General features: G+C 70.5%; 54 protein-coding genes, 1 tRNA gene, 3 pseudogenes and 1 riboswitch (2 of these 59 running past the window's edge). Of the genes and pseudogenes, 39 read left to right on the top strand and 19 right to left on the bottom strand.

Annotation, left to right across the window (positions count from 1 at the left end; all coding sequences use genetic code 11):
* The 9 genes from EHO50_RS40175 to EHO50_RS40135 form a co-directional block, all read left to right on the top strand.
* Positions 1-1,001: the 3' portion of a polyprenyl synthetase family protein gene (locus EHO50_RS40175; RefSeq protein ID WP_128436799.1), read on the top strand. 136 nt of this gene lie to the left of the window's left edge; the window shows 1,001 of its 1,137 coding nt (coding positions 137-1,137); the start codon falls outside the window, past its left edge; the stop codon is at positions 999-1,001.
* A gap of 143 nt (positions 1,002-1,144) precedes the next feature.
* A complete protein-coding gene (gene shc, locus EHO50_RS40170) occupies positions 1,145-3,172 on the top strand; it encodes a squalene--hopene cyclase (RefSeq protein ID WP_128436798.1) in 2,028 nt (675 codons plus the stop codon).
* Positions 3,172-3,813 (top strand): 5'-methylthioadenosine/S-adenosylhomocysteine nucleosidase family protein, encoded by a 642-nt coding sequence (locus tag EHO50_RS40165; protein ID WP_128436797.1) that lies wholly within the window; start codon positions 3,172-3,174, stop codon positions 3,811-3,813. Before shc ends, EHO50_RS40165 begins: the two co-directional genes overlap by 1 nt.
* Positions 3,814-3,818: 5 nt before the next feature.
* Complete coding sequence (gene hpnH, locus EHO50_RS40160; protein ID WP_128436796.1) at positions 3,819-4,841, top strand: adenosyl-hopene transferase HpnH; 1,023 nt, start codon at positions 3,819-3,821, stop codon at positions 4,839-4,841.
* 4 nt (positions 4,842-4,845) lie between these two features.
* Positions 4,846-6,030, top strand: coding sequence for a flavodoxin-dependent (E)-4-hydroxy-3-methylbut-2-enyl-diphosphate synthase (gene ispG / locus EHO50_RS40155; protein WP_128436795.1), 1,185 nt, complete (start codon positions 4,846-4,848; stop codon positions 6,028-6,030).
* A 31-nt stretch (positions 6,031-6,061) separates the two neighbouring features.
* A complete protein-coding gene (gene dxs / locus EHO50_RS40150; protein ID WP_128436794.1) occupies positions 6,062-7,978 on the top strand; it encodes a 1-deoxy-D-xylulose-5-phosphate synthase in 1,917 nt (638 codons plus the stop codon).
* A complete protein-coding gene (locus EHO50_RS40145) occupies positions 7,975-9,360 on the top strand; it encodes an aspartate aminotransferase family protein (RefSeq protein ID WP_128436793.1) in 1,386 nt (461 codons plus the stop codon). The genes dxs and EHO50_RS40145 overlap by 4 nt, the downstream gene beginning before the upstream one ends.
* A 115-nt stretch (positions 9,361-9,475) precedes the next feature.
* On the top strand, positions 9,476-10,105 hold the full coding sequence (locus EHO50_RS40140) for a helix-turn-helix domain-containing protein (RefSeq protein WP_128436792.1): 630 nt from the start codon (positions 9,476-9,478) through the stop codon (positions 10,103-10,105).
* Positions 10,102-10,221, top strand: a complete 120-nt coding sequence (locus tag EHO50_RS40135) for a DUF6126 family protein (protein WP_128436791.1) — start codon at positions 10,102-10,104, stop codon at positions 10,219-10,221. The genes EHO50_RS40140 and EHO50_RS40135 overlap by 4 nt, the downstream gene beginning before the upstream one ends.
* 37 nt (positions 10,222-10,258) lie before the next feature.
* Here EHO50_RS40135 and EHO50_RS40130 read toward each other — a convergent pair whose 3' ends face one another.
* Complete coding sequence (locus EHO50_RS40130; protein ID WP_128436790.1) at positions 10,259-11,056, bottom strand: tyrosine-protein phosphatase; 798 nt, start codon at positions 11,054-11,056, stop codon at positions 10,259-10,261.
* 179 nt (positions 11,057-11,235) lie between these two features.
* On the opposite strand from EHO50_RS40130, the gene EHO50_RS40125 reads away from it, so the two are divergent.
* From EHO50_RS40125 to EHO50_RS40100, 6 genes are all read left to right on the top strand, one after another.
* The gene (locus EHO50_RS40125; RefSeq protein ID WP_128436789.1) at positions 11,236-13,305 is read left to right on the top strand and encodes an alpha-galactosidase; all 2,070 of its coding nucleotides are present in this window, start codon (positions 11,236-11,238) and stop codon (positions 13,303-13,305) included.
* A 307-nt stretch (positions 13,306-13,612) separates the two neighbouring features.
* Positions 13,613-13,770, top strand: a riboswitch (cyclic di-AMP (ydaO/yuaA leader).
* A gap of 4 nt (positions 13,771-13,774) precedes the next feature.
* The gene (locus tag EHO50_RS40120; protein WP_128436788.1) at positions 13,775-14,722 is read left to right on the top strand and encodes a LysM peptidoglycan-binding domain-containing M23 family metallopeptidase; all 948 of its coding nucleotides are present in this window, start codon (positions 13,775-13,777) and stop codon (positions 14,720-14,722) included.
* 258 nt (positions 14,723-14,980) lie between these two features.
* Entirely contained in the window at positions 14,981-16,045 is a 1,065-nt protein-coding gene (locus EHO50_RS40115) for a GDSL-type esterase/lipase family protein (protein WP_164905084.1), read from the top strand.
* Positions 16,042-17,940 carry a rhamnogalacturonan lyase family protein gene (locus EHO50_RS40110; RefSeq protein ID WP_128436786.1) on the top strand — a complete coding sequence of 633 codons (1,899 nt, stop codon included), beginning with the start codon at positions 16,042-16,044 and terminating at the stop codon, positions 17,938-17,940. Before EHO50_RS40115 ends, EHO50_RS40110 begins: the two co-directional genes overlap by 4 nt.
* Positions 17,924-18,640: a DUF6250 domain-containing protein gene (locus EHO50_RS40105; protein WP_128436785.1), complete on the top strand. Its 717-nt coding sequence runs from the start codon at positions 17,924-17,926 to the stop codon at positions 18,638-18,640. Before EHO50_RS40110 ends, EHO50_RS40105 begins: the two co-directional genes overlap by 17 nt.
* Positions 18,641-18,785: 145 nt before the next feature.
* Positions 18,786-19,571 carry an SGNH/GDSL hydrolase family protein gene (locus EHO50_RS40100; protein ID WP_128436834.1) on the top strand — a complete coding sequence of 262 codons (786 nt, stop codon included), beginning with the start codon at positions 18,786-18,788 and terminating at the stop codon, positions 19,569-19,571.
* Between the two features lie 96 nt (positions 19,572-19,667).
* Here EHO50_RS40100 and EHO50_RS40095 read toward each other — a convergent pair whose 3' ends face one another.
* Positions 19,668-20,285 (bottom strand): TetR/AcrR family transcriptional regulator, encoded by a 618-nt coding sequence (locus EHO50_RS40095; RefSeq protein ID WP_246101822.1) that lies wholly within the window; start codon positions 20,283-20,285, stop codon positions 19,668-19,670.
* Between the two features lie 68 nt (positions 20,286-20,353).
* Positions 20,354-21,532: a Glu/Leu/Phe/Val dehydrogenase dimerization domain-containing protein gene (locus EHO50_RS40090; RefSeq protein ID WP_128436784.1), complete on the bottom strand. Its 1,179-nt coding sequence runs from the start codon at positions 21,530-21,532 to the stop codon at positions 20,354-20,356.
* Between the two features lie 167 nt (positions 21,533-21,699).
* On the opposite strand from EHO50_RS40090, the gene EHO50_RS40085 reads away from it, so the two are divergent.
* The 16 genes and pseudogenes from EHO50_RS40085 to EHO50_RS40005 all read left to right on the top strand — a co-directional run bounded on the left by EHO50_RS40085 (position 21,700) and on the right by EHO50_RS40005 (position 36,676).
* Positions 21,700-22,875, top strand: coding sequence for an MBL fold metallo-hydrolase (locus tag EHO50_RS40085; RefSeq protein ID WP_128436783.1), 1,176 nt, complete (start codon positions 21,700-21,702; stop codon positions 22,873-22,875).
* A gap of 688 nt (positions 22,876-23,563) precedes the next feature.
* A pseudogene (locus EHO50_RS40080) lies at positions 23,564-25,336 on the top strand (sensor histidine kinase); the annotation flags it as partial.
* A gap of 1,004 nt (positions 25,337-26,340) precedes the next feature.
* Entirely contained in the window at positions 26,341-26,775 is a 435-nt protein-coding gene (locus EHO50_RS40075; protein WP_003996239.1) for a roadblock/LC7 domain-containing protein, read from the top strand.
* A gap of 2 nt (positions 26,776-26,777) precedes the next feature.
* A complete protein-coding gene (locus EHO50_RS40070) occupies positions 26,778-27,149 on the top strand; it encodes a DUF742 domain-containing protein (protein ID WP_128436782.1) in 372 nt (123 codons plus the stop codon).
* Positions 27,127-27,726 (top strand): GTP-binding protein, encoded by a 600-nt coding sequence (locus EHO50_RS40065; RefSeq protein ID WP_128436781.1) that lies wholly within the window; start codon positions 27,127-27,129, stop codon positions 27,724-27,726. Before EHO50_RS40070 ends, EHO50_RS40065 begins: the two co-directional genes overlap by 23 nt.
* A gap of 61 nt (positions 27,727-27,787) precedes the next feature.
* A complete protein-coding gene (locus EHO50_RS40060) occupies positions 27,788-28,366 on the top strand; it encodes a GAF domain-containing protein (protein WP_128436780.1) in 579 nt (192 codons plus the stop codon).
* A gap of 250 nt (positions 28,367-28,616) precedes the next feature.
* Positions 28,617-29,645, top strand: a complete 1,029-nt coding sequence (tdh, locus tag EHO50_RS40055) for an L-threonine 3-dehydrogenase (protein WP_128436779.1) — start codon at positions 28,617-28,619, stop codon at positions 29,643-29,645.
* A 62-nt stretch (positions 29,646-29,707) separates the two neighbouring features.
* Entirely contained in the window at positions 29,708-30,901 is a 1,194-nt protein-coding gene (locus EHO50_RS40050; RefSeq protein WP_128436778.1) for a glycine C-acetyltransferase, read from the top strand.
* A 38-nt stretch (positions 30,902-30,939) separates the two neighbouring features.
* On the top strand, positions 30,940-31,842 hold the full coding sequence (locus EHO50_RS40045; RefSeq protein ID WP_128436777.1) for a LysR family transcriptional regulator: 903 nt from the start codon (positions 30,940-30,942) through the stop codon (positions 31,840-31,842).
* A 55-nt stretch (positions 31,843-31,897) separates the two neighbouring features.
* On the top strand, positions 31,898-32,473 hold the full coding sequence (locus tag EHO50_RS40040; protein WP_128436776.1) for a helix-turn-helix domain-containing protein: 576 nt from the start codon (positions 31,898-31,900) through the stop codon (positions 32,471-32,473).
* The gene (locus EHO50_RS40035; protein ID WP_128436775.1) at positions 32,470-32,982 is read left to right on the top strand and encodes a GNAT family N-acetyltransferase; all 513 of its coding nucleotides are present in this window, start codon (positions 32,470-32,472) and stop codon (positions 32,980-32,982) included. Before EHO50_RS40040 ends, EHO50_RS40035 begins: the two co-directional genes overlap by 4 nt.
* A gap of 122 nt (positions 32,983-33,104) precedes the next feature.
* Complete coding sequence (locus EHO50_RS40030) at positions 33,105-33,590, top strand: YfbM family protein (RefSeq protein ID WP_128436774.1); 486 nt, start codon at positions 33,105-33,107, stop codon at positions 33,588-33,590.
* An 89-nt stretch (positions 33,591-33,679) separates the two neighbouring features.
* Positions 33,680-34,039 (top strand): MmcQ/YjbR family DNA-binding protein, encoded by a 360-nt coding sequence (locus EHO50_RS40025; RefSeq protein ID WP_164905083.1) that lies wholly within the window; start codon positions 33,680-33,682, stop codon positions 34,037-34,039.
* Between the two features lie 154 nt (positions 34,040-34,193).
* Positions 34,194-34,267 (top strand) — tRNA-Pro (locus EHO50_RS40020).
* Between the two features lie 666 nt (positions 34,268-34,933).
* Positions 34,934-35,920, top strand: coding sequence for an NAD-dependent epimerase/dehydratase family protein (locus tag EHO50_RS40010; protein WP_128436771.1), 987 nt, complete (start codon positions 34,934-34,936; stop codon positions 35,918-35,920).
* 453 nt (positions 35,921-36,373) lie between these two features.
* Complete coding sequence (locus EHO50_RS40005; RefSeq protein ID WP_128436770.1) at positions 36,374-36,676, top strand: hypothetical protein; 303 nt, start codon at positions 36,374-36,376, stop codon at positions 36,674-36,676.
* A gap of 319 nt (positions 36,677-36,995) precedes the next feature.
* Here the strand turns inward: EHO50_RS40005 and EHO50_RS40000 are convergent, their stop codons facing one another.
* The 11 genes and pseudogenes from EHO50_RS40000 to EHO50_RS39955 all read right to left on the bottom strand — a co-directional run bounded on the left by EHO50_RS40000 (position 36,996) and on the right by EHO50_RS39955 (position 45,311).
* Positions 36,996-37,274 carry a hypothetical protein gene (locus EHO50_RS40000; protein WP_128436769.1) on the bottom strand — a complete coding sequence of 93 codons (279 nt, stop codon included), beginning with the start codon at positions 37,272-37,274 and terminating at the stop codon, positions 36,996-36,998.
* A 193-nt stretch (positions 37,275-37,467) separates the two neighbouring features.
* Positions 37,468-37,596 (bottom strand): hypothetical protein, encoded by a 129-nt coding sequence (locus EHO50_RS45730; protein WP_281288309.1) that lies wholly within the window; start codon positions 37,594-37,596, stop codon positions 37,468-37,470.
* Positions 37,597-37,895: 299 nt separating this feature from the next.
* Positions 37,896-38,430, bottom strand: a pseudogene (locus tag EHO50_RS39995) (NAD(P)/FAD-dependent oxidoreductase); the annotation flags it as partial.
* Between the two features lie 20 nt (positions 38,431-38,450).
* Positions 38,451-38,978, bottom strand: a complete 528-nt coding sequence (locus EHO50_RS39990; RefSeq protein WP_164905088.1) for an NUDIX hydrolase family protein — start codon at positions 38,976-38,978, stop codon at positions 38,451-38,453.
* A 182-nt stretch (positions 38,979-39,160) separates the two neighbouring features.
* A pseudogene (locus EHO50_RS39985) lies at positions 39,161-39,343 on the bottom strand (glutamine synthetase); the annotation flags it as partial.
* An 88-nt stretch (positions 39,344-39,431) separates the two neighbouring features.
* Positions 39,432-40,241, bottom strand: coding sequence for an SAM-dependent methyltransferase (locus tag EHO50_RS39980; RefSeq protein ID WP_128436767.1), 810 nt, complete (start codon positions 40,239-40,241; stop codon positions 39,432-39,434).
* A 157-nt stretch (positions 40,242-40,398) separates the two neighbouring features.
* On the bottom strand, positions 40,399-41,232 hold the full coding sequence (locus tag EHO50_RS39975) for a hypothetical protein (RefSeq protein WP_128436766.1): 834 nt from the start codon (positions 41,230-41,232) through the stop codon (positions 40,399-40,401).
* Between the two features lie 130 nt (positions 41,233-41,362).
* The gene (locus EHO50_RS39970; RefSeq protein ID WP_128436765.1) at positions 41,363-42,082 is read right to left on the bottom strand and encodes a response regulator; all 720 of its coding nucleotides are present in this window, start codon (positions 42,080-42,082) and stop codon (positions 41,363-41,365) included.
* Between the two features lie 94 nt (positions 42,083-42,176).
* Positions 42,177-44,189 (bottom strand): FtsX-like permease family protein, encoded by a 2,013-nt coding sequence (locus EHO50_RS39965; protein WP_128436764.1) that lies wholly within the window; start codon positions 44,187-44,189, stop codon positions 42,177-42,179.
* A gap of 24 nt (positions 44,190-44,213) precedes the next feature.
* Positions 44,214-44,897, bottom strand: coding sequence for an ABC transporter ATP-binding protein (locus EHO50_RS39960; protein WP_128436763.1), 684 nt, complete (start codon positions 44,895-44,897; stop codon positions 44,214-44,216).
* A gap of 42 nt (positions 44,898-44,939) precedes the next feature.
* Complete coding sequence (locus EHO50_RS39955; RefSeq protein ID WP_128436762.1) at positions 44,940-45,311, bottom strand: DUF4333 domain-containing protein; 372 nt, start codon at positions 45,309-45,311, stop codon at positions 44,940-44,942.
* Between the two features lie 150 nt (positions 45,312-45,461).
* Here EHO50_RS39955 and EHO50_RS39950 point away from each other — a divergent pair, with 150 nt between their 5' ends.
* From EHO50_RS39950 to EHO50_RS39915, 8 genes are all read left to right on the top strand, one after another.
* Positions 45,462-46,643: a sensor histidine kinase gene (locus EHO50_RS39950; RefSeq protein WP_128436761.1), complete on the top strand. Its 1,182-nt coding sequence runs from the start codon at positions 45,462-45,464 to the stop codon at positions 46,641-46,643.
* 238 nt (positions 46,644-46,881) lie between these two features.
* A complete protein-coding gene (locus tag EHO50_RS39945) occupies positions 46,882-47,523 on the top strand; it encodes a helix-turn-helix domain-containing protein (RefSeq protein ID WP_128436760.1) in 642 nt (213 codons plus the stop codon).
* A 45-nt stretch (positions 47,524-47,568) separates the two neighbouring features.
* Positions 47,569-48,957: a M24 family metallopeptidase gene (locus tag EHO50_RS39940; protein ID WP_246101821.1), complete on the top strand. Its 1,389-nt coding sequence runs from the start codon at positions 47,569-47,571 to the stop codon at positions 48,955-48,957.
* Entirely contained in the window at positions 48,957-49,934 is a 978-nt protein-coding gene (locus tag EHO50_RS39935) for a thiamine pyrophosphate-dependent dehydrogenase E1 component subunit alpha (RefSeq protein ID WP_128436759.1), read from the top strand. The genes EHO50_RS39940 and EHO50_RS39935 overlap by 1 nt, the downstream gene beginning before the upstream one ends.
* Complete coding sequence (locus EHO50_RS39930; RefSeq protein ID WP_128436758.1) at positions 49,922-50,902, top strand: alpha-ketoacid dehydrogenase subunit beta; 981 nt, start codon at positions 49,922-49,924, stop codon at positions 50,900-50,902. The genes EHO50_RS39935 and EHO50_RS39930 overlap by 13 nt, the downstream gene beginning before the upstream one ends.
* Positions 50,903-50,924: 22 nt before the next feature.
* Positions 50,925-52,277 carry an amidohydrolase family protein gene (locus EHO50_RS39925; RefSeq protein ID WP_128436757.1) on the top strand — a complete coding sequence of 451 codons (1,353 nt, stop codon included), beginning with the start codon at positions 50,925-50,927 and terminating at the stop codon, positions 52,275-52,277.
* Positions 52,274-53,149, top strand: coding sequence for a cupin domain-containing protein (locus tag EHO50_RS39920; protein ID WP_128436756.1), 876 nt, complete (start codon positions 52,274-52,276; stop codon positions 53,147-53,149). The genes EHO50_RS39925 and EHO50_RS39920 overlap by 4 nt, the downstream gene beginning before the upstream one ends.
* A complete protein-coding gene (locus EHO50_RS39915; RefSeq protein WP_128436755.1) occupies positions 53,146-53,835 on the top strand; it encodes an SDR family oxidoreductase in 690 nt (229 codons plus the stop codon). The genes EHO50_RS39920 and EHO50_RS39915 overlap by 4 nt, the downstream gene beginning before the upstream one ends.
* A 70-nt stretch (positions 53,836-53,905) precedes the next feature.
* Here the strand turns inward: EHO50_RS39915 and EHO50_RS39910 are convergent, their stop codons facing one another.
* The 5 genes from EHO50_RS39910 to EHO50_RS39890 all read right to left on the bottom strand — a co-directional run.
* Positions 53,906-54,733, bottom strand: coding sequence for an SAM-dependent methyltransferase (locus EHO50_RS39910; protein WP_128436754.1), 828 nt, complete (start codon positions 54,731-54,733; stop codon positions 53,906-53,908).
* A gap of 68 nt (positions 54,734-54,801) precedes the next feature.
* The gene (locus EHO50_RS39905) at positions 54,802-55,449 is read right to left on the bottom strand and encodes an HhH-GDP family DNA glycosylase (protein WP_128436753.1); all 648 of its coding nucleotides are present in this window, start codon (positions 55,447-55,449) and stop codon (positions 54,802-54,804) included.
* Positions 55,446-55,778 carry a DUF3140 domain-containing protein gene (locus EHO50_RS39900; RefSeq protein WP_128436752.1) on the bottom strand — a complete coding sequence of 111 codons (333 nt, stop codon included), beginning with the start codon at positions 55,776-55,778 and terminating at the stop codon, positions 55,446-55,448. The genes EHO50_RS39905 and EHO50_RS39900 overlap by 4 nt, the downstream gene beginning before the upstream one ends.
* 43 nt (positions 55,779-55,821) lie before the next feature.
* Positions 55,822-56,304: a Dps family protein gene (locus tag EHO50_RS39895; RefSeq protein WP_128436751.1), complete on the bottom strand. Its 483-nt coding sequence runs from the start codon at positions 56,302-56,304 to the stop codon at positions 55,822-55,824.
* Positions 56,305-56,454: 150 nt separating this feature from the next.
* A protein-coding gene (locus tag EHO50_RS39890) for an alpha/beta hydrolase (protein ID WP_128436750.1) crosses the window boundary here: on the bottom strand, positions 56,455-56,918 show its 3' portion. Its footprint extends 355 nt past the window's final position; only the last 464 of its 819 coding nucleotides appear in the window; its start codon lies beyond the right edge, outside the window; its stop codon occupies positions 56,455-56,457.

The raw sequence follows: 56,918 nt of genomic DNA, 5'->3' as shown, positions 1-56,918 counted from the left end.
GTAGGACCCTGGCCACACCGGTACTGCGGGCGGCGATCGACCGCCTGGCCCCTCCCATGGACACCGTTTCCGCCTACCACTTCGGCTGGATCGACGCCGACGGCAACCCCACGGCCGGCGACGGCGGCAAGGCCGTACGCCCCGCCCTCGCGGTGCTCTCCGCCGAGGTCACCGGCGCCGCGCCCGAGGTCGGCATCCCCGGCGCCGTCGCCGTCGAACTCGTCCACAACTTCTCACTCCTGCACGACGACCTGATGGACGGCGACGAACAGCGCCGCCACCGCGACACCGTCTGGAAGGTGCACGGCCCCGCCCAGGCCATCCTCGTCGGCGACGCCCTGTTCGCCCTCGCCAACGAGGTACTGCTGGAGCTCGGCACCGTCGAGGCCGGCCGCGCCACCCGCCGTCTGACCACCGCCACCCGCGCCCTCATCGACGGCCAGGCGCAGGACATCTCCTACGAGCACCGCGACCGCGTCAGCGTCGAGGAGTGCCTGGAGATGGAGGGCAACAAGACCGGCGCCCTGCTCGCCTGCGCCAGCTCCATCGGCGCGGTGCTCGGCGGCGCCGACGACCGTACCGCCGACACCCTGGAGAAGTACGGCTACCACCTGGGCCTGGCCTTCCAGGCCGTCGACGACCTCCTGGGCATCTGGGGCGACCCGGTCTCCACCGGCAAGCAGACCTGGAGCGACCTGCGCCAGCGCAAGAAGTCCCTGCCGGTCGTGGCCGCGCTCGCGGCGGGCGGCTCCGCCTCCGAGCGGCTCGGCGAGATCCTCGCCGCCGACGCCAAGAGCAGCGACTTCGAGAACTTCTCCGAGGAGGAGTTCGCGGCCCGCGCCGCCCTCATCGAGGAGGCGGGCGGCCGCGAGTGGACCGCCGAGGAGGCACGCCGTCAGCACGCCGTCGCCGTCGAGGCGCTCGACGCCGTCGACATGCCCGAGCAGGTGCGGGCGCAGTTCACGGCGCTCGCCGACTTCGTCGTCGTACGGAAGAGATGATCACCACCGGGCGAAAAGAGATGATCAGTATCGGTCGAATAGCCCTCGCGTAGTCGCCGGCCGGTGTGGCGGGAACCAGCGCACCGGCCGACGGCGGACCCACAGCAGACGCAACTCCAGTAGCACTGCACGAAGGGGAAGCCATGACAGCGACGACCGACGGAAGCACCGGGGCACTCCCGCCCCGGGCAGCCGCGGCCAGCGACACCGAAAACCCCGGGGCGGCCGGGGTGCACGAAGCCGCCGTACGCGCGACCCGGCGCGCCACCGACTTCCTGCTGGCGAAGCAGGACGACCAGGGCTGGTGGAAGGGCGACCTCGAGACGAACGTCACCATGGACGCCGAGGACTTACTGCTCCGTCAGTTCCTGGGCATCCGCGACGAGGCGACCACACAGGCCGCCGCGCTCTTCATCCGCGGTGAGCAGCGCGAGGACGGCACGTGGGGCACCTTCTACGGCGCGCCGGGCGAACTCTCCGCCACCGTCGAGGCGTACGTCGCTCTCCGCCTGGCCGGCGACGCGCCGGACGCCCCGCACATGGCCAAGGCTTCCGCCTGGATCCGCGAGCAGGGCGGTATCGCCGCCGCCCGGGTGTTCACCCGGATCTGGCTGGCCCTGTTCGGCTGGTGGAAGTGGGAGGACCTGCCCGAACTTCCGCCGGAGCTCATCTACTTCCCCCAGTGGGTCCCGCTCAACATCTACGACTTCGGCTGCTGGGCCCGGCAGACCATCGTCCCGCTGACGATCGTCTCCGCGAAGCGCCCGGTACGGCCCGCACCGTTCCCGCTCGACGAACTGCACACCGACCCGGCCAACCCCAACCCGCCGAGGCCCCTTGCTCCGGCGGCCAGTTGGGACGGCGCCTTCCAGCGGCTCGACAAGGCGCTGCACCAGCTGCGCAAGGTCGCCCCGCGCAGGCTGCGCAGAGCCGCCATGAACAGCGCAGCCCGCTGGATCATCGAGCGGCAGGAGAACGACGGCTGCTGGGGCGGCATCCAGCCCCCGGCGGTGTACTCGATCATCGCCCTGCACCTGCTCGGCTACGACCTCGAACACCCCGTCATGCGTGAGGGGTTGGCGTCGCTGGACCGTTTCGCCGTCTGGCGCGAGGACGGGGCCCGGATGATCGAAGCCTGCCAGTCACCGGTCTGGGACACGTGCCTGGCGACGATCGCGCTGGTGGACGCGGGTGTGCCCGCCGATCATCCGCAGCTCGTCAAGGCCGCGGACTGGATGCTGGGCGAGGAGATCGTCCGGCCCGGCGACTGGGCGGTCAAGCGGCCCCAACTGCCGCCCGGCGGCTGGGCGTTCGAGTTCCACAACGACAACTACCCCGACATCGACGACACCGCCGAGGTGGTCCTCGCGCTGCGCCGGGTCAAGCACCACGACCCGGAGCGGGTGGAGAAGGCGATCGGGCGCGGGGTGCGCTGGAACCTCGGGATGCAGTCGAAGAACGGGGCGTGGGGCGCCTTCGACGTCGACAACACCAGCCCGTTTCCCAACCGGCTGCCGTTCTGCGACTTCGGCGAGGTCATCGACCCGCCGTCGGCGGACGTCACCGCGCACGTCGTCGAGATGCTCGCCGTCGAGGGCCTCGCGCACGACCCGCGCACCCGGCGGGGCATCCAGTGGCTGCTCGCCGAACAGGAGCCGGACGGCTCGTGGTTCGGGCGCTGGGGCGTCAACTACGTCTACGGCACCGGGTCGGTCGTACCCGCCCTGGTGGCGGCCGGGTTCCCGGGCTCGCACCCGGCGATCCGCCGTGCCGTGACCTGGCTGGAGTCCGTCCAGAACGACGACGGCGGCTGGGGCGAGGACCTGCGCTCCTACAAGTACGTCAAGGAGTGGAGCGGCAAGGGCGCCTCGACCGCCTCGCAGACCGCGTGGGCACTGATGGCCCTGCTGGCCGCGGGGGAGAAGGACTCCAAGGCCGTCGAGCGCGGCATCGAGTGGCTCGCTGCCACCCAGCGCGAGGACGGGTCATGGGACGAGCCCTACTTCACCGGCACCGGCTTCCCTTGGGACTTCTCCATCAACTACCACCTCTACCGGCAGGTGTTCCCGCTCACCGCGCTCGGCCGGTACGTACACGGAGAGCCCTTCGCCGAGAGGGCCGAGAAGGGCGGCACGTCCGGGAAACCGCTCGCCGAGGCCAAGGGGAGCTGATGAGCCCGCAGCCCGCCCCGGCCCCGCTGCTGATCGCCTGTGCGCTCGGCATCGAGCAGTTCGCCCTGCGCACGAGCGACCGCGGCGGCGCCGGCGGGCCGGTCACCGTGCTGCGGACCGGCATGGGGCCACGGGCGGCCGAGCGCTCCGTCACCCGGGTCCTGGCCGACCCGGCCCTCAGCGGAGCCGCCGTGCTCGCCACGGGCTTCTGCGCGGGGCTCGCTCCCGGGATGCACCCCGGCGATCTGGTGGTCGCCGAGGAGACCCGGGATCCGGCGGGAACCGTTCCGTGCGTAGGAACCGACCTACTCGTCAAAGAGCTCGCGCGGACCGTCCCGGGCCGCACCGTCCACACCGGGCCGCTCACCGGCTCCGATCACGTCGTCCGAGGTCAGGAACGGTCGGATCTGCTCGCGACCGGCGCGATCGCGGTCGACATGGAGTCCGCGGCCACGCTTCTGAGCGCCGTACGCACCGGCGAGCGCCCGGTTGCGGCCGTCCGGGTGGTCGTGGACGCTCCAGAACATGAACTGGTCCGGATCGGCACGTTGCGCGGTGGAATATCGGCTTTCCGTGTCCTTCGTTCCGTTCTCCCTGCTTTCTTCGAATGGCACCGTTCTTTGCTGCTCCCCAGGAGGTGAGCCAGATGGCCATGCCGCTGCGTCAGTCCATCAAGGTCGCTACATACTTGGCCGAACAAAAGCTCCGCAGGCGGGACAAGTTTCCGCTGATCGTCGAGCTGGAACCGCTCTTCGCCTGCAACCTCAAGTGCGAGGGCTGCGGCAAGATCCAGCACCCGGCCGGCGTACTCAAGCAGCGCATGCCGGTCGCCCAGGCGGTGGGAGCGGTGCTCGAATCCGGTGCGCCGATGGTGTCCATCGCCGGCGGTGAGCCTCTGATGCACCCGCAGATCGACGAGATCGTGCGGCAGCTGGTGGCCAAGCGGAAATACGTGTTCCTGTGCACCAACGCCATGCTGCTGCGCAAGAAGATGGACAAGTTCACACCCTCGCCGTACTTCGCCTTCGCGGTGCACATCGACGGCCTGCGCGAGCGGCACGACGAGTCCGTGGCGAAGGAGGGCGTGTTCGACGAGGCCGTGGAGGCCATCAAGGAGGCCAAGCGGCGCGGCTTCCGGGTCACCACCAACTCGACCTTCTTCAACACCGACACCCCGCAGACGATCATCGAGGTCCTCAACTACCTCAACGACGACCTCAAGGTCGACGAGATGATGATCTCGCCCGCCTACGCCTACGAGAAGGCCCCCGACCAGGAGCACTTCCTGGGCGTCGAGCAGACCCGCGAACTGTTCAAGAAGGCCTTCGCGGGCGGCAACCGCAGGAAGTGGCGGCTCAACCACTCGCCGCTGTTCCTCGACTTCCTCGAGGGCAAGGTCGACTTCCCGTGCACCGCCTGGGCCATCCCGAACTACTCGCTGTTCGGCTGGCAGCGGCCCTGCTACCTGATGAGCGACGGGTACGTCCCCACGTACCGCGAGCTGATCGAGGAGACCGACTGGGACAAGTACGGCCGCGGCAAGGACCCGCGCTGCGCCAACTGCATGGCGCACTGCGGCTACGAGCCCACCGCCGTCCTTGCCACCATGGGCTCGCTCAAGGAGTCGCTGCGCGCCATGCGCGAGACGGTCTCCGGAAACCGGGAGTGACACCATGACCGCCATCTCCTTGGGCGTCCCCGAGGTACCCCTCCGGCCGATCGCCGAGCGGCGTGTGTCGCGGCAGATCCAGGTCGGCCCGGTGGCGGTCGGGGGCGGTGCCCCTGTGTCGGTGCAGTCGATGACGACGACCCGTACGTCCGACATCGGCGCCACCTTGCAGCAGATCGCCGAGCTGACGGCGTCGGGCTGCCAGATCGTGCGCGTGGCCTGCCCGACGCAGGACGACGCGGACGCGCTCGCGACCATCGCCCGCAAGTCGCAGATCCCGGTGATCGCCGACATCCACTTCCAGCCGAAGTACGTGTTCGCGGCGATCGAGGCCGGCTGCGCGGCCGTACGCGTCAACCCCGGCAACATCAAACAGTTCGACGACAAGGTCAAGGAGATCGCGCGGGTCGCCAAGGACCACGGCACGCCCATCCGCATCGGCGTCAACGCCGGGTCCCTCGACAGGCGGCTGTTGCAGAAGTACGGCAGGGCGACGCCGGAGGCGCTGGTGGAGTCGGCGCTGTGGGAGGCCTCGCTCTTCGAGGAGCACGACTTCCGGGACATCAAGATCTCGGTGAAGCACAACGACCCCGTGGTGATGGTCAACGCCTACCAGCAGCTCGCCGAGCAGTGCGACTACCCGCTGCACCTCGGGGTGACGGAGGCCGGTCCCGCCTTCCAGGGCACGATCAAGTCGGCCGTCGCCTTCGGCGCGCTGCTGTCGCGGGGGATCGGCGACACCATCCGGGTGTCGTTGAGCGCCCCGCCCGCCGAGGAGGTCAAGGTCGGCATCCAGATCCTTCAGTCGCTGGGGCTCAGGCAGCGGCGCCTGGAGATCGTCTCCTGTCCGTCGTGCGGGCGTGCGCAGGTCGACGTCTACAAGCTGGCCGACGAGGTCACGGCCGGCCTGGAGGGCATGGAAGTGCCGTTGCGGGTAGCCGTCATGGGCTGTGTGGTCAACGGTCCCGGCGAGGCGCGGGAGGCGGACCTGGGGGTCGCCTCCGGCAACGGCAAGGGGCAGATCTTCGTCAAGGGCGAGGTCATCAAGACCGTCCCCGAGTCGAAGATCGTGGAGACGCTGATCGACGAGGCGATGAAGATCGCCGAGCAGATGGAGCAGGACGAGCAGAACGGGGCCGCATCGGGCGCCCCCACCGTCACGGGGAAACCAGAAGTGACTGTGAGCTGAACCAAGGCACGGACCGAGAGGGGGCCCGAGCGTGACGATTCTGGAGAGCATCCGGGGACCACGTGACCTGAAGGCGCTGTCCGAGGCGGAACTCGGTGAACTGTCCGACGAGATCAGGGAGTTCCTGGTGCACGCGGTCGCCAGGACCGGCGGACATCTCGGGCCCAACCTGGGGGTGGTGGAACTCTCCATCGCGCTCCACCGGGTCTTCGAGTCACCGGTCGACCGCATCGTCTGGGACACCGGTCACCAGAGCTACGTACACAAACTTTTGACGGGACGTCAGGACTTCTCCAAGCTGCGCGGCAAGGGCGGTCTGTCCGGGTACCCCTCGCGCGAGGAGTCCGAGCACGACATCGTCGAGAACAGCCATGCCTCCACCGCGCTCGGCTGGGCCGACGGACTCGCCAAGGCCCGCGAGGTACAGGGGGAGAAGGGGCATGTCGTCGCGGTCATCGGCGACGGGGCGCTCACCGGCGGCATGGCCTGGGAGGCGCTGAACAACATCGCGGCCGCCAAGGACCGGCCGCTGATCATCGTCGTCAACGACAACGAGCGGTCGTACGCGCCGACCATCGGCGGCCTCGCCAACCACCTGGCCACCCTGCGCACGACCGACAGCTACGAGAAGGTCCTGGCCTGGGGGAAGGACGTACTGCTGCGGACCCCGCTCGTGGGCAACACGATCTACGAGTCCCTGCACGGCGCGAAGAAGGGGTTCAAGGACGCCTTCGCCCCGCAGGGCATGTTCGAGGACCTGGGACTGAAGTACGTCGGCCCGATCGACGGGCACGACATCGGGGCCGTCGAGTCCGCGATGCGGCGTGCGAAACGCTTCCACGGGCCGGTGCTCGTCCACTGCCTGACGGAGAAGGGGCGCGGCTACGAGCCCGCCCTCGCCCACGAGGAGGACCACTTCCACACCGTCGGCGTGATGGATCCGCTGACCTGCGAGCCGCTCGCTCCGTCCAACGGTCCGTCCTGGACCTCGGTGTTCGGCGACGAGATCGTGCGGATCGGCGAGGAGCGGCAGGACGTCGTGGCGATCACGGCGGCCATGCTGCACCCGGTCGGGCTCGGCAAGTTCGCGGAGCGGTTCCCGGACCGGGTGTGGGACGTCGGGATCGCCGAGCAGCATGCGGCCGTGTCGGCGGCGGGGCTGGCGACGGGCGGGGTGCACCCGGTCGTCGCCGTCTACGCCACCTTCCTGAACCGTGCCTTCGACCAGCTTCTGATGGACGTCGCGCTGCACCGCTGCGGGGTGACGTTCGTGCTGGACCGGGCTGGCGTCACCGGCGTGGACGGGCCCTCCCACAACGGCATGTGGGACATGTCGATCCTCCAGGTCGTGCCCGGCCTCAGGATCGCCGCGCCGCGCGACGCCGACCAGCTGCGGGCGCAGCTGCGGGAGGCCGTGGCCGTCGACGACGCGCCGACGCTCGTGCGGTTCCCGAAGGAGTCGGTGGGGCCGTCGATCCCGGCGGTGGACCGGGTGGGCGGGCTGGACGTGCTGCACCGGGACGTGGGCGAGCCGGAGGTCCTCCTCGTCGCCGTCGGTGTGATGGCCCCGGTGTGCCTCCAGGCGGCCGAGCTGCTTCAGGCCCGCGGCATCAACTGCACCGTCGTCGACCCGCGTTGGGTCAAGCCGGTCGACCCGGCGCTCCCGCCCCTCGCCGCACAGCACCGGTTGGTGGCCGTGGTCGAGGACAACAGCCGCTCGGCCGGGGTCGGCGCCGCCGTGGCGCTGGCGCTGGGTGACGCCGAAGTCGACGTACCGGTACGGCGGTTCGGCATCCCGGAGCAGTTCCTCGCGCACGCCAAGCGGGGCGAGGTGCTCGCCGACATCGGGCTGACGCCTGTCGAGATCGCCGGCCGGATCAGCGCGAGCCTGGCCCTGAAGGAGGCCGAGGACAGCCTGGCCGTGTCAGTCAAGGAGAAAGCTGAATGACCACGGAGTTCGACCTCGGCAGACTCCTGTCCGAGCGCGGAGCCGAGCGCTACGAGCTGCACACCCGGTACCTCAACCACCAGCTCCCGCGCATGCTGCACACCATCGGCTTCGACAAGGTCTACGAGCGGGCCGAGGGCGCGTACTTCTGGGACGCGGACGGCGACGACTACCTGGACATGCTCGCCGGGTTCGGGGTGATGGGCCTGGGGCGCCACCACCCCGTCGTCCGCAAGGCGCTGCACGACGTCCTGGACGCCCGGCTCGCCGACCTCACCCGCTTCGACTGCCAGCCGCTGCCCGGGCTGCTGGCCGAGAAGCTGCTCGCACACAGCCCGCACCTGGACCGGGTGTTCTTCGGCAACAGCGGCACGGAGGCGGTGGAGACTGCGCTGAAGTTCGCGCGGTTCGTCACCGGCAAGCCGCGGATCCTGTACTGCGACCACGCTTTCCACGGACTGACCACGGGCTCGCTGTCGGTGAACGGCGAGTCCGGCTTCCGGGACGGATTCGCTCCGCTGCTGCCGGACACGGCCGTACCGCTCGGCGATCTCGATGCCCTGGCACGGGAATTGAAGAAGGGAGACGTGGCGGGCCTCATCGTCGAACCCATCCAGGGCAAGGGCGTGCACGAGGCTCCCCCCGGCTGTCTGCGGGCCGCCCAGGAGCTGCTGCATCGGCACAAGGCGCTGCTCATCGCCGACGAGGTGCAGACGGGCCTCGGCCGTACCGGCGACTTCTACGCCTACCAGCACGAGGACGGTGTCGAGCCGGACCTGGTGTGCGTGGCCAAGGCCCTCTCCGGCGGGTATGTGCCCGTGGGCGCCACCCTCGGCAAGGACTGGATCTTCAAGAAGGTCTACTCGTCCATGGACCGTGTGCTGGTCCACTCGGCGAGCTTCGGGTCCAACGCGCAGGCCATGGCGGCCGGGCTCGCCGTGCTGTCCGTCATGGAGAACGAGCAGGTCGTCGCGAATGCCCGGGCCACGGGTGAGCTGCTGAAGTCCCGGCTCGCGGCGCTGATCGACAAGTACGAGCTGCTCGCCGACGTCCGTGGCCGGGGCCTGATGATCGGCATTGAGTTCGGCAGGCCCAACTCGCTGAAGCTGCGGGGGCGTTGGAGCATGCTGCAGGCCGCGCGCAAGGGCCTGTTCGCGCAGATGGTCGTCGTGCCGTTGCTGCAGCGGCATCGGATCCTCACCCAGGTCTCCGGCGATCACCTGGAGGTGATCAAGCTGATTCCGCCGCTGATCATCGGCGAGCGGGAGGTGGACCGGTTCGTCGACGCCTTCACGGATGTGATGGACGACGCGCACAGTGGGGGCGGGCTGATGTGGGACTTCGGCAAGACGTTGATCAAGCAGGCGGTCGCCAACCGGTGAGGGCCGGGTGGGCGGCGCGGCTGGGGGGCCGGGGCCGGGGTCTGGGTCGGGAGAAGTCTTTGCCTCTGAGGCAAGAAATTTGCCGGTGAGGCAAGCCTCCGGCTGAATGGGGAGCATGAGCTCTCCCGAGATCGAGCCGGAGGCCGATTCGACCGGGCCGCAGGCCCTTCCCGTCGTCGCGCCCCAGCTCCGTGCGCTGCGCCGCCGCGCCTCCCTCACGCTGGAGGCCGCAGCCCGTACCGCCGGGCTGTCGCCCGCCCACCTCTCCCGCCTGGAGACCGGGCAGCGCCAGCCCTCGCTGCCGATGCTGCTCGCGCTCGCGCGTATCTACGGTACGACCGTCTCCGAGCTGCTCGGCGAGACGGTCGCCGACCGGGACGCCGTCGTCCGCGCCGCCGACATGGAGCCGACCACGGCCGGCGGCTGGACGTACTGGCAGGCAGGCGCGCCCGGGCGTGGGATGCAGGCCCTGCGCGTCCACGTGCCGTACGGCGCGCAGGGCGACATCGTGCGAGTGCACCCCGGCGAGGAGTGGCTCCATGTACTCGAGGGGCGGCTGCGGCTGCAGCTCGGGGACACCACGCACCGGCTCGCGCCCGGCGACAGCGCGCACTTCGACTCGCTGACCCCGCACCGCATCGCCGCCCAGGACCAGGGCGGGGTCGAGCTTCTCTTCGTCCACACCCTGTTGCAGAGCCCCACGGCAACGCTGTGCCTGGGCCCCACCCCCGGAGAGACGCCATGAGTGACATGGAGGAGAAGTTCCCGCGCGCCCTGTGGGTGCGGCTCATCATCTACATCGCGGTGGGGCACGTCTTCGCGGCCTTCATCTACCTGCTGTTCGAGGTGGGAGCGAAGTAGGCACGCCCGGGGCGCGCGGTGGCCGCCGCGCGGCGCGTCAGTCGAGCAGCCGGTCCCGCAGTCGCTCCCGGATCTCCGGGGTGACCCCCAGCGCCTGCTCCAGGTAGGTGTCGACGCCGCCCCACGTCTCCTCGATCGTCTCGAAGGCGGCCGTCAGATACTCGGCGCGCGCGTCGAAGAGCGGGCTGAGCAGCTCCATGACCTCGGGGGAGTACGCCGAAACGGAGCTGCTGCTGCGGTGCACCTTGTAGCGGCGGTGCTTGGCGTTGGACTCCAGGTAGTCGGTGAGGATCGCCTCGCGCTCGACGCCGAGGGCGAGCAGTGTCACGGCGATGGACAGGCCGGCGCGGTCCTTGCCGGCCGCGCAGTGCATCAGGGCGGGGACGCTGTCCTCGGCGAGCGCGTGCAGCACCTGGGAGTGCTCGGCGGTGCGCTCCTTGATGATCGTGCGGTAGGAGGTGATCATCCGGCCCGCGGCCTTGCCGTCCGCCAGGATCTCCCGGAGCTGGTCGATGTCGCCGTCCCGGACCATCTTCCAGAACTCCGCGCCGTCGGCGGGATCGGACAGCGGCAGGTTCACATTGCGCACGCCCGAAAGCTCGACGTCCGGCCCTTCGAGCTTCTGGTCCGCCGCGTTGCGGAAGTCGAAGATCGTGTGCAGCCCCAGGGAGTCGAGGAAGGCGGCGTCCTCCTCGGTCGCGTGCGCGAGGTGGCCGCTGCGGAACAGCACTCCGTGCCGCACCCGCCGTCCGTCCACGGTCGGCAGTCCGCCCACATCGCGGAAGTTGCGAACTCCGGCCAGTTCGGGCTCGGTCGACGGGATCTGCTGCGTCACGGGGGCTCCTCCCAGTCGGCCCCGCCGACGCGGCTCGGCGTGCGGCCGACGGGGTGCGCTCTCGACCATACGACATGGATACCTGGCCCAATGAGTTGTCCACAGGCGTTGCCTCGGGGCCCCACAGCCCATGATGATGTTGGTACTTGATCGCACCTGTTCGTCTCTGTGAGGGCTTGATGCTGGAGATCTCCGACAACGGCCGTACGTGGCTCCTCACCGGCCCGACCAGCAGTTACGCCGTCCATCTGACCGAGGGTGACGAACTCCTGCACCTCCACTGGGGGCCACGGATCGCGCTCGCCGACGCCGAGGCACTCGCCGTACGCCCGCTGCCGGAGTACTGGCCCTTCGAGTCCCCGCTCGACGGACGCGAGGAGTACCCGGTCGAGGGCGGCCCCCGCTTCGTGCGGCCCGCCCTGTCCGTGCGCACCGAGGAGCGGCGCGGCACCGAGTGGGGTTTCGAGCGGTACGAGACCGAGGGCGACGAGCTGCGGCTGCGCTTTCGTGACGGCGGGCTGAACGTCACCCTGCACTACCGGATGCGCGGGGACGTCGTGGAGCGCTGGGTGACCCTGGAGAATCAGGGGCCCGCCCTGGAGCTGCTGCGCGCCGACTCCGCCACCTGGACGCTGCCCGACCGGGAGGAGTGGCGGCTGTCCCAGCTGCACGGCCGCTGGGGCGCCGAGTCCCGGCTCGCGCGATCCCCCCTCACCTACGGTGAGAAGGTCATCGGCAGCCGACGCGGGCACACCGGCCACCAGCACCTGCCGTGGGTCGCGCTCGACACGGACGCCACCGAGGAGCGCGGCGAGGTCTACGGCTGCGCCCTCGGCTGGTCCGGGTCCTGGCGCATCGCCGTGGCCCAACTCCCGGACGCGCGCGTGCAGATCACCGGCGGCGCCGGGTACGACGACTCGGGGCTGTTGCGGCTGGCGGCGGGGGAGTCCTTCGTGACGCCCGTCTTCGCCGGGCTGTGGAGCGACGGTGGCTTCGGCGGGGCGAGCCGGGCCTGGCACGGGTACCAGCGCGCGTACGTGATCCCGGACGCCGACCGGGACCGGCCGGTGCTGTTCAACTCCTGGGAGGCGACGGAGTTCGACATCTCCGAGGAGCAGCAGAGTGTGCTCGCGCGGCGGGCGGCGGCCATCGGTGTCGAGCTGTTCGTGGTCGACGACGGCTGGTTCGGGACGCGCACCAGCGACCGCGCCGGGCTCGGCGACTGGACACCCAACCCCGACCGCTTCTCGTCCGGCCTCAAGCCGCTGGCCGAGTACGTGCACGCGCTCGGCATGCAGTTCGGTATCTGGGTCGAACCGGAAATGGTCAATCCGGACAGCGAGCTGTACCGGGCCCACCCGGACTGGGTGCAGCATCAAACGGGACGAAAGCGGACGGAATTCCGCAATCAGCTCGTATTGAACCTCGCGCGCGACGACGTCCAGGAGTACCTCTGGGAGCAGCTCGACGGGCTCCTCTCCAGCGCACCGATCGACTATGTGAAGTGGGACTTCAACCGCTGCTTCACCGACGCCGGCTGGCCCGGTGAGCCGTACCCGCAGCGCCTGTGGGTCGACCACGTGCGCGCGCTGTACGGCCTGCTGGACCGGCTGCGGGCCGCTCACCCGGGCGTCGCCTTCGAGTCCTGCTCGGGCGGCGGTGGACGGATCGACCTCGGCGTACTGAGCCGCACGGACCAGGTGTGGACCTCGGACAACACCGACCCCCTCGACCGGCTCTCCATCCAGCACGGCTTCAGCCAGCTCCACCCGGCCCGGGTCATGGCGGCCTGGGTCACCGACAGCCCGAACGCCATGCTCAACCACCGCGCCAGCTCGCTGCGCTTCCGCTTCGTCAGTGCCATGGCGGGAGTGCTCGGCGTCGGCGGTGACCTCACCCGCTGGAGCGAGGACGAGCTCGCCGAGGCCGGGAAATGGGTGGCGCTCTACAAGGAGATCCGGCCGGTGGTTCAGCGCGGCGATCTCTATCGGCTGCGCCCTCCGCGGGGCGGGCTGAGCGCGGTGCAGTACTCGCTCGGAGGCGAGACGGTCGTCCTGGCCTGGCTCCAGGCGCAGAGCTACGGCGAGCCCGTCCCGGCGCTGCGGCTGCGTGCCCTCGACCCGACAGCATCGTACGAATGCCTTGAAACGGGCGAAATTCACCGAGGTGCCGTACTGGTGCATCACGGACTGCGTACCGGTCTGCGTGGCGACCTTGATGCGACGGTTATCCGTCTGCGTCGCATCTAGGAGTTCTGTCCGAATTGGCGCCTTAATTCCAACTCGCTCTGGGGTAAAGGAAGCTGGAGCGGTGCCACGTGAGGAGCGTCATATTCGTGACCGTGCGTCGCCCGTCATGTTCACGTAATTCACGTGCTTTTCAAGGGCTTTTGGGTCGGGCGACGCGCGGATAATCCACGGAGGGTGACCGGTAATTCCCACAAGGGATCAACAGGAACGCATTCGGACGGAACCTCTCACTTGTTCCTTTGCGTCTTCCTCGCTTACGTTCGCCACCAATCCGGACGGACGCCCAATCCTGCCGCCGCCCGGAGCCCGCGCAAACTCACCCGACCACGGCAGGAGCGGGGGACCCACAGGTACAACCGCCTGTTCCGGTCTCCGGAACGGCTAGGGGTAAAGCCGCGTTTCGGCGCGGCCGGGCATCTCCAGCCCGCACCCGACAGCTCACCTCGCAGGCGACGGAGAGGAATTCGCCATGCCCGCGAAGGGTAAGCACCGCCGCCCGAAGTCCCAGCGTTTCACCCGCTCCATCGCCGTCGCCGGAACCGGTGGCGCCGCTCTCGCCCTCCCGCTCATCGGGGCCACGGGCGCCCACGCCGCTCCCTCGCAGTCCGTTTCGGAAAAGGCCGTTCAGTCCCTTCCGGCCGCCGAGAAGAAGGCGGTCGAGAAGAAGGCCGCCGAGAAGAAGACGGGCGTGCGGACCTATTCGGTGAGGGTCGGTGATTACCTCTCGAAGATCGCCGACGAGCAGAACGTCAGCGGTGGCTGGAAGAAGCTCTACGCCGACAACCGCGAGGCCGTCGGCGAGGACCCGTCGCTGATCCACCCCGGTCTGAAGCTCACGATCGGCAAGAAGGCCACGGCGAGTGCCCCCAAGTCCTCGTCGTCTTCCTCCTCTTCCTCCTCTTCGGCTCCCTCCAAGGGCTCGTCCGCCGCGAAGTCCGCCACGGAGTCCTCCGCGTCGAAGAAGACCACCACGGCCGACCGGAGTGCTGAGACCACCAGCACCGCGAGTGGCTTCTCCGCCCCGGTCGCCGGTGCCGCCGTCAGCACCGCCTACAAGGTGGCGGGCAGCATGTGGTCCAGCGGCTACCACACCGGTGTGGACTTCGTGACCCCGACCGGTACCGCGCTGAAGGCCGTGGGTGCGGGCACGGTCGTCTCCGCGGGCTGGGGCGGCGCTTACGGCAACCAGGTCGTCATCCAGCTCGCCGACGGCTACTACGCCCAGTACGCCCACCTGTCGTCGCTCTCCGTCTCGGCCGGCCAGGCCGTGACCGCGGGCCAGCAGCTCGGCCTCTCCGGCGCGACCGGCAATGTGACCGGACCGCACCTGCACTTCGAGATCCGCACCACGCCGGACTACGGCTCGGACGTGGACCCGGTCGCCTACCTCCGTTCGAAGGGCATCCCGGTCGGCTGACGACCCCTTTCCTCGGAACCACCTGCCGGTTCCTCGGAACCGTCTGCCGGTTCCTCAGAACCACCTGCCTGACACGCAACCGAAGGCCGGACCCCGATCCCCGGGTCCGGCCTTCGGTGTGTGCGGCTTTGCTCGTTCATGATCGCTCCATTGCGGTCTTGTGGCAGGGGTGTCCAAGGTGTCGACAGTGAGGGGAGGGTGAGGACACAGTGATCTCCATGCCGATGCAAGCGCTTTCTGTGGCTCATGGAGGTCCACGTGTCCGACGTCGACAGACGTATGCCCTTGGCCGCTGCGGTGGCGGTCGGGCTGCTCCTCGGCGCTCCGCAGCCCGCTTTCGCGTCCGCTGAGCCGAACGTCGTACGGCCTGACGACCGGCGTCTCGCCTACGAGGGGCACTGGGGCCGGACCGCCGAGGCGGCCACCACCGTCAACTCGGGCTCCCGGCTGCGCTTCCGCTTCACCGGCGGCAGCGTCCACGCCCTCTTCGACGTCGCCTCGATCACCGTCCCCGCACAGATCTACGTGTCGGTCGACGGCGGGCCGAAGCGACTGCACGCGGTCGACCGGAGCGATCTGGAGATCACGGCTGCCGGCCGGGGACCCCACTCGGTCGAGATCTCCGTCAAGGACGTCTTCTCCCGGGCGAACCGCTGGACTCCGCCACTGGAGACGGGGGTCGTCCTGACCGGACTACGGCTCGACTACGGCGGGCGCCTGCTGCATCAACCCGCCCGCAGCCACCGGAAGTTGGCCTTCTACGGCGACTCCATCACGCAGGGCGTCATGGCTCTGTGCGAGGTGAACACCTCCGACTGCGCCGACGGTACGGCGGCCTACCCCACGCTGGTCGCCGACGCCCTGCGCGCCTCGCTCACCCAGGTCGGCTTCGGTCGCCAGGGCGTGATCCAGACCGGCAACGGGGGAGTGCCGGCCGCGCCGGACGCGTACGGCTGGAACCACGCGGACTCCTGGGCCGAGCCAGACCGCCGGGCCGACGTGATCGTGGTGAACCAGGGCACCAACGACGCGGCGTACGGCTCGGACGAATTCCAGGTCGCCTACCGCGCCTACCTCGACAAACTGCGGGCCGCCGCGCCGCACGCCGGCATCCTCGCGCTGCGCCCGTTCAACGGCGCACACGCCGACGACATCGCCGCCGTGGTCGGTGAACTCGCCGACCCGCGCACCGAGTTCGTCGACACGACCGACTGGCTCTCCCCGGCGGACGGGGACTTCAACGGCACCGTCCACCCCAGCACCCGAGGCCATCGCAAGGTGGCCGACCGACTGATCGCCCTGCTCGCAAAGGAGCTCCAGTGAACCTCGACCGACGCCGAAGAATCGGCGCCGTCGCCGCCGCGACCCTGCTGGCCGGCCTGTTCTCCGCGCCCGCCGGCCACTCCGTGGAGAAACCGCACCGGATCGTGGAGAACCTGGACCGCGGCCTGGTCGCCGTCCCCTCCGGCGGGGGAACCTTCCTCAGCTGGCGACTCCTCGGCACCGAGTACGCGCGGTACGGCGACGCCATCGCCTTCAACGTGTACAAGAACGGGCGGCGACTGAACCGCGCCCCGGTGACCAAGTCGACGACCTACCAGGACAACACCCCCGGCACGGGCACGTACACCGTGCGCGCGATCGTGGGCGGACGTGAGCAACAGCCGAGCCCGGCCGCTCTCGACCTCGGGCAGGGCTACGCCGAGATCCCGCTCGCCGCCGCCGACGGCTACACCGTGCAGCACGCCTGGCCCGGCGACCTCGACGGCGACGGACGCTACGAACTCGTCGTCAGCCGCCTCTCGCAGACCCGCGACAAGCCCGATCTGCTGGAGGCGTACACCCTCACCGGCGAGCGGCTCTGGCGAGTCGACCTCGGCCCCGGCTCGTACACGCAGGTGGGCGGCAACGGCGCCAACGACCCCGCGCCCGCCGCGATCAGCGGTTCGACGGCGATCGGCGGCTACCGCAACGACGACAACGTCACGGTGTACGACCTCGACGGCGACGGCAGGGCCGAGGTGCTGGTGCACACCGCCGACGGCACCACCTTCGCCGACGGTTCGAAGGTCACCGCCGCCTCGCCCGCGAACCAGTTCGTCTCCGTGATCGACGGCGCGACCGGCACCGAGCGCACCCGGCAGCCCGTACCCGACGACTTCGCGACCGACGGCCCGTCCGGCGGCCACTTCGGCATCGCCCACCTCGACGGCGCACACCCCAGCCTCGTCACGAAGCTGGTCACGCGTGTCGGCGCCCGGCGCGGAGCCTTCCGCATCCTCTTCCAGACCTGGGACTTCAACGGGACCGACCTGACCCGCCGTTGGAAGTACGTCGTGCCCGCCGACAGCGGCGCGACCAGCTTCCACCAGATCCGCACGGTCGACGTCGACCAGGACGGCACGGACGAGATCGCCGACGGCAACTACGTCGTCAACAGCGACGGCACCCTGCGTTACGTCGTCGACGGCGCCGGACACGGGGACCGCTTCCACATCGCCGACCTCGACCCCGACCGCCCCGGCCTGGAGGGCTTCGCGATCCAGCAGGCGGAGCTGGGAGTCGTACCGAAGTTCCCCTGGTACTACTACGACGCCGACACGGGCGAGCGCCTGGTGACCGGCCGGCACCCCGCCGACTGGGAGAACGACACCGACATCGACGTCGGCCGCGGCAGCACCGGCGACATCGACCCGAACCACCCCGGCTACGAGTACTGGACCTCCACCGCCGACGTCACCGCACCGGGCGCGGGCGTCTACAACGTCCAGGACGGCAAGGTCTCCACGACCACCCCCAGCGTCAACTTCCGTATCTGGTGGGACGGTGACAAGGCGTCAGAGCTCCTCGACTACACGCACGTCGAGAAGTGGGACCCGGCGACCCAGACCAGCGCGAAGATCTTCGAGCCCTCGGGTGTCGTGTCGGGTCCCCGCAACGCGACCCCGTTCTACGGCGACATCCTCGGCGACTGGCGCGAGGAGATCCTCGCCGAGACCGCCGACCACACCGCACTACGCCTCTACACCACCACCGAGCCCACGAGGACGCGCCTGTACACCCTCGCCCAGAACCCCGAGTACCGCCTCGGCTGGACCGTACGGGGCTACCTGCAGTCGACGTACACGGACTACTACCTCGGCACCGAGACCCGTCGCGTGCCGAAGCCCACGATCACTCTCCCGGAAGGGGACGTCTCCCATGACGACCACGCGTAGAGCCTTCGGAGCCCTGGCCGCCGGCGCCGCCCTCGCAGCCCTCGCTCCGGCGGGGACGGCGAGCGCCACGCCCCGCCACCGTCGCCTCATAGCCCACGACGACTTCCGTCACGGCCTGGGGCAATGGGCGGTGGAACTCGAGAAGGGCGGCACCGTCACCGCCTCCCGCGGGGTCCTGGAGGTCGACGTACCCGCCGGGGCGACGGTCTGGTTCAAGAAGCGGCTGGAAGGGCCGTATGTCATCGAGTACACGGCCACGCCCATATCGGCAGGCGGTGTCAACGACCGCGTCTCCGACCTGAACAACTTCTGGAACGCGACCGACGTCCGCTCCCCGGACGACATCTTCGCCACCCCGCGCGGCGGGGCGCTGGCGGAGTACGACCACCTCAAGACGTACTACGTCGGCTACGGTGCCAACACCAACACCACGACGAGGCTGCGCCGGTACGTCGGCCAGGCCGGGGTCCGCCCGCTGATCTACGACTACACGGAGCCGCTGCTCGTGGCGAACGAGCCCAACCACGTCCGGATCGTCTCCGACGGCTCGACCGTGCGGTGGTGGAACAACGGGCGGCTCGTCTTCGACTACACCGACCAGGAGCCCTATACCAGTGGCCACTTCGCCTTCCGGACCACCTGGAGCCATTTCCGGATCGGCGACTTCCGGGTGTGGCGGTTGAGCCCACAACGCCCCTGATCAGAGGCTTATTCCAGGTTTGGCCAACACTTTACAAGTGGCTTATCTCACCGACCGTCAACCCCTCCTTACGGTCGCGTAGGTCACATTCGAAGGTGAATCATGTGCCGATGTGGCAGACGATTCGAAGAGTGACAGCAGATCAGTGATCGGGTCGTACGTTGCGGTGGGGGACAGCTTCACCGAGGGCGTCGGCGACCCCGGCCCCGACGGGGCGTTCGTCGGCTGGGCCGACCGGTTCGCGGTACTGCTCGCGGACCGGCGGCCCGAGGGCGCCTTCAAGTACACGAACCTCGCCGTACGCGGCAAACTGCTCGACCAGATCGTCGAGGACCAGCTTCCGAAGGCCGTCGAACTGGCCCCGGACCTGGTCTCGTTCTGTGCGGGCGGCAACGACATCATCCGACCCGGAACCGACCCCGACGAGGTGGCCGAGCGCTTCGAGCGGGCGATCATCCGGCTCACCTCCGCCGTCGGCACCGTCATGGTGACGACCGGCTTCGACACCCGTGGCGTGCCCGTGCTGAAGCATCTGCGCGGCAAGATCGCCACCTACAACGGTCATGTGCGGGCCATCGCCGACCGGTACGGCTGTCCGGTGCTCGACCTGTGGTCCCTGAAGACCATTCAGGACCGCAGGGCCTGGGACGACGACCGGCTCCACCTCTCTGCGGAGGGGCACACGCGTGTGGCGCTCCGCGCGGGCCAGGTCCTCGGCCTGGAGGTGCCGGCCGACCCGGACCAGCCCTGGCCACCGCTCCCGGCCCGCGGCACTCTCGACATCCGCCGGGACGACGTCCACTGGGCACGCGAGTACCTGGTGCCGTGGATCGGACGGCGCCTGCGCGGCGAGTCGTCGGGGGACCATGTGACGGCCAAGGGCGCGCTGTCCCCGGACGACATCAAGATGCGGATCGAATCGGTGGCTTGAGGCGACGCCTCGGTGGTGTGGGCCGGGCCCTGTTCGGGGGCGCGGCCCACACGGCTGTCGTCACCGTGGTGAAGCGACCACCGGCGATCGCCCACCTCACCGCGCCGTCGTCAACGCCTTCCGCTCCAGCCCCAGTTCCCGGGCGAGCGCCTCGTCCGCCCACTGCTGGGCACGCGCGCGTGACACCGCGCCCGGATACGACGTCAGCTGCACGGCCAGCCCGTCGAGCAGGGCCGTCAGACGCAGGGCCGTGCCGGTGGGGTCCGGGCAGCGGAACTCGTCCGCGGCCACTCCCTGCTCGATGACCTCGGCGAGGGCCGCCTTCCACTGCCGGTCGAGGTCCCGTGTGACCTCCTGCAACGCGGGCTCGCGCAGCGCCGCCGCCCAGCCCTCGATCCACAGCCGCCAGCCCTTGGCCTGGCCGGTCGGCGCGTACCAGCGCACGGCCGCCCGCAGCCGCCGCAGCGCCGTCGTACGGCGGCCCAGCAGCCTGCGCAGACGGGCCAGATCGCCCTCGGCCGCGTGCGCGAACGCGGCGGCGACCAGTTTCTCCTTCGTGGCGAAGTGATAGAGCACCAGCGCGTTGCTCACCCCGAGGGCCGAGGCCACGTCGGCGATCCTGACCGCCGACACGCCCCGCGCCTCTATCTGCTCGACGGCGGCCCGCAGCAATTCCTCACGCCGCTCGGCCACACTCAACCGCACTCTTGCCACTCGGCCACCCTAAAGCCTCGCCACGAGCCGTTCCTGTGGCCGCGGTCGACGGGCCCTTCCCGCCGCCGTCACCGGTGCAGGCCGAAGCGCTCCGCGATCACCGGCAGCCGGTCGGCCGCGATGGCGTGCGCGGCGGCCCGGGGTGTCGTCCCGTCGGCCTCGGCGCGGGTCAGGGTGCGGTCGGTCAGGGCGCGCATCGACCGTTGCGTATGGGCGAACGCCTCGTCCGCGTCCGGGCCGATGTCGCCGAACAGCGTCCACCACCACCAGGCGTTCGTGGCCGAGTTGACCACGACGTCCGGCAACACCGTGACGCCCCGCGCGGCCAGCAGTTCCTCCGCCTCGGGCCGAACCGGCATGTTGGCCGCCTCGGCGATCCAGCGGGCGGTGATCCGCCCCTGGTTCGCGGCGTCGATCACATACGAGACGGCCGCCGGCACCAGCACCTCCGCCTCGACCGACAACCAGGCGTCGCCCGGCAGTTCACGGTCACCGGGGCGCAGCGCCGCGCGGTCGACCGTGCCGTACACGTCACGTGCCGCCAGCAGAGACTCGATGTCGAGGCCCGCCGGGTTGGCGATCGTGCCCTTGATGTCGGCGACGGCCACGACCGTGAGCCCCGCGCGCGTGAGGAAGCGCGCCGTGGCCCCGCCCATGGTTCCGAGACCCTGTACGGCGACGCGCGTCCTCCAGTACGGCACACCGGCCCGGTCCAGTGCCGTGAGCACCGACTCGGCGACCCCGCAGCCGCCGACCAGCTCGTCGAGCCCGATGCCGTCCACCTCGACCGCGAACGCGTCCGCGAGCCGCCGACGGGCGCCTGCCTCGTCGTCGAGCAGCGGATACACGGCCTGGACGGACGAGACGAGCCCCACCTCGGCGGCCGCCCGGTCGACCACGTCCTGGGTGAGACCGAGGTCCTCGCCCGTGGTCCAAAAGCTCTCGATATACGGCCGCATGGTCCGCAGATAGCGCACCAGGAGCCCGTACGCCTCCGGATCGCGGGGATCGCAGTCGATGCCGCCCTTGGCGCCGCCCAGGGGGACGTACCGCGCCTCGGGGTCGTAGTGCAGGGCTTCCTTCATGCTCATGCCGCGGGCGAGCCCGGTGACCTCGTCCAGTGTGCAGCCCGGCCGCATCCGCAGCCCGCCGCTGGACACGCCGCGCACCAGCCGGTCGACGACCAGGAAGCCCTGGCGGCCGGTGATGTGGTCGGTCCAGGTGAGCGACAGCAGGGGAGTGGTCATGGGGTCTCCGGAGGGGGCGATGGTCGCCGCGCACGGTTACTGAACGATGGGTCAGTATCAAATTGGGGCGAGGACATGTCAACGTACGGAATGGATCAGGGGGCGTACGGGGTTGTCGGAGGGGCTGACCATAATGGACTTTCTCACCGACTCCACCTGGAGGTACCGTGGCCGGTTTTCGTTTCCCGAGCTCCGGGCTCAGCGCCCTGCGGCCCGAGGCCTTCGGCGTGGACCCGAGCGGTGAGCGCATGGCGCGTATCCGCAATTCGCCGCACTTCCGGGACGGGGTCTTCCAGAACCCCGGAGGCGCCGCCCGAACCAGACCCTCGGGCTCGATGACGGAGTTCGCAAAGGTCTTCTTCGACAAGGACACCCGGCCCCGCCGTGCCCCGAAGGGCACCGTGCCGGTGCACCCCACCACCTACGCCGATCTGGCGAAGCCGCCCGTCGGCGGGCTCCGCCTGACCTGGATGGGGCACTCGAGCGTCCTCGCGGAGATCGACGGCCATCGGGTGCTGTTCGACCCCGTGTGGGGCGAGCGCTGCTCCCCGTTCCCCTTCGCCGGTCCCAAGCGGCTGCATCCCGTGCCGTTGCCGCTCGCCGCGCTCGGGCCGGTCGACGTCGTCGTCATCTCCCACGACCACTACGACCACCTCGACCTGCCCACGATCAAGGCGCTGGCGGGCACGGACACGCTCTTCGCCGTACCGCTCGGCGTGGGCGCCCACCTCGAACACTGGGGTGTGTCCGCCGACCGGCTGCGCGAGCTGGACTGGCACGAGGCGACGAAGGTCGGCGGCCTCACCCTGACCGCGACCCCGGCCCGCCACTTCTGTGGTCGCGGACTGCGCAACACACAGCACACGCTCTGGGCGTCCTGGGTCGTCGCCTCGGACGAACACCGGATCTTTCACAGTGGTGACACCGGCTACTTCGACGGCTTCAAGGACATCGGAGCCGACAACGGCCCGTTCGACGCCACGATGATCCAGCTCGGCGCCTACTCGGACTTCTGGCCCGACATCCACATGACGCCGGATGAGGCCGTCCGGGCCCACCTCGATCTTCAGGGCGGCGATCCGTCCGTGGGTGTCATGCTGCCGATCCACTGGGGCACCTTCAATCTGGCGACGCATCCGTGGGCGGAGCCGGGGGAGTGGACGATGCGGGCCACCCACAAAGCCGGGGTGACGATGGCGGCTCCGCTCTGCGGTGAGCCCTTCGAACCGGCCTCGGTGCCGCAAGTGACGCCGTGGTGGCGTGAGGCGGCCGAAGCGCCCGCCGGGGGCTGGCCGGCATGGCCGCCGGTCGCGCCGGGGCCGGACGCTGTGGTGGTCGCCTAGGTAGGTCTGTGGCAGGTCTGTGGACCTTGCGGGTGGGCGCTGACCCGTCCTGACGCGGTGGGCGGTTCCGTGCGGGAGTGGTCCCCATTTCTGTCGGATGGGACGCCGAGTCTGCGTCGGCGCCCCGCCCTCGGTGCTGTCCTGGCGTGAAGCGAAACAGTGCGCGCGCTCGTCGGCTCCGCGCGCCCCTGTGGGGTGGCTCGCTCGGGGGCGTGCAGGAGTGTGCCTGGGCGCCCGCGAGGCCGTATGCGCCGATACTGCCGGTGACGTTCTGGGAGTCGGAGAGTCGGGCCCGCGGAGTGCTGAATCGTCCCCGCCGGGGCTGTCAGGGGTGCTGGAAGGGCGGGTCAGCGAGGGGTGGGGCGTAGGAAGCGCCCCGCCCCTCGACTTTTCTTCGTGACCACTTCTGACCAGCTCTGATCGCTCGCTCGCTCCTTGTGGGCGAACCGTGGAGCGGGTTATCGGTCTGTCGTACGAGACCTCATACCAGAGCGGGACGCTGCCTGCCGGACTTTGTCAACTGCCCACCGCACATGATGCGGAGGCGACTACTGTCAGTGTCCGTTGGGCGACACGGAGCCGAATTCGTCGGCTCTGTCGACCGACATCGCGATGGCGCATGCCCCGGCCCGCGCAGACCCGCGCGCACCCCAAGGCCCCGACCGACGGACCAGTACTGAGGACCCCGATGTCTCAACTCCGCGCCCCGGCCGCACGCGCAGACCGCCGTGAGGGCGGGCGGCACGGGCGCCCGGCCGCCCGCACCGCACCAGCGCTGCCCGAGACCCACATACGGCCCCAACTGCTGCGCCTGGCCGTGCTGCCGCCCACCGCGGTGGCGCTCAGCGCCTGCGCGGCAGTGCTGTTCGTCGTGCGCACCACTGGAGCGCGGCCGAGCCTCACCCTGTGGGGGGTGCTGGCCGGCGCTGTCTCGGTGACCCTCGCGGGCATCCTGATCGCCGCAGTGGCCGCCAACCGCACCGCCAAGTCCGTGAGCGACCGCATCGGCGCACTGCGACGCAGCAGCGCACGCGGCGAGGCCGATCTGCGGGCCCTCGTCGAGGCGTTGCGGCGCGGCGACGGGCCGCCGAAGCGCAAGACGCGCAGCGGTCCGCCCGAGGGCGCCGACGACTTCGAACTGCTCGCCGCCGATCTGGCCCGCGCCCACGACGGGGCCGTCACCGCCGTCGTCCACGCCTCCCAGCTCTCCAGTCAGGCAGGCAGCGAACAGAAGCTCGAGGTCTTCGTCAACCTCGCCCGGCGTCTTCAGTCGCTCGTGCACCGCGAGATCTCCATCCTCGACGAGCTGGAGAACGAGATCGAGGACCCCGACCTGCTCAAGGGCCTCTTCCACGTCGACCACCTCGCCACCCGCATCCGCCGGCACGCCGAGAACCTCGCCGTGCTCGGCGGCGCCGTCTCCCGTCGGCAGTGGAGCAATCCGGTCTCCATGACCGAGGTGCTGCGCTCGGCCATCGCGGAGGTCGAGCAGTACTCCAGGGTCAAGCTCGTGCCGCCGATCGACGGCACCCTGCGCGGCCACGCCGTCGCCGACGTCATCCACCTGCTGGCCGAACTCGTCGAGAACGCCACGGTGTTCTCCGCCCCGCACACCCAAGTGCTGCTCCGGGCCAACCTCGTGACCTCCGGGCTCGCCGTCGAGGTCGAGGACCGTGGCCTCGGCATGCCCGTCGGCGAGCAGAACCGTATGAACGCCCTGCTCGCCGACCCCGACCAGGTCAACGTCGCCAGCCTGCTGGCGGACGGGCGCATCGGCCTGTTCGTCGTGTCGCAGCTCGCCAAGCGGCACGGCATCCATGTGCGCCTGCAGACCAATATCTACGGCGGTGTCCAGGCCGTTCTCGTGGTGCCGCAGGGGTTGCTGGGGGCGGAACCGGGGGCGCGTGGAGGTGTCGTGCGGGCGCAGGCGCAGGCGCAGGCGCAGGCGCAGGCTCAGGAGCCGCCGCCCGCCCCGCCGCAAGGGGCAGCGGGTAGGTCCGTACCGTCGCACTCCCCGGCGCAGGCCCGTCCGCAGCAGGCGTCGGCGCCGGTGCCGCCCCAGCAGCAGCGCCAGCCCGGATCGGCTGCGCCGGCCGCGTCGGAGGGCGGGCAGTGGGGTGGGCAGCATGGCGGGCTGCGGGGTGCGACCGAGGCGGCGCCGGGGACGCCGGGTCGGCAGGAGCCGCAGGCCGGTGCAAGGGGTGCGGCACCCGGGACGAACGGCAGCGGACCGGCACCCCTGCCCGTGCGCGGTGCCCACGAGGGGCGTGCCAACCCGGCGGAGGCCGTGCCCGGCATCAGGCCCGACGAACGCCGGCTCGTCGCGGAGAACTCCGTCACACCGCCGACCCCGCGCAACAACACCGTCCGCGGCACCATGGACAAGCCTCAACTGCCCCGTCGCCGGGCCCAGGAACACATCGCCCCCCAACTCCGCGAAGGCCCTGCCCCGCGCCAGGAATCCGATTGCCTCGCCGGGCATGACCCGGGGCTGATGGCGGCCTTCCAACGGGGGGTCGGGCTTGCGGAGGCGCAGCAGCACATGGAGGCGGCGCACATGGATGCGGCGCATACGGATGCGGCGCATGTGGAGACCGGGTACGCGGGGGCTGGGCATGTGGAGGTTGGGCACGTAGATGCCGGGCACATGGAGGCCGGCCGGATGGACGCCGGGCACATGGGAGCCGGACATATGGATGGCGAGCACATGGGCGGCGGGCACATGGCCGACGGGGCCGAGGAGTTGAGGCGCGGGGAAGCCGGACGCGGAGAACCAGGGCACGGCAGCGGGCACATGGGTGCGCTGCATACGGATGTAGGGCGCATGGATGCGCGGCATATGGGCGCAGGCCACATGGACGCCCCGCACACGGTGTCAGGGCACACGCTGTCGGGGCACGCCTCGTCTGGCCAGGTGGTGGCGGGTCACATGGTCTCGGGTCACATGGACGTTGTCGCGGGCCACATGGACGCAGGCCACATGGACTCGCAACACACGTCCACCGCACAGCCGACAGCCTCCACATCCGCATCCCTCTACATGCGCTCACCGCACACGACCTCTGACATGAGGTCACCCGACCCGCAGCCGACACGCCTGGACCCCGCACCCCCCGAACCCACCCGTCTGGAGTCCGTGCGTCCGGCGCCGATCCGTCTGGAGCCGACGAGCCTCGACACAGGTCGACCGCAGCCCACACACCTGCGCCCGACCTCCCTGGATGCGTTCCACACCGACGTGACCCCCATGACCCGCCGGCCACCCATGGACGTATCGCCCATGGACCCGACCCACACACCCGAGACGCACCCCGGGTCCGCGCCCGGCGCCGACCACACCACCCGGCACGACGGGAGCGCACCAGCCGGATGACCATGCCCCTGACCAGCTCGAAGTCCGCCTGGAAGACCACCCCCACCCCCAGCGCTCCCGCTGACCTTCGTACCTCAAGGAGTCGATCCATCATGGCGAGCGAAGCGCCGACCGCCCATGTCTCCGACCTCGACTGGCTGATGAGCGGCCTCGTGCAGCGCGTACCGCACACCACCAGCGCGGTACTCCTCTCCTGCGACGGGCTCGTGAAGTCGGTTCACGGCCTCGACCCGGACAGCGCCGACCACATGGCCGCCCTGGCCTCAGGCCTGTACTCCCTCGGCCGCAGCGCCGGGGTCCGCTTCGGCGACGGCGGGGACGTGCGCCAGGTCGTCGTCGAACTCGACTCGACGCTGCTCTTCGTGACCACGGCCGGTTCCGGCACCTGTCTCGCCGTGCTGGCCGGCCGCGAGGCCGACGCGGCGGTGCTGGGCTACGAGATGGCGATGCTGGTCAAGAGCGTCCGCCCCTACCTGGTCACCGCACCACGGCAGCACTCCGTCGAACCGTCGGCGATGAGGCCTTGAACGTGACGGCGGCCGGCGACGGGCCCTGGCTCGACGAGGCGGCCGGACGGCTGGTGCGCCCTTTCACGGTCAGCAACGGCCGTACGCGGCCCACCATCGTGCTCGACCTCATGTCGCAGGTGATGGCCACCGGGGCGACCCCCCTCGGCTACCTGGGCCCCGAGCACGAGCAGGCGCTGGACCTGTGCCGCGCCCCCGTCTCGGTCGCCGAGGTAGCCGCCCACCTGAAGCTGCCGGCTGTGGTCACCAAGGTGCTGCTGTCGGACCTCGTCGACGGCGGGGCGCTCACCACCAAGCCCCCCGAGTTCCACCACAACCCGACAGACCGGGCTCTTCTGGAGGCAGTGCTCGATGGACTACGACGACAGCTCTGACCCGTTCCCCACCGCGCTGAAGATCTTGGTGGCGGGAGGGTTCGGGGCAGGCAAGACGACCTTCGTGGGCGCGGTGAGCGAGATCGCGCCGCTCAGCACGGAGGAACTGCTCACCACGGTCAGCGCCGCGACCGACAGTCTGGAGGGCGTCGAGAACAAGGTCGAGACGACGGTCGCCATGGACTTCGGCCGCATCACGCTCGACCCGGAACATGTCCTGTATCTGTTCGGCACGCCCGGACAGGAACGCTTCTGGTTCATGTGGGACGAACTCTCCGAGGGTGCGCTCGGCGCGGTCATCCTCGCCGACACCCGGCGCCTGGAGGACTGCTTCGCCGCCGTCGACTTCTTCGAGCAGCGCGGCCTCGGCTTCATCGTCGCGATCAACGAGTTCGACGGGGCCTATCGGTACGACCCCGAGGAGGTCCGCGCCGCCATCGACCTCGACCCGGAGATCCCCGTCGTCCGCTGTGACGCCAGGATCTCCAGCTCCGGTGTCCAGACCCTGCTGACACTCGTCCGGCATCTCATCGCGCACACGCCGGCACACGCGCCGAGCCACGGCGCCCACATGTGACACCCGCACACACCAGGACGGAGCCGCATATGACCTACGCCCACAGCGACGGAATCCGCCCATGAGCTACGGCCCACCCCGCCCCATCGCTCGCCTGCTGCTCACCCCCGAGGACAAGGAGGCCCCCGCTCGCGCACGTCGACTGCTGAGCCTGGGCCTGGGCGAGCACGCGGACCCGGCCCTCGACGTCTTCGCGGACCATCTCGCCGCCCTCACCGGGGCGCCGTACGCCATGGTCAACTTCATCGACGAGAACCGGCAGTTCTTCGCAGGCCTGCATGTGCGGCACAGGGTGACCCTTGAGCGCTCCGATGACGCCAAGCCGCAGCTGGGCCGCTATATGGAGCGCGACCATGGGTTTTGCCCCCATGTGGTCGTGCGACGCAAGGCGTTGGTCCTGGAGGACGTGTGCGACTATCCGCGTTTCGCCGGCAATCCGATCGTCGACGAGTTCGGCATCCGCTCCTACATGGGGGCACCGCTCATCGACAGTACGGGGATGGTGCTCGGCACGGTGTGTGTCGTCGATGTGGAGCCGCGGCCGTGGGGGAGGGCGGGGCTGGAGACCATCAAGGCATCGGCGGCAGACCTGATCACGCGGCTGGAGCGACGGGAGGTCGACGGGCTCCCACTGCTCTGACGGCGGACGGTCGACCGCCGGTCATCTGCCGGCCGACCGGTCCGGGGCGTGTATCGGGGGACGGGCACAGCGACGCCGTACCTCGGCCGAGGGCGTGAAGGAAAGCTGTGGCGCCGCTTAAGAAATCCTCGATGGACCGGGGCGCCGTCGTACGGCAGATTGCTACGCGATTCCACCCCTCTCCCCGGTTGCGGGCTCCCTCGGCATGCCCGCGGCCCGCAGCCGGGACTCACCCTCAGGAGCCGTAGCGTTGAAGGCGCTGGTCAAGGAGAAGGCGGAGCCCGGGCTCTGGCTCGCGGACGTTCCAGAACCGGCCGTCGGACCCGGCGACGTACTGATCAAGGTGCTGCGCACCGGGATCTGCGGCACCGATCTGCACATCCGGTCCTGGGACGGCTGGGCCCAGCAGGCGATCCGCACCCCGCTCGTGGTCGGCCACGAGTTCGTTGGCGAAGTCGTGGAGACGGGCCGCGACGTCACCGACATCGCCATCGGCGACCAGGTCAGCGGTGAGGGCCATCTCGTCTGCGGCAAGTGCCGCAACTGCCTCGCCGGGCGGCGCCACCTGTGCCGGGCCACCATCGGCCTCGGTGTAGGCCGCGACGGTGCCTTCGCCGAGTACGTTGCCCTGCCCGCCACCAATGTCTGGGTGCACCGTGTGCCCGTCGACCTCGACATCGCCGCGATCTTCGACCCGTTCGGCAACGCCGTGCACACCGCGCTGTCGTTCCCGCTGGTCGGCGAGGACGTCCTGATCACCGGCGCCGGTCCGATCGGCCTGATGGCGGCGGCCGTGGCCCGGCACGCGGGCGCGCGCAACGTCGTGATCACCGACGTGAGCGAGGAACGGCTCGAACTGGCGCGCAAGGTGGGCGTGAGCCTCGCGCTGAACGTGTCGGAGGCGAGCATCGCCCACGGGCAGCGCGAACTCGGCCTGCGCGAGGGCTTCGACATCGGCCTGGAGATGTCCGGCCGCCCCGAGGCCATGCGCGACATGATCGCCAACATGACGCACGGCGGCCGGATCGCCATGCTCGGCCTGCCCGCGCAGGAGTTCCCCGTCGACTGGGCCCGCATCGTCACCTCGATGATCACCATCAAGGGCATCTACGGCCGCGAGATGTTCGAGACCTGGTATGCGATGTCCGTCCTGCTGGAGGGCGGCCTCGACCTCGCCCCCGTGATCACCGGCCGGTACGGCTACCGCGACTTCGAGGCGGCGTTCGCCGACGCGGCGAGCGGCCGCGGCGGCAAGGTCATCCTCGACTGGTCCGCGTAACCGCGCGTACCCCCCGATCTGTGCAACTCCCCCCAACCGCGAGCACCTTCAGGAGCTGTCCGATGTTCGACTCCGTGCGCGACGACCTCCGCGCCACCCTCGACGAGATCCGCGCCGCCGGCCTGCACAAGCCCGAGCGTGTGATCGGCACCCCGCAGTCCGCGACCGTCGACGTGACCGCGGGCGGCCGCCCGGGCGAGGTCCTCAACTTCTGTGCCAACAACTACCTCGGCCTCGCCGACCACCCCGAGGTGATCGCCGCCGCCCACGGGGCCCTCGACCGCTGGGGCTACGGCATGGCGTCCGTCCGCTTCATCTGCGGCACGCAGGAGGTGCACAAGGAACTGGAGGCGCGGCTGTCCGCCTTCCTCGGCCAGGAGGACACGATCCTGTACTCCTCCTGCTTCGACGCCAACGGCGGCGTGTTCGAGACACTGCTCGGCGAGGAGGACGCGGTGATCTCCGACGCGCTGAACCACGCGTCGATCATCGACGGCATCCGCCTGTCCAAGGCCCGCCGGTTCCGCTACGCCAACCGCGATCTGGCCGACCTGGAGCGACAGTTGAAGGAGGCACAGTCCGCGAGGCGCCGACTGATCGTCACCGACGGCGTCTTCTCGATGGACGGCTATGTGGCCCCGCTGCGCGAGATCTGTGACCTCGCCGACCGCTACGACGCCATGGTCATGGTCGACGACTCGCACGCCGTCGGCTTCGTCGGCCCCGGCGGCCGCGGCACGCCCGAGCTGCACGGCGTCATGGACCGCGTCGACATCATCACAGGCACCCTCGGCAAGGCACTCGGCGGCGCCTCCGGCGGCTACGTCGCGGCCCGCGCCGAGATCGTCGCCCTGCTGCGCCAGCGCTCGCGGCCGTACCTCTTCTCCAACACGCTCGCCCCGGTGATCGCGGCGGCCTCGCTCAAGGTCCTCGACCTGCTGGAGTCGGCGGACGACCTGCGCGTGCGGCTGAACGAGAACACCGCACTGTTCCGCCGCCGGATGACCGAGGAGGGCTTCGAGATCCTTCCCGGCGAGCACGCCATCGCGCCCGTGATGATCGGCGACGCGGCCAAGGCGGGCCTGCTGGCGGAGCTGCTGCTGGAGCGTGGCGTGTACGTGATCGGCTTCTCGTACCCGGTCGTGCCGCAGGGCCGGGCCCGCATCCGCGTCCAGCTGTCCGCCGCGCACTCGACGGACGACGTCAACCGTGCCGTCGATGCCTTCGTCGCGGCCCGGGCGGAACTGGAAGCCTGACGTCCGACCGGCCCTGACATATTGCGATAATCGATCCCATGATCGAAGCGCGGCGGCTCCACATACTCCGTGCGGTGGCCGACCACCGTACGGTGACGGCGGCTGCCGCCGCGCTGTATCTGACCCCGTCGGCCGTCTCCCAGCAGCTGACCGCCCTCGAGCAGGAGACGGGCCACCGCCTGGTGGAGCGCGGTGCCAAGGGCGTACGGCTGACCCCGGCCGGCGAGATCCTGCTCAGCCACGCCAACGCCGTCCTCGCCCAGCTGGAGCGGGCGGAAGCCGAGCTCGCGGCGTACAGCTCGGGCGCGGCAGGCACGGTCACGGTCGCCTCCTTCGCGACCGGCATCGCCCTGGTCGTCGCGCCGGCGGTGGGCCGCCTCGCCATGACGTCCCCCGGCATCCGCATCCGCGTCCAGGACGCCGAGGGCGACGCCAGCCTGCCGATGGTGCTGGACCGGCAGGTCGACATCGCGGTGGCCGTCGAGTACCGGGGGGCGCCGCCCGCCGACGACCCGCGCCTGGCCCACGTGCCGCTGTACGCCGAGCCCTTCGACGCGGTCGTCCCGGTGAGCCACCGGTTGGCCGACGCGGCCGAGGTCCCGCTCGCCGAACTGGCCAAGGACCCGTGGATCGGCCCGTACCCCGGCAACCCCTGCCACGACGTGGTCGTCCTGGCCTGCGAGAATGCCGGCTTCCAGCCCCGCCTCGAACACTCCTCGGACGACTTCCGAGCCGTCGTCGCCCTCGCCTCGGCCGACGCGGGAGTGGCGCTCGTACCGCGCTCGGCGCTGCGCGGCATGGACCTCACGGGCGTCGTCGTACGGCCCGTGGACGGGGTCGCGCCCACGCGCCGGGTCTTCGCGGCCGTGCGGCGAGGTGCCGAGGAGCACCCGTTGATCCGGCCGGTGCTGGACGCGCTCGGGGACGTGGCGGGGGAGTGAGCCTCCCGTAACACTGTCGTTTCATATCTGGGATAACATCCCGGATGTGAAACAGATGGACGATAGTGGAGTCCCCGACACGGTCGACACCCGCCTTGGCGCCCGCCTGGCCGAGCTGCGCTCCGAACATGGCTGGTCCCTCGGCGAGTTGGCGGAACGCACCGGCATCAGCCGGTCGACCCTGTCCCGGGCCGAGCGGGCGGAGATCAGCCCCACCGCCTCGCTGCTGAACCGCCTGTGTCACGTCTACGGCCGGACCATGTCCCAACTGCTCAGCGAGGTCGAGTCCGAGCCCGCGCTGCTGGTGCGGGCGGCCGAGCAGCCGGTGTGGGAGGACCGCGCCTCCGGATTCGTACGCCGTTCGGTGTCGCCGCCGCATGCCGGGCTGCGCGCCGAACTCGTCGAGGGACAGCTCGCCGCGGGCGCCGACATCGCGTACGACAGGCCGCCCGTACCGGGGTTGGAGCAGCACATCTGGGTGCTGGAAGGGGAGCTCGACGTGACGGTTCAGGAGGTCGAGCACCATCTCGGCGTCGGGGACTGTTTGCGGATGCGGGTGTGGGGGCCGACGCGGTTCCGGTGCGCGGGGACCGGAGCGGTGCGGTACCTGCTGGCGGTGGTGCTGCCGTGATCGTGACGCGACTGGACGAGGCCCAACTGCTGGACAGGATCGAGGAGTTGGCCGACCTGCTGGTGGACACCGTGCAGGACGGTGCCTCCGTCGGCTTCCTCGCGCCTCTCGACCGTACGGCTGCCATGGCCTGGTGGAAGGAGCGCGCGGCCGGCGTCGGCGCCGGGCGGCTGGCTGTGTGGGTGGCGCAGGAGGGTGGGCGAACCGTTGGCACGGTCAGCCTGGACTTCCCCGACAAACCGAACAGCCGCCACCGCGCCGAGTTGGTCAAGCTGATGGTGCACCGGGACGCGCGGGGGCGGGGCCTCGGCCGCAGGCTCCTGACGACCGCGGAGCAGGCGGCGATCGGCGCCGGTGTCACCCTCCTGCACCTGGACACCGAGACCGACAGCCTCGCCGAGCGCCTGTACGACTCGGCCGGCTGGACCCGCGCCGGGGTGATCCCCGACTACGCGGCGAGCCCGGCCGGAGTGCTGCGGCCCACGACGATCTACTACAAGTACCTGTGACCGGTCGCCCGACTGTCAGCGCAGCGGCCCGATTGTCAGTGCCGCGTGGAACACTCCCCGTCGTTGATCGACAAAGGGCCCAAAGGGTCGAACAAGCGGTACGCCAAGGGGGATTGCCTGGCATGGGTGTGAGTATCTCGTTCATCAGCGCGACGACGGAGGAGCTGGCCAGGGCGGAGCGGGAGCCGAGTTGGGCCGAGGAATACGTCGACCAGCTGTACGACGGCGACAACTTCCCGGCCCCGGACCGCCCCTTCGGCGGGCCGGACAAGGCTTGGGGCGGCCTCCAGTTCCTGTTCGACGAGGCGGAGGTGCCTCTCGAATTCCTGATGGACGGGTTCATGATCCTGGAGGACGGCACTCTGTTCGGGTGGGACGCGGAACAAATAGCGAGCCTGGCCCGGCAGCTGGGGGCAACTCCGTGGGAGCGGTTGGCTGCCCACTACGACCCGGAGCGGATGGCGAAGGACGCCGTGTACCCCAACACGTGGAAAATCGACCCCGAGGGCGAGCTCGGCTGGCTCGAGCACGCCTACGAGGGACTGGTCGAGTTCTTCGGCGCGGCGGCCGAGCGCGGCCACGGGGCATTCATGAACTTCAGCTTCTAGGGTCCGTTACCGGGGGCTGTCTCGCGGGGGGAGAGAGACCGGCCCCTCTCACCAGGTGATTGTCAGTGCCGGCCGCTACCGTGCCTCTCATGCCGGATGCCGAAGACGTACGCCGTATCGCCCTTTCCCTGCCGGACACGACGGAGAAGATCGCCTGGAGCATGCCCACGTTCCGGGTCGCGGGCAAGATGTTCGCCACGCTGCCCGAGGACGAGAGCTCCATCGCGGTGCGCTGCCCCAAGGAGGAGCGCGACGAACTCGTCCTGGCCGAGCCGGAGAAGTTCTGGATCGCCGACCACGAGGCGCAGTTCGCCTGGGTGCGGGTCCGGCTCGCCGCCGTCGAGGACGAGGACGAACTGCGCGACATCCTTGCCGACTCCTGGCGCCAGGCCGCCCCGTCGCGCCTGCTGGATGCCTACCCCGAGTTGGGTCTGCCGACCGGCGACTGATCATCCGCCCTGGGACGCCGCGAACACCCCGGGCAGCCCCGGGTGTCCCGGGTGCCCCGGGCGCCCCGGACAAAAGGAGTGCGCGACCACCGACCCGAGTGCGGTATTGTTTCCATGCGCGTTCGGCCGGGGGAAACCCCAGGTCAGACGGCACCGGGACGTGGCGCAGCTTGGTAGCGCACTTGACTGGGGGTCAAGGGGTCGCAGGTTCAAATCCTGTCGTCCCGACTACTATAGGACTACGTAGTCGCAGGTCAGGGCCTTGGATCACTTAGGTGAGACGGGGCCCTTGATCGTTTCCAGGGCTCATATCTCGCAATTTCTCACGAATGACGAAGTGCGTGACGATTCGCACGGGGACAAGCGCTCAGTCAGCTCCTGACCCGCTGCACCGACCTGCGCCCAGTCAGTGGGGCCGCCACGAGTCCTCCAGGGCAGCATCGACGCCGCCATGTCAGTCGGTCGTGGCGCATGGCGCTCGCTCGCCTCGGCGACATGGTCCCCCCACTAAACCGCAGGTCAGCGACGCTTCCCAAGGGATGGCAGCCCGCCAGACACCGTCCGCACGCTGGTGCTGACACGTACTTCGCGCAACGCCTCGTTGGTGGACCAAGCTGGCTGAACACTGTTGTTGGCCATCCAGGACAGACAGGCATGGCGCGCGTCGTACAGGCGGACCCGGCGTACACCTGCCGCCTCCATAAGCTTCTGCGCTTCACGCCGAAGCTTGTCCGTCTTGAACAGGCTTAGAAGCCATCTCATTTGGCGAGTCTGCGGTAGCAGATGAGGGTGCAGGCGACGCTGGCGAAGGCCAGGAGATCGATCTGACAGCTGGCCATCTGCTGTCAGCGAATCCGCCTGGCCGGGCGGTGATCCCGGTGCTTGTGTGTCGGTATGGAGATCCTGGTTCTTGGCGGAACGGCATGGGTGGCTCGGGAGTTGTCGCGGCAGGCGATCGAACGCGGCCACCGGGTGACCTGCCTCGCGCGTGGCGAGAGCGGAGAAGTCGCGGACGGAGCGACACTGGTCGCCGCCGACCGGCGTGATCCATCGGCGTACGAGCCCCTGCTCGACCGGGTATGGGACGCGGTCGTCGAGGTGTCATGGCAGCCGGGCTTCGTTCGTGGAGCGCTCGACGTGCTGGGCAGCAAGGCCGGGCACTGGGTGTATGTCTCGTCCGGCAACGCCTACGCCTCCCACGCCACGCTGGGGGCGGACGAGTCCGCGGCCCTGCTCGCCCCGACCGACCGGAGCGAGGTCGACCGCGAGTTGTACGGCGAGGCGAAGGTCGCCTGCGAGCAGGCGTCGACGGCCGCTGTGGGCGACCGTCTCCTCATCGCACGAGCCGGGCTCATCGGCGGCCCGGGCGATCACAGCGGGCGTTCCGGCTACTGGGTCGCCCGCGCCGCACGCGATCCGCGAGGGCCGATGCTGGTCCCCGACACACCGGACGTGCCCACCCAAGTGGTCGACGTGCGGGACCTCACCTCCTGGCTGCTCGACTGCGCGGAGACGGGAACCACTGGCACATACAACGCTGTCGGCCCGGTCGTTCCGTTCGAAGAGTGGATCGAGCTGTCTCGCGCCGCCGGCGGGCACACCGGTCCGGTGGTCACCGCCGAATCGGCGTGGCTGCTCGCCAACGGCGTGGCCCAGTACATGGGGCCCGAATCGCTGGCGATGTGGCTGGTTGAGCCGGGCTGGGAAGGGTGGTCGGCCCGGGACGGGTCCTCGGCACGCGCCGCGGGGCTGCGTCACCGGCCCCCGGCAGAGATGCTGGCCGACACGCTGCGCTGGGAACGCGAGCAGGGGCTGGACCGGGAAAGGCGCGCGGGCCTCAGCGCGCAGCGCGAGCGCGAGTTGCTCGACGCCCTCGGCTGACGGCGCTGGACCGGTCTCGCACACCCGAGCGTCCAGTCCGATGTGCTTGCTGTCTCAGCTGGACTGGTCGGTGGAGGGGCTGATGGGTGCTGTCCTGAGATCGGGCTTGGTGGCGGCGTCACGCTCCTTTGTCGCCCCCGAATACCTGGTGGCAAGGCCAATCAGTTGGGGCGCTGCGTTCTCGACGACGAAGAAGAGCGAGTCGCGGGAACGGTGAGTCTGAGCCGGCCCGGGGGCGGGGCGATCTGTCTGATGGGATCTCAGCGGGTAATGCCGAGAGTGTAGTTGCCAAAGGACATCGAATCCGGCCGTTTGCCTGACCGGACCGCCACGAGATCAGGAATCCCGGTGTGTCACCGAGACGTATTTGAATCTTCTGATTTTAATCTCCGATGACCGTACGAAGTCGATCTCTCACGGATCGCACCCACATCACTCCATCGGAGATGACATATGAACAAGCTTCGCAAGGCTGCCGTCGTGGTCGTTGCCCTCGGCAGCGTCGGACTTCTGAGCGCCGGCACCGCCACCGCTCAGGGCCTCGACAGCCACGACGACAAGGGTAAGAAGGGCGGAGACAGCTTCAGCGTCCTGCAGAGCTCCAACTGTAAGTCGCACGACTTGAACATCGACATCCTCGGTCAGGTCGGCATCCTCAACGGGCTGCTGGGCAACGCGCTCAACGGCGAGGGCAACGCCGGTGGGCAGAGCAAGCACATCGGCTCGACCATGGGCTGCAACAACAGCGCCTTCTAGAGCCTGTTGAGAGGGTTTCTGTCGGTTCTGGGCTCAGTCCGCGTGGGAACCGGGATGGTCGCGCCTCTATATCCCGCGTCTGCGCAGGCCGGGCCCACCGATAGGCAGGGTCGCTCCCGATAGGGCAGGCCCCGGCATTCTCCTGCGGGGGGACGACCAGGGCTGGTTCAGAACCCCTTGGCGGGGCTTGTTCTGCTGACTCTGAGGCCTTACCGGTGGAGGTCCGCCCGGCAGATCAGGTCCCGGCGTTGTCGCCGGAACGTCTAGCCTCATGGGTGTGGTCCCTTCATCTGATGGTGGTGGGAGCCAGGCGCCTCGGTCACTTGACCTGCCAGGGTGAGTGTGGCCGGGGCGTCATCCCGCGTGTTGCGGGTAGGTAGGTGAACTTCGGGGCCATCTCACTGCCGCAGATGAACGTACGCGACGCCTGCGAGACGATCCACTGTGCCTTTCTGGACTTCGACGCTCCGTCGGTGTGGCACCGCTCGGCCATCTGCCAGAGCCGGCGCCAATTGGCGCCCGGAGTGAGCGGACCGACGTAGGCGATCTGTTGGTCATCCACGATCGTGCTTGCGTAGCCGAAGACGGGCCCGCACATGGAGAAGACGGTTACCCTTCCCCGGTCCTCGGTTCTTTCGGCAGTTGCCGTAAAAACTCCCTGTTTGTACGTAGGGTCCCGAAACGTGAGGGACGGACTCCAACGGCTGCCACTGACAGCGGCCAGGGATCAGCAGCAAGGGCCGTCATCGCATGACCATCAGGCACGGTCCAGCGCAATGCCGCCGCCCCTTTCAGGCGCCGCTTCTCGGTCGGCAGCGGCGCAGGTCGGCGGCAGCCTCGCCGGTGACGAGTTCCTGCGCGAGGAGCCGGCCGACCGTGGGCGCCAGGGTGACGGCCGAGTGCAGGACGGCCACGTACACGGACCCGTCCGGGGTGAGTGGGCCGAGCAGTGGGCCGTCGGCCGGTAGCGGGCGGGCGCTGACACGGGCGTCCAGGACACGGCAGCCGTCCGCCCCGTGGAAGGCCGCTTGCAGGCGCCGCAGCGCGGTGTCCCTTCGGACGGCCGGGGGACGGTCATCAGCAGTTGCCCCTTCCGCCCTTCCCGTACCTCGAAATCCGGCCCCGCGACGATCGTTCGCACCAGCCCGGGCGGCGCCGTGAGACGCACCAGGCAGGCGGGGGACACGCCGATGGGCAGCGCCACGCCCAGCGGCGCGACCAGCTCGGGGACTGCGGTACCGGCCGCCAGGACCACTGTCGACGCCGGATGGAATCCCGCGGACGAGGTCACCCCCGTAACCCGCCTGTCGGTGGTCTTCAGCGCCACCCCGGGCGCACCGAGGACCACCTGCGCGCCCAGCGCGCGAGCGGCTCGGACCAGCGCGCCCGTGACCGCCACCGGATCCACTCCGCCGTCCGACGGCGTGTGCACCGCCCACTCGGGAGGCACGCGCAGCCCGGGTTCCAGCCCCCTGATCTCCTCTGCCCCCACCCAGCGAACCGCTCCAGCGCACCGCCACGTCCGGCAGCTCGGCCTCCAGCCGCCGGTAGTCCGCCAGTACCGAACCCCGCAGATCCTCGGCGCCACCGGGCCAGTCACCGCCACAGCCCCCGATCCACGCGAAGGAGCCGCCGGTCACCCCGGTCGCCGGCGCGGTTCCCCGGTCGATCAGGGTCACCGGCGCTCCACGGCGCGCCAGGTGGTACGCCACGGACGCGCCGACGATTCCGGCGCCGACCACGACGACGGACATCCCCCGCGCCCCCTCGGCGGTCAGATCACGCAGCCCACATGCGCCAGCGCCTGCTTCAGCAGCACCCCGTGCCCGCCCGGCATCTCGCCCTGCACCGCGAGGGACAGGGCCTCCTGCGGGCTGAACCAGACCAGGTCGAGGGCGTCCTGGCGGGGGCGGCAGTCACCGGTGACCGGGACGACGTAGGCGAGGGAGACGGCGTGCTGGCGCGGGTCGTGGTACGCCGTGATGCCCTGCGTCGGGAAGTACTCCGCGACGGTGAACGGCTGCAGCGAGGTCGGGACGCGAGGGAGCGCCACCGGGCCGAGGTCCTTCTCCAGGTGGCGCAGGAGGGCGTCGCGGACCCGCTCGTGGTGCAGCACGCGGCCGGAGACCAGGGTCCGGCTGACCGTACCGTCCGGTCCGATGCGCAGCAGGAGGCCGATGCTGGTGACCTCTCCGCTGTCGTCGACGCGCACGGGCACGGCCTCGACGTACAGGATCGGCATGCGCGCGCGTGCCATCTCCAGCTCGTCGGGGGACAGCCAGCCGGGCGTGGTTTCGGTCATGTCAGACATTGCTTGATCATACTTTCCGGGAATTGCGAACGCTCAGTCGCGGGGCTGACGGGGTTCGGGGACGGGAGCAGGAGCAAGGGGCGCCGAGCCGGTGGAACTCGGCCAGACCATACGCGTCGGAGCTGTACAGCAGCAGGACGGGGAGTCCCAGGTCGACCACCGTCCACAGCTCAGGCCGCCGCCGAGGCGAGCTTCGCCGCCGTCGGGATCGTCTTCGCCCGGCCGATGCCCGCCGTGTCGACGTAGGCCAGGACGACCCCGTGCACACCCCGCCCGGACAGCTCGCCGCTGAGCGGGCCGGCCCGATCGACGTCACCGGGACGTCCTCCCGGGACGGGGTCGGCAAGGGTGGTCATACGGTCTCCTCGACGAGCTCGGGGGCCGGTCCACGCCGGTCTGTGCCGGACTGTGTCGGTCTGTTCCGGCCGTGTGGTCCCGGCCGGCTCAGGGTTTCACGGCCACCGCGCCGTACTGCGGCACCGGGGTGGGCGAGCCCGGGGCGCGCCACTGCGAGCAGGACACCATGCCCGGCTCCAGCAGCTCCAGCCCGTCGAAGAAGGCGGCGATGTCCGTGCCGCTGCGGGCCGTGATCGGCGGCGTGGCGTTCTCGTTCCAGAACTTCATCGCCGGGATCTGGCCCTCGCCGCCGAGCTCGGAGTCGAAGGTCGGGTGCGTCAGGACCAGGAGGCTGCCGGAGGGGACCGCGGCCAGGACGCGCCGCACGATCTCGCGGGCCTTGTCGTAGTCCAGGACGAAGTTGAGGATGCCCAGCATCATCACGGCGACGGGTTCGGTGAAGTCCAGGGTCTGCCCGGCGCGTTCGACGATGGCGTCCGGGTCGTGCACATCGGCGTCGATGTAGGCGGTGACGCCCTCGTGGGTGCCGGTCAGCAGGGTGCGGGCGTGCACGAGGACGATCGGGTCGTTGTCGACGTACACGATCCGGGACTCGGGCGCGACCAGCTGGGCGATCTCGTGGGTGTTCTCCGCCGTCGGCAGCCCGGTGCCGATGTCCAGGAACTGTCGTACGCCCCGCTCCTCGGCCACGAAGCGCACCGCACGGCCGAGGAACTCGCGGTCCGCGCGCGCGATGTCCCGGATGATCGGGAACATCCCCGCGACATGCTCGCCGACCTGCTGGTCGACCTCGTAGTTGTCCTTGCCACCGATCCAGTAGTTCCACACGCGCGCGTTGTGCGCCACACCGGTGTTCAGCTTCGCCGACCCGCCCGACGGGGTGTGGCCATCACTCACGACTCGTCCTCTCCTCGCACGAACGACCGAAACCGGCCATCGCCGCCATTGTGCCGTTCCGTTGATCACGCTGTCCCGGGAATCGGCAGAGCCGACACGGCTGTTGGCGTTCGGCGGGGCGAACTGCGGTGAACTGCGGGGCGAACTGCCGGAAGTGTCACTCGATCTCGCTGGGGCTCGCTGCGGGCGTCTTGCCGGCCTGGACGTCCTTGAGGCGCTGGGTGCCGTTCTCCAGGGCGTCCTTGACGGAGTCCTCCTCGGCCTCGTCGAGGCCGCCCGCCGTGACGGTGATCGCGTCGGCGGCACCGACGCGTACGGCGGCGACCTCAAGGGTGAGCGTGGCGGGCGTGTCGTCCACGGTGCCCTTCACCGTCACCAGCAGGCCCTCGCGGGCGTCGCCCACGTCGGGCAGCGACGTCTCGACCACCTGGACGGTGCGCTCCTCGCCGTTGTCGGTCGCGGTGAACTGGTCGCACTTCTCGGGCAGGGTCGCCATCCAGTCCAGGGAGTCCTGGGGGTCGGTCCGGTCATAGGCGGCGACCTGGTACAGCAGCCGCGAGTCGCCCTGCTCGAAGCCGCGCAGCGCGGACGCTCCCGACGGCCGGCCCAGCAGGTCGTCGTCGAAGAGGGAGTCGAGGAGCCGCTGACAGTCGGCGGCGTCGGCCTTGGCGGTGAGGAAGTCGGAGACGTCGACCGTGCCGACGAGCAGACCGTCGTGCCAGTTCTCCGCCTCGGTGTCCTTGACCTGCGTCCAGTCGTCCTCGATGTCCGCCTCCGTGATCAGCGCGGCCCGGGCGCCGGCCTCGGTGAGAGCGGGGCTGGGAGAGTAGGTCGGCTGCTTCCGTGCGAGCGGTGACGCGGAGACGTCCGAGGCCCGTGCACCGTTTCCGCTGCCGTTCCCGTCGTCCGAGCAGGCTGCGGTGGTCAGCAGCGCGCCTGCCGCCAGGGCCGAGGCGACGACACGGACGGGGCGGGAAGGACGACGGCTCATTGCGGGGCCTCCGGAGGACGCGGGACACATGAGAGGACGCGGGACATGTGTCCTCAGCGCACCATCGGCCCTCCCGGCCCACCAGCGGCACCGGCCCGTTCGGGTGAGCGCGGCCGGGAGGCCCGGCGGGTCACGCGCCGGGCTGCCCGTACCCGTGCTGCCAGGCCCAGGCGGCGATCTCGACGCGGTTCCGGGCGGACAGTTTGAGCTGGACGCTGGACAGGTGCGTCTTGACCGTGGACAGGGAGACGTACAACTCGGCGGCGATCTCGGCGTTCGTACGGCCGAGGGCGACCAGCCGGACGACGTCGAGTTCGCGGTCGGTGAGGGGCTCCGCGGGCGGGGCGGGCTTCGCCGGGGCGGCGGAGACGGCCTGCGAGGCGGCGGTGGCGGCCTGTGGGGCGGTGAGGTGTTTGAGCAGGCGGACCGTGACCGAGGGCGAGACCAGTGAGTCGCCGGCCGCGGCGGCACGGACCGCCTCCGCGAGGAGGGTGGGCCCCGAGTCCTTCAGCAGGAACCCGCACGCGCCGCCGCGCAGCGCCCCGTACACGTACTCGTCGAGGTCGAACGTCGTCACCACGACCACCCGCATCGGGTCTGCCACTTCGGGCCCCGCCAGCAGCCGGGTGGCCTCCAATCCGTCCAGTTTCGGCATCCGGATGTCCAGCAGACACACGTCGGGCCGCTCCCGCCGCGCCAGCGCCACCGCCTCCTCGCCGTCGGCGGCCTCGGCGACCACGGTGATGTCGGGCTGGGCGTTGAGGAAGAAGCGGAAGCCGGTGCGGACCATCTCCTGGTCGTCGGCGATGAGGACGCGGATGGGTGCGCCGGGCGGGGTCGGGACGGTCATGGCTCGATCATGCCTCACGGGGTTCACACAGGGGCCTGCGCGCAGCTGCGGGCAGGCCCTTCGACGGTCGTTCGGCTCGGCGGCCGGTCGGCTCTCAGTCGGCGGTCTGTGCCGGGTCGGCGGTCGACTTGCGCAGCAGCGGCCGGCTGCCGGAGATCGCGGCGAACATGGCGAGCACGCCGACGACGACACAGACGACGAGTTCGATCGCCCCGGAGGTGTTGATGGTGGCGCCGGCCGCCTTGTTGAGCTGGTAGGAGCCGTAGGCGCCCATGGCGGTGGTGCCGCCGGCCAGGACCGCCAAGGGGATGACGGTCTCCCGGACCCGCGCTCTGTCCAGCACCTTCAGCGGGGTTCCCGCCAGCCGCAGCAGGCCGTAGACGCGGCGCCGGTCGAGGACGTTCGCGGCGGCGGTCAGACCGGCGGAGGCGGCGGCGACCAGGAAGCTCAGCGCCAGGGTGCCGATGGTGACGGCGTCCAGTCGGTCGAAGGTGGCCTTGTCCGCCCCGCCGGCGTAGTCCTGGCCGTAGGGGAGCCGCCCCGTGCCGAGCGGGGTGAGGACGGTGACGGCGGTGTCGAGCTGCGCCGGGCCGCCCTCGACGTGGGCGATGACGCCGGGGCCGCCGCCGAGGAGGTTGTCATAGGCGTCGGTGCGGCCGGTGGTGACGGTCGCGGTGACGCCCGCCCGGTGCAGCAGGGTGCGCGCCTCGCCGGCCGCGTGCCGGGCGTCGGCGGCATGGGCCGTGCTCACCGCGACCTGGCCCTGGTACTGGGAGGTGTCGCTGCCGAGCAGGCTGACGGAGAAGAACCCGGCGGCGAACCCGGCCAGTACCAGCCCGCTGACCGTGCGCCAGGCGCCGCGCGGGTCGTCGCTGAGCCTGCGCCCGGCCAGCAGCGTCGCCGGACGCTTGGCGAACCGGCTCACCAGGCGGCCGAGCCGGTCCACCACCCAGGGGCCGAACAGCCAGAACGCGCCGTAGAACAGCAGGAGCAGAGCGACGGCCTGCCTCGCCTGAAGGCCCCCGCCGCTGAACATGAAGATGACGGCCAGGGCCGCCGCGAAGAAGGCGAGGCGGATCATGCGGGTGCGCCGGGGGTCGGCCTGCTGGGCGACACCGAGGGGCGAGGTGGCCACCTGGCGCAGCATCGAGACGGCGCTGACGGTGATGAGGGCGGTGACTACGGCCACGACCGTCGCCAGCCAGGGCAGTCCGACCCACAGCGTGTCGACGTACCAGGTGCCCACGCCGAACGGCACCTGAGCGAGCGCGGGCAGCAGCGCCACATACGCGAGGGCCCCGGTCAGGGCCCCGGCCGCGCCGAGTGCCGCCGCTTCCAGGGCGGTCATGGCGATGATCTGGCGCGGGGTCGCCCCGGCCAGCCGCAGGGCGGCGAGCCGCTGCTCACGCCGGGCCGCGCCGAGGCGTCCGGCGGCCGCCGACAGTACGACCACGGGCATCGCGAGCAGGACGACGCCCAGGACGGCGATTCCCTGGTCGCCGGAGGTGAACATGCTCGCCGTGTCGCCGTTGAACCCGGCGATCCCCGCGCGCTCCATCTGCCCGATGTCGAACCAGGAGGAGCTGCCCCCGGCCGCCTTCGACACGGCCGGGTCGGTGGGCGTGCGGCCGACGACGGCGACGAGTTCGTCCGGGGCGGCGAGGCCGGCGGTGCCGATCGTGCCGTAGGACCTCACCTTCGGGAAACGGTCGGCGAGTTGGTTCGCGGGCAGCTTGTGCAGCAGCTCGGCCAGGGCCGGCGACACGTACACCTCGCCCTGCTTCGGGAAGGAGCTCAGGCCGGGCGGCGCGGGGGTCTGGTGGCGGCCGGGCAGCTGGGCCAGGGAGACGACGGTGACCGGCTCGTGGCGGACGTAGGTCGTGGCGAGCGCCTGGACGGCGGTGGCCTGCTTCGCCGGTACGGCCTCAGGGGTGCGCCACTTGGTGTGGTCGGCGCGGGTGCCGGCGCCGAGGGTGGCGGCGATGATCACCAGCATCACGAAGGCGCCGACGGCCGCGGCCCCGGCCGCCAGGAGGTGGCTCTGCAGGCCGCGGCGGCCGGAGGATCTGGTCAGGTGCCAGGTCAAGGGCAGTACGGGGGAACGCATGGCGGGCTCCGGGGGAAGGCGGGGTCAGGCGACCGTGAACTGGCTGTAGTTGCTGATCCGGCCGTCCCGGACCTGGAGGACGCGGTCGCAGTGGGCGGCGACGTCGGCGTCATGAGTGACCATCACCAGAGCGGCACCCGTGTTCCGGGTCGCGAAGGTCAGCAACTGGATCACTTCGGTGCTGGTGCGCTGGTCCAGCGCGCCGGTCGGCTCGTCGGCGAAGACCACGTCCGGCTCGACGGCCAGCGCGCGGGCGATGGCGACGCGCTGCGCCTGTCCGCCGGAGAGTTGGCCGGGGCGGCGCTGCTCAAGGCCGTCCAGGCCGAGTGGCGCGAACCAGCGGCGGGCCCGGGCGACGGCCTGCCGGCGCGGCATGCCCTCCAGCATCAGCGGCAGGGCGACGTTCTCCTCGGCGGGCAGCTCCGGCAGCAACTGGCCGAACTGGAAGACGAACCCGAACTTCTTGCGGCGCAGCGCGCTCAGCCGGTTCTCGCCCAGGTCGTCGAGGCGCTCGCCGCGCAGCAGCACCTGGCCTGCGTCGGGCCGGATGATCCCGGCGAGGGTGTGCAGCAGGGTCGACTTGCCGGACCCGGACGGGCCCATGATCGCCAGGGAGTCGCGCTCACGGACCTCCACGTCCACGCCGGCGAGGGCGATGGTGGAGCCGTACTTCTTGACGAGGCCGTGGCCGGCCAGAACGGTGCTCATGGTGTTTCGTGGCCCCTTCTCAGCTTGTTCTCAGCGTTCTTCTCAGCGCTCGAACTTCCAGGTGACGCTCTTCGCGTCGGCCTTGGTCACACGGACGGGGATGTCGACGGCCCTGCCGTCGCTCTTCTTGCCGGTGCAGGTGATGGTGGCTCCGGCCACGGCCTTGAGGCCGGTCGGGCAGGTGATGCCGGAGACCTTGTCGCCGACCCAGGGCAGCGGGTGGATCTTGCTCTCGGTGCGGCCCGCGACCACCTTTGCCGCGAGCGCCCGGTGGCCGTCCACCGACACGGTGCTGTACTCGTCCAGGCTGCTGGTCGACTCGGTGCCGGAGAGCAGATAGGTGCCGAGGCCGCCCAGCGCGACCACAGCGGTCACGCCGCCGACGACGCCGACGAGGAACTTGCTGCGCTGCATCGCGTACTCCTGATGTCCGTGGTGAGGATGCGGCTCCACCCTCGCCCGCACGCCCGGGCGCGCGCCTCGGCCATAAGGTCGGCGTCAGCGGTGGGCCCCTCGGCCGATCGGCCGATCCCGCCGAGTACGGCCTCGCCTACCGTGATCGGCATGAAGTCCGTTTCCCCCCGCGGCTGCGCCCGAGGCTTCGCCGTCGGCGTCCTGCTGGCTGCCTGTGTCGTCGACGTCCTGTACGCGGGCGCCGACGGGACGAGCGTCCTGCCGACGGCCAGCCCCGTCTGGCCCATCCTGGTGGTGCTGCTGGTGGGTCTGGCCGCCGTGCTGTGGCCGGTCGGGCGGCGGCCCGAGTGGCTCACGCCGCAGGTGCGCACGGCCGTGCCCGCCGTCGTCTCCGCCCTGTACTCGGTGGGCTCCCTGCTGGCCCTCAAGGCGAACATCTTCGGTCCCGGCGAGGTCCTGATCCTGCTGTGTCTGCTGTTCGTCGCGGTACGGCACTGCCCGCCGCGCTGGGCCTGGGGGTGCGGAGCCCTCGACGTGGGCGCGCTGTTGCTGCTGCCGGTTCGGTATCGCGGGTCGTTGGACGCCGACGTGCTGGGCTTCGTGGTGGGCGGCCTGGTCCTGGTCGGCGTCTTCGCTGGGCTCGCCGTGTACCTGCGCACCCTGGACTACCGGCGAACGATCGCCGTCACCGAGACCCGGCGCTCCGAACGCGTCGCCATCGCCGCCGACCTGCACGACTTCGTCGCCCACCATGTCACCGGGATCCTCGTGCAGACGCAGATGGCCCGCATGATGGCGCAGACCCAGCCGCGGGAGCTCGACCCGGTGCTGGCCGGCATCGAACGCGCCGCGACCGAAGCCCTCGCGTCGATGCGCCGCACGGTCGGCGTGCTGCGTGACACCGGGGAGGAGGCGGCCGACCGCCGCCCGGTCGGCGACCTGGCGGGCATCGCCGATCTGACGGACGGATTCGCGGGCCCGATCCAGCAGGTCACCCTGCGCCGCGACCCCGCCGTGTCCGACGACCTGCCCCACGAGGTGCAGGCCGCGGCCTTCCGGGTGGTGCAGGAGGCGCTGACCAACATCCGGCGCCACGCTGCTGACGCCGCGCACATCGAAGTCCGGCTGCGGGACGACGCCGGAGGCCTGGAGGTGTCGGTCGCGGACGACGGACGGGGCGGCACCCAACTCCCGGCGGCCGCGCACGGCGGCGGCTTCGGCCTCGTCGGTCTGAAGGAGCGGGTGACCGCACTGGGCGGCGAACTGCACGCCGGGCCGCGGGGCGAGGTGGGGTGGGAGGTGCGGGCGGTGTTTCCGGCGGGGAGGCGCTGAGCCTGGGGCGGGGCGGTGGTGCCGGGGAGGCGCTGAGCCGCGAGTGAGGCGGTGCCGAGGAGGTGCTGAGCCCGGTCGAGGTGGTGGCGCCGAGGGGGCGCCGAGCCTCGATCGAGGGGGTGATGCCGAGAAGGGAGCGCAGACCTGTCGCTCTGGCGTCGTGGCCGACCCCGGCTGTTCAATGGGGCTGCACACCACACGACCCAGCGGCCCACGAGAACCGGGGGAGGAGCCGTCCGTGTCACCCGCCACCGCGCCACCGGCGGTCGGAGCGCGTATCCGGCAGGCGCGCCTCGCGCGCGGGACGAGTGTGCGCGCTCTGGCCCGCGAGGTCGGGGTCTCGGCGAGCCTGATCTCGCAGATCGAGACCGGCAAGAGCCAGCCCTCCGTGAGCACGCTGTACGCCATCACCACAGCCCTCGGCATCTCCCTGGAGTCGCTCTTCGTCGCGGACGAGACCGCAGCCGTGGCCCCCGTGGCGGCAGTCCCCGGCACCGTCCTGCAAGCCCTGGCCGCCTTCGCCGCCGACCCCGGCCGCCGCATCGGCCCGCTGGTCACGCCGGGCGAGCGGGAGGTGCTGGAGCTGGACTCGGGTGTCGTGTGGGAGCGTCTCGGCCATGTTCCCGGCACCGATGTCGACTTCCTCCAGGTGACCTACCGACCCGGCGGCGCCTCCTCCAGCTCCGGCGGCCTCATGCGCCACGCGGGCACCGAGTACGGCTGTCTGACCTCGGGCGAGCTGATCCTCACCCTCGGTTTCGACGAGTACACGCTGCACCCCGGCGACGCCGTCTGCTTCGAGTCGACGACCCCGCACCGCTACCGCAATGATGGTGACGTACCGGCCGTGGGCGTCTGGTTCGTGTTCAGTGACACTTGACACTCGCCGCGTGCGGTCGTTCACTCCGAAGCGGGGGTGTTCGCCATGGCGATCCGCACATTCGGACCCAACGCCGTCGACTGGGAAGAGCGCGTCGACCTGGACCGGCTGCGCAGGCAGCGGCTGGCCCGCCTCGACGAGACCCTGAACCGCTCCGAGCTGGGCGCGCTGCTCAGCTTCGACTTCGCCAACATCCGCTACATGACCGCCACGCACATCGGCACCTGGGCGATGGACAAGCTGATCCGCTTCGCCCTGCTGGTGCGCGGCGGCGAACCGATCGTCTGGGACTTCGGCTCCGCCGCCCGCCACCACCAGCTCTACAACCCGTGGCTCGACTACAGCGACGGCAAGGAAGACGGCCCGCCCACCGGCGCCCGCGCCGGCATCTCGACACTCCGCGGCGCCTTCCACCCGGACGCCGGGATCGCCCAGGACGTCGCCGCGAAGATCGCCACCGAGCTGCGCGAACACGGGCTGGCGGGCGAGCCGCTCGGTATCGACGTCGCCGAGATGCCCATCCTCACCGCCCTGCGCGCCGAGGGCATCGAGGTCGTCGACGGACAGCAGGTCTTCCTAGAAGCCCGCCGCATCAAGACGCCGGACGAGATCTCCCTGCTCACCCAGGCCTGCGCCATGGTCGACGCGGCGTACGAGGAGCTGTACGGCTATCTGCGCCCCGGCGTGCGCGAGAACGAGTGCGTCGGACTCGTCAGCAAGGTGCTGTACGACCTCGGCAGCGAGTACGTCGAGGGCGTCAACGCGATCTCCGGCGAGCGCTGTTCACCCCACCCGCACGTCTACAGCGACCGCCTGATCCGCCCCGGCGACCCCGCCTTTTTCGACATCCTGCACAGCCACCTCGGATACCGCACCTGCTACTACCGCACCTTCGCCGTCGGCAGCGCCTCCAGCGCCCAGCGCGACGCCTACGTCCGCTGCCGTGAGTACATGGACCGGGCCATCGCCCTGGTCCGACCCGGTGCGACCACCGCCGACATCGTCCAAGTCTGGCCGCGCGCCGAGGAGTTCGGCTTCGCCGACGAGACCGCCGCCTTCGCCCTCCAGTACGGCCACGGCGTCGGCCTGTCGATCTGGGAGAAGCCGATCTTCAGCCGGCTGGTCTCCCTCGACCACCCCGAAGTCCTCGAAGAGGGCATGGTGTTCGCCCTGGAGACCTACTGGCCCGCCTCTGACGGCTGGTCCGCCGCCCGCATCGAGGAGGAACTGGTCGTCACGGCCGACGGCTGCGAGGTCATCACCAAGTTCCCGGCGGAGGAACTGCTGGTCGCGGGCCGCAAGTACTGGACGGTGGGCGGCGAGCTGAACACCCGGCGCGAGTCGCAGTCCCATCTCAACACCTCGCTCAATACCTCGCTCAACCCCTCCCTCGACACATCCTTCGACACTTCTCGTGGCGACGGGACGCGCTGATGGACCCGGCCGAACTCCTCGCCGCCTACGAGCAGATGGCCGTCATCCGCCGTACGGAGAAGGCCGCGCACGACCTGTTCCTGCAGGGTCTCGTCAAGGGCACCACCCACCTCGCCGCCGGGCACGAGGCCGTAGCCGTCGGCGCGAGCGCCGCCCTGCGCCCCGACGACTACGTCTTCGCCACCTACCGCGGCCACCACCACGCCATGGCACGCGGGGCCACCCCGGAGGAGTGCCTCGCCGAACTCATGAGCCGGGCGACAGGGTTGTGCCAGGCCAAGGGCGGCTCCATGCACCTGACCAAGGCGTCCACCGGCATGCTCGGTTCGTACGCCATCGTCGGCGCCCACCTCCCGATGGCGGCCGGTGCCGCCTGGTCGGCCCGACTGCGCGGCACCGACCAGATCGCGGTCGCCTTCTTCGGCGACGGCGCCACCAACATCGGCGCCTTCCACGAGGCGCTCAACCTGGCCGCCGTATGGAAGCTGCCCGTGCTGTTCGTCTGCGAGAACAACCTCTACATGGAGTACACCCCGATCGCTGACGTCACGGCGGTGCCCCGGCCCGCGGCCGACCGGGCGCCCGCGTACGGCATCCCGGGCGAGGTGGTGGACGGCAACGACGTCGTCGCCGTACAGGAAGCGGTGGCCCGGCTCGCGGGGCGGGCCCGGGCAGGAGACGGGCCCGCACTGTTGGAGGCGGAGACCTATCGGCACTTCGGGCACAGCCGCGCCGATCCGGCCACCTACCGTCCGGCCGAGGAGGTCGAGCGGTGGCTGAAGCACGACCCGTTGGACCTGGCGCGGGGGCGACTCGCCGAGCTGGGAGTAGCGCCGGAGACGATCAGCGAGGCCGACGAGCGCGCAAGTGCCGTCGTGGCGAAGGCGGTCGAGGCCGCGAAGGCCGCACCGCCACCCGATCCGCGCGAGGCGCTGACCGACGTATGGGCCGACGGAGGTGCGGCGTGGCGGACGTGATCAGCTACCGGGAGGCGGTCGCCGAGGGCATCGCTCGGGAGATGCGGCGCGATCCCACCGTCGTATGCCTGGGTGAGGACATCGGCGAGGCGGGCGGGGTGTTCAAGACGACCGTGGGGCTGCGGAAGGAGTTCGGGCCCGAGCGGGTGTGGGACACGCCCATATCCGAGCAGGCCATCGTGGGGGCCGCCATGGGTGCCGCGATGACCGGGATGCGGCCGGTCGCCGAGATCATGTTCTCCGACTTCCTGGCCTGTTGCTGGGACTACCTCGCCAACGAGATCCCGAAGGTGCGGTACATGACGGGCGGTCAGGTCACCGTCCCGCTCGTCGTGCACACCGCCAACGGTGGCGGGCTCGGCTTCGGGGCCCAGCACTCCCAGGCCACCGAGAACTGGGCGTTCACGATCCCCGGCCTGAAGATCGCCGCACCGTCGACCCCGGCCGACGTGGTCGGCATGATGGCGGCGGCGATCCGCAGCGACGACCCGGTGGTCTTCTTCGAGCACAAGGGGCTCCTCGCCACCAAGGGCGCGCCCCCGCCGCCGGACCATGTCGTCGAGCTGGGTCGCGCCGCGGTCGTCCGCGAGGGAGCCGACATCACCCTCGTCGCGCTCGCCTCGATGGTGCCCGTCGCGCTCAAGGCCGCCGCACTCCTGTCCGGCGACGGCATCGAGGCCGAGGTCGTCGACCTGCGCTGTCTCGTGCCGCTGGACGTGAGCACTGTGCTCGCCTCACTCGGCAGGACCTCGCGGCTCGTCACCGTGGAGGAGAACCCGTACCAGGGCGGCTGGGGCGCGACGCTCGTCTCGGTCGTCGCCGACGAGGGGTTCGGCCTGCTGGACGCGCCGGTCAGGCGGGTGGCGGGGGAGTGCGTGCCCCTGCCGTTCGCCGACGCACTCGAAGAGGAGGTCATTCCCACCGTCGAGAAGGTCGTGGCGGCCGTCCGGGACCTCGCCGCGTACTGAACACCCCATGGGAGGAAGAACGATGACCCATCGGATACTCCTGCGCGCCGGTCATGTGCTGTCGATGGACCCCGCGATCGGGGACCTGCCCCAGGGCGACGTCCTCATCGAGGACGGGACGATCGCCGCGGTGGACCGGGAGATCAGCGCCGACGCCGAAGTGCTCGACATGAGCGGCCGGATCGTGATCCCCGGATTCGTCGACACCCACCGCCACACCTGGGAGGCGCCCATCCGCAACGTCGCCCCCGACGCCACCCTGGACGACTACTTCGTCGACATCCTCGACACCTTCGCGCCGCTGTACACCCCCGAGGACGTGTACGCCGGCAACCTCGCGGGCTCGCTGGAGTGCCTGAACGCCGGCATCACCACCCTCGTCGACTGGTCCCACATCAACAACACGCCCGCCCACCCGGACGCCGCGATCCAGGCGCTCACGGAGACCGGCATCCGCGCCCAGTACGCCTACGGCAGCGCCAACACCTCGCTCGCCGACTACTGGTTCGAGAGCAAGATCGCGGTACCGGGCGACGACGTACGGCGGATCCGCAGCACCTACTTCTCCTCCGACGACGGCCTGCTGACCATGGCACTGGCCACCCGCGGCCCGGGGTTCTGCGTCAACGACGTCGTCGCCGCCGAGTGGGCCCTCGCCCGCGAGCTGGGCATCCCGATCACCGTGCACGTGGCCATGGGCCGGCTCGCGGGCCGCTTCGGCATGGTCAAGCAGCTCCACGGCCTGGGGCTCCTCGGCTCCGACACCACCTACGTCCACTGCTGCTACCTCAGCGACGAGGAGTGGCAGATGGTCGCCGACAGCGGCGGCACGGTGTCGATAGCGCCGCAGGTCGAGGTGCAGATGGGGCACGGCTGGCCGCCCGTGATGAAGGCCATCGAGTACGGACTGCGGCCGTCCCTGAGCATCGACGTCGTCACCACCGTGCCCGGCGACATGTTCACCCAGATCCGCGCGGCCTTCGGCGCCGAGCGCGCCCGCGTCAACGCCGACTGCTGGAAGGCCAACATGCCGGTGCCGGACACCATGTTGACGGCACGTCAGATGCTGGATATCGCGACCCGCAACGGCGCACATGTGGCGGGCCTCGAACACCGCACCGGCTCCCTGACCCCCGGCAAGCGCGCCGACGTCGTCGCGATCGACGCCACCGCGCTGAACGTCGCCCCGGTGCACGATGCGGCCGCCGCGGTGACCTTGTCGGCCGATGTCTCCAACGTCGACACCGTCATCGTCGACGGCGTCATCCGCAAGCGCGACGGCAGGCTCGTGGCCGACCTCGACCGGGCCCGGCGCCTGGTCGAGGAGTCCCGCGACCGGCTCCTCGCGGCGAAGGAGGCGAAGAGCGCGGCATGACCAGACACCTGGTGCGCCGGGCCGTCGACGTTCCGGAGCCCCCGTACGACGAACTCGGGTACCGGCGGCGGACGTTGGTCGGCGAGGACGACGGTAGTGTGCACACCGGCTTCGGCCTGTGCGGGATACGGCCCGACGGCAGGGTCCCGGCCCATGTGCACTCGTACGAGGAGAGCTTCCACCTGCTCTACGGGGCTGTGATCCTCGATGTGCCCGAAGGGGCGTACCTTCTCGAAGAGGGCGACTACGGCATCCTCCCGACCGGCGTCCCGCACGCCTGGCGCGGCGCCGGGGACCTCGCCGGCCGCTGGGCCGACATGCTCGCCCCCGTGCCGCGGGCCCGCTACGGGTACGACACCCAGGCGGTGCCCGCGCTGCCCGAGCGCGACCCCGTCCGCATCGACGTCCGGGACCCGCGTACCCGGTCCTTCGGCCACTTCGAGCCCGTGCAGATGGACCTCGGCAAGCAGGCGCAGGACCTGCTCGCGGTGTCGGCGAGCATGCGCACCGCGCTGCTCGTGTACAGCGGGATCACCGTGAAGATGATGGTCGACAGCGACCTCGGCGCGGTCGCCTCGACCATGTTCATGGTGCAGTACGCGCCCGACGGCGTCGCAGGCACGCACGACCACCCCTTCGAGGAGACGTACCTGTTCCTCGAAGGGGAGGCGGACGCGGTGTTCGACGGCGAGCGGTACCTGCTCGGTCCCGGCGACTGCGCCTGGGCGGGCGCCGGTTGCGTGCACGGCTTCGCCAACGCCGGTCAGGGTCCGCTGCGTTGGCTGGAGACACAGGCGCCGCAGCCGCCGCCGCGCCATTCCTACCGGTTCACGCGGGACTGGGAGTATCTGAGGGAGGCCCTGGAGCCATGAGCAGTGTCCTCGTAGTGGGCGGTACGTCCGGGATCGGCCTGGAGTTCGCCCGGATGCGGGCCGGACGCGGGGACGAAGTCGTCCTGACCGGCCGCGACGGCCATCGCGCCGATATCATCGCCAAGGAGTTCGGTGCCCGCGGAATCGCCCTCGACCTCGGCCGGCCGGGGGAGATCGCCGCCGCGCTGGCCGACGTCGGGCGCGTCGACCACCTGGTCGTCGCGGGCGTCTCGCGCGACGACAACAAGGTCACCGAGTACGACATCGACGCCGCGCTGCGGCTCGTCACCCTCAAACTCGTCGGCTACACCGAGGTCGTGCACACCTTGACGTCCAGGCTGCACGACGACAGCGCGATCGTGCTGTTCGGCGGACAGGCCAAGGAACGCCCCTACCCGGGCGCGACGACGGTCGCGACGGTCAACGCGGGTGTGAGGGGACTGATGAACACCCTCGCCGTCGAACTCGCCCCGATCCGGGTGAACGCCGTCCACCCGGGCGTCGTCGGTGACAGCCCCTACTGGCAGGCCAAACCGGAGAAGGTGCTCGCCGCCCTGCGCACCGAGACCCCCATCGGCCGGCTCGCCACCATGGCCGACGTGGCCGACGCCGTGGACTTCCTGCTGCGCAACGGGTCGGTCAACGCGGTCGAACTGAGCGTGGACGGGGGGTGGTTGCTCGGCTGAGCGAGGGAGCTGGGTGAGGGAGCTGACTGGGAGTGGGGTCAGCTTGAGGCTGCTTGACGCCGACTGCGGATCAGCGCTTGATGCCGACCGCGCCGTACAGGGACACAGGCCCTTCCTCCTGGGACACGGGCCCTTCCTTCGCCCCGTCCTCGTCCGCCGAGGGGCGCCAGTCCGACAGGGAGACGATCCCCGGTTCCAGCAGCTCAAGTCCTTCGAAGAGTCGGCCCATTTCGGCGTGCGAACGGGCCACGAGCGTCACGCCGCCGGCCGTGTAGGCCTCGATGCCCCGACGGACGTTCTCCGGATCGAAGTCCGCCGTCATGGCCGAGAGCACCAGACAGCTGCCCGGCGCCAGCGCGCCGACCAAGGTGTCCACGAGCCGGTGGGCGCCGTCGTCGTCCGCGATGAAGTGCAGGAGTGCGATCAGCGACAGAGCGACGGGACGGTCGAAGTCGAGGACGGACGCGGCCCTTTCGAGGATCCGCTCCGGCTCACGCGCATCGGCCTGCACATACTCGGTCACGCCCTCCGGGGTGCCGCGCAGTAGGGTCGCCGCGTGGGCGAGCACGATCGGGTCGTTGTCGACGTACACCACCCGCGCGTCCGGGACGACCGACTGGGCGATCTGGTGCAGGTTGGGCTCGGTCGGGATGCCGGAACCGACATCGAGGAACTGCCGGATCCCCGTGTCCCGCACGACCGCCCGCGTGGCCCGCTCCATGAACCGCCGGTTGGCCCGCGCATGCCGCGGAGCATCCCCCTGCAGCGCGGCGATCTGCCGTCCGAGTTCCTCGTCGACGGGGTAGTTGTCCTTGCCGCCGAGGAACCAGTCGTACACCCGCGCCGGATGCGGCCTGCTCGTGTCGATGCGTGATACCGCCGGCTCGGTCCCGGTCACGCAGGCCTCCTGTGCTCGACGGCGCTCGACTGTGTTCGACAATGGCGTGTGCGCGCAGTCTTTCACGATCATGCGGCCCGGCGGAGGCTGTCTTCGGCCACCTCCTTGTCGACTGCGGCACGCACCAACGCGGCGGCGAGCACGGCCGGTTCGGTGCTCCCGGCGAGGTCGGCCAGCCGGTCCGGGTCCTTGGGCAGACCGAGCCGCTGTGCGCCCGAGAGTGCCTTGCCGTCCAGGTAGGGCGCCACTTCCGGCCAGACCCGCTGGGCCTCGCGCAGGAAGATGTCGGCGCCCGCCGGACCCATGCCGGGGAACTCCTGCAGCAGACGGCGCAGTTCGGCGACGTCACCGTCCGCCTCCTTGCGCAGCCGCCGCAGATCGCCGCCCCAGCGCTCGGTCAACAGCTCTGCCCCGTCGCCGAGTTGGGTGGCGGTGCGCTCGTCGTAGCGCCGGTAACCGCCCCGGCCCAGCGCGTCCACCCGCTCCTGCCAGTCGGCGTCGGCCATCCGGCGCGGATCGCGCAGCCCCGCCTCGTACAGGGCGCGGGCGGTGTCCAGCGCGATCGAGCCACGGATCCGGGCACTGAGCAGGAGCGCCAGCACCAGCAGCCGGTACAGCGGCTGCGGGGTGTCCTTCAGCGGGATGCCGGCCTCCTCGGCGAACGTCTGCCCGTGCGCGCGCACGAGTTCCCGTACCACGCGCTTGTCGTCGCTCACGGCCGTAGCGGATCGTGGCCGATCGTCATCAGCTGATGCCGACGGCGGGTCTGTTCGGGCTCGGGCTCGTTCTCCAGGTCGGCCTCGGCGGTGACGGTGTCCACGACGTCGTACATCACCTGGATGTCGTCGTCCGTGAGGTCCGTGCGCCGCTTCTGGAGGATCGCGAGGACGTGTTGCCCGGTCGGTGTGCCGGCCTGGTCCGGCAGCGGTTCGGTCTCCTCGTCCGCGTCACTGACCCGCAGCCAGGTGGCCAGCTCCTGCGAGGTCATGTTCACCACGCGGTGGAAGTCCTGCCACAGCGTGTCGAGTTCGAGGGCGTCGGTCATGGTGCCCCTCCTTGGCGAGTACGGCTGTGCGTGTACGACCGTGTCACTCGTCGCGCGGCCAGTTCTCGGCGTCGAACATCCAGCGCTGCTTCTCCAGCTCGCTCGTGATGCCGATCAGCAGGTCCTGCGTCACCGGGTCCGGCTCTGCGGTCGCGTCGATACGCTCGCGCAGCCGCTCTATGGCCGCCGCCAGGGAGTCCACGACCAGTTGCACGACCTCGGTGTCGCGCAGCCAGCCCTCCTTGGGGCCGGGCAGTGTGTAGGCCGCGGCGATGGTCTCCGGCCGGCCGTCGGGCGGCAGGCCGAGCGCCGCGGAGCGTTCGGCGACCGTGTCGGAGAACGAGCGGGCCACCGACACCACGTCGTCGAGCTGCAGATGGATCGAGCGGAACCGCGGTCCCACGATGTTCCAGTGCGCCTGCTTCCCGATCAGCGAGAGTCCGAGAAGATCGACGAGAGTGCTCTGCAGGGCCTCCCCGGCGACCCGGCGAGCCGGTTCGGGCAGCGTGCTCTTGACGACAGTCATTCCGAGCTCCTCCTTCTGGCTTGGTCATGGCCGGTACGGAGCGGCGCGGCGCCGCATTCACTCCGGGCGCTCCAGGCGCTCCCGGACCTGCCCAGCTGCTGCAACCACTCCATGCGGGCGCGGGTGCCCAGGGCGAACCGGTGCAAAACGCTAGGTGTCTCGGTGTGCGAACACGCCGTCCAGGAAGTGGATCAGGTCCGCGAACACCTCCGCCCGGTTCGTCTCGTGGAACACCTCGTGCCGGGCCCCCGGGTAGACGCGCTCGGTCAGCTCGTCCCCGCGCAGCTCCTCGACGCCGACCCGGCTGCCGGGGAGCGGGACCAGCCGGTCCTCGGCGCCGTGCAGCCACAGCAGCGGCAGACGCCCGAGGTCGCCGCCCTTGGATACGGTGTCCAGCGTCCGGGCGAACGCCTCCACCGTCGGCCGCTTCATCGGGCCGTGCCAGACCAGCGGATCCGCCGCGTATGCCGCGCCCACCTCGGGGTCGCGGGACAGTGCCGCCGGGCTGATCGGGGTGTCGGGGATCTCGTCCAGGGCGAGCAGTCGCCGGGGCAGCGCCCAGTCGCCGATCACGGGCCCGGACAGCACCAGGGCGGTGAGCCCGGCGCCGTGGA

Origin of the sequence: Streptomyces cyaneus, from assembly GCF_004028635.1 — a bacterium.
GTDB lineage: Bacteria > Actinomycetota > Actinomycetes > Streptomycetales > Streptomycetaceae > Streptomyces > Streptomyces cyaneus.
Note: the sequence above shows the minus strand (reverse complement) of the source record. Positions and strands in the feature narration are given on the sequence as shown.

Coding starts and splice junctions, on each gene's coding strand:
- EHO50_RS40125 (WP_128436789.1), top strand. CDS start 11,236: ATGCTGGAGATCTCCGACAACGGCCGTACGTGGCTCCTCACCGGCCCG.
- EHO50_RS40040 (WP_128436776.1), top strand. CDS start 31,898: ATGGACGATAGTGGAGTCCCCGACACGGTCGACACCCGCCTTGGCGCC.
- EHO50_RS40090 (WP_128436784.1), bottom strand. CDS start 21,532: ATGACCACTCCCCTGCTGTCGCTCACCTGGACCGACCACATCACCGGC.
- EHO50_RS39940 (WP_246101821.1), top strand. CDS start 47,569: ATGGCGATCCGCACATTCGGACCCAACGCCGTCGACTGGGAAGAGCGC.
- EHO50_RS40075 (WP_003996239.1), top strand. CDS start 26,341: ATGGCGAGCGAAGCGCCGACCGCCCATGTCTCCGACCTCGACTGGCTG.
- EHO50_RS39900 (WP_128436752.1), bottom strand. CDS start 55,778: ATGACCGACGCCCTCGAACTCGACACGCTGTGGCAGGACTTCCACCGC.
- EHO50_RS39895 (WP_128436751.1), bottom strand. CDS start 56,304: ATGACTGTCGTCAAGAGCACGCTGCCCGAACCGGCTCGCCGGGTCGCC.
- EHO50_RS40135 (WP_128436791.1), top strand. CDS start 10,102: ATGAGTGACATGGAGGAGAAGTTCCCGCGCGCCCTGTGGGTGCGGCTC.
- EHO50_RS40005 (WP_128436770.1), top strand. CDS start 36,374: ATGAACAAGCTTCGCAAGGCTGCCGTCGTGGTCGTTGCCCTCGGCAGC.
- EHO50_RS39925 (WP_128436757.1), top strand. CDS start 50,925: ATGACCCATCGGATACTCCTGCGCGCCGGTCATGTGCTGTCGATGGAC.
- EHO50_RS39920 (WP_128436756.1), top strand. CDS start 52,274: ATGACCAGACACCTGGTGCGCCGGGCCGTCGACGTTCCGGAGCCCCCG.
- EHO50_RS39935 (WP_128436759.1), top strand. CDS start 48,957: ATGGACCCGGCCGAACTCCTCGCCGCCTACGAGCAGATGGCCGTCATC.
- EHO50_RS39990 (WP_164905088.1), bottom strand. CDS start 38,978: ATGACCGAAACCACGCCCGGCTGGCTGTCCCCCGACGAGCTGGAGATG.
- EHO50_RS40120 (WP_128436788.1), top strand. CDS start 13,775: ATGCCCGCGAAGGGTAAGCACCGCCGCCCGAAGTCCCAGCGTTTCACC.
- EHO50_RS40065 (WP_128436781.1), top strand. CDS start 27,127: ATGGACTACGACGACAGCTCTGACCCGTTCCCCACCGCGCTGAAGATC.
- EHO50_RS40050 (WP_128436778.1), top strand. CDS start 29,708: ATGTTCGACTCCGTGCGCGACGACCTCCGCGCCACCCTCGACGAGATC.
- EHO50_RS39915 (WP_128436755.1), top strand. CDS start 53,146: ATGAGCAGTGTCCTCGTAGTGGGCGGTACGTCCGGGATCGGCCTGGAG.
- EHO50_RS40145 (WP_128436793.1), top strand. CDS start 7,975: ATGACCACGGAGTTCGACCTCGGCAGACTCCTGTCCGAGCGCGGAGCC.
- hpnH (WP_128436796.1), top strand. CDS start 3,819: ATGGCCATGCCGCTGCGTCAGTCCATCAAGGTCGCTACATACTTGGCC.
- EHO50_RS40060 (WP_128436780.1), top strand. CDS start 27,788: ATGAGCTACGGCCCACCCCGCCCCATCGCTCGCCTGCTGCTCACCCCC.
- EHO50_RS40045 (WP_128436777.1), top strand. CDS start 30,940: ATGATCGAAGCGCGGCGGCTCCACATACTCCGTGCGGTGGCCGACCAC.
- EHO50_RS40000 (WP_128436769.1), bottom strand. CDS start 37,274: ATGTGCGGGCCCGTCTTCGGCTACGCAAGCACGATCGTGGATGACCAA.
- EHO50_RS39965 (WP_128436764.1), bottom strand. CDS start 44,189: ATGCGTTCCCCCGTACTGCCCTTGACCTGGCACCTGACCAGATCCTCC.
- EHO50_RS39950 (WP_128436761.1), top strand. CDS start 45,462: ATGAAGTCCGTTTCCCCCCGCGGCTGCGCCCGAGGCTTCGCCGTCGGC.
- EHO50_RS40010 (WP_128436771.1), top strand. CDS start 34,934: ATGGAGATCCTGGTTCTTGGCGGAACGGCATGGGTGGCTCGGGAGTTG.
- EHO50_RS39960 (WP_128436763.1), bottom strand. CDS start 44,897: ATGAGCACCGTTCTGGCCGGCCACGGCCTCGTCAAGAAGTACGGCTCC.
- EHO50_RS40140 (WP_128436792.1), top strand. CDS start 9,476: ATGAGCTCTCCCGAGATCGAGCCGGAGGCCGATTCGACCGGGCCGCAG.
- shc (WP_128436798.1), top strand. CDS start 1,145: ATGACAGCGACGACCGACGGAAGCACCGGGGCACTCCCGCCCCGGGCA.
- EHO50_RS39975 (WP_128436766.1), bottom strand. CDS start 41,232: ATGAGCCGTCGTCCTTCCCGCCCCGTCCGTGTCGTCGCCTCGGCCCTG.
- EHO50_RS40165 (WP_128436797.1), top strand. CDS start 3,172: ATGAGCCCGCAGCCCGCCCCGGCCCCGCTGCTGATCGCCTGTGCGCTC.
- ispG (WP_128436795.1), top strand. CDS start 4,846: ATGACCGCCATCTCCTTGGGCGTCCCCGAGGTACCCCTCCGGCCGATC.
- EHO50_RS39970 (WP_128436765.1), bottom strand. CDS start 42,082: ATGACCGTCCCGACCCCGCCCGGCGCACCCATCCGCGTCCTCATCGCC.
- EHO50_RS40030 (WP_128436774.1), top strand. CDS start 33,105: ATGGGTGTGAGTATCTCGTTCATCAGCGCGACGACGGAGGAGCTGGCC.
- EHO50_RS40025 (WP_164905083.1), top strand. CDS start 33,680: ATGCCGGATGCCGAAGACGTACGCCGTATCGCCCTTTCCCTGCCGGAC.
- EHO50_RS40105 (WP_128436785.1), top strand. CDS start 17,924: ATGACGACCACGCGTAGAGCCTTCGGAGCCCTGGCCGCCGGCGCCGCC.
- EHO50_RS39955 (WP_128436762.1), bottom strand. CDS start 45,311: ATGCAGCGCAGCAAGTTCCTCGTCGGCGTCGTCGGCGGCGTGACCGCT.